The 55,049-nt window shown below is 72.2% G+C and carries 54 protein-coding genes and 2 pseudogenes (1 of these 56 running past the window's edge); 21 read left to right on the forward strand and 35 right to left on the reverse strand.

Annotated elements, in window-relative coordinates:
- The first annotated feature begins 110 nt into the window (after positions 1-110).
- Positions 111-542 (forward strand): OsmC family protein, encoded by a 432-nt coding sequence (locus tag QEZ54_RS26275; protein WP_281307395.1) that lies wholly within the window; start codon positions 111-113, stop codon positions 540-542.
- 90 nt (positions 543-632) lie between these two features.
- On the opposite strand, the gene QEZ54_RS26280 is transcribed toward QEZ54_RS26275, so the two are convergent.
- From QEZ54_RS26280 to QEZ54_RS26300, 5 genes are read right to left on the reverse strand one after another with little or no spacing between them, the layout of a single operon-like run.
- The gene (locus QEZ54_RS26280; protein ID WP_281307396.1) at positions 633-1,427 is read right to left on the reverse strand and encodes a class I SAM-dependent methyltransferase; all 795 of its coding nucleotides are present in this window, start codon (positions 1,425-1,427) and stop codon (positions 633-635) included.
- 42 nt (positions 1,428-1,469) lie between these two features.
- Positions 1,470-2,012, reverse strand: coding sequence for an aminoglycoside adenylyltransferase (locus QEZ54_RS26285; protein WP_281307397.1), 543 nt, complete (start codon positions 2,010-2,012; stop codon positions 1,470-1,472).
- Positions 2,005-2,403, reverse strand: a complete 399-nt coding sequence (locus tag QEZ54_RS26290; protein ID WP_281307398.1) for a PIN domain-containing protein — start codon at positions 2,401-2,403, stop codon at positions 2,005-2,007. The genes QEZ54_RS26285 and QEZ54_RS26290 overlap by 8 nt, the downstream gene beginning before the upstream one ends.
- Positions 2,400-2,612 (reverse strand): type II toxin-antitoxin system VapB family antitoxin, encoded by a 213-nt coding sequence (locus QEZ54_RS26295; protein ID WP_281307399.1) that lies wholly within the window; start codon positions 2,610-2,612, stop codon positions 2,400-2,402. The genes QEZ54_RS26290 and QEZ54_RS26295 overlap by 4 nt, the downstream gene beginning before the upstream one ends.
- Before the next feature lie 60 nt (positions 2,613-2,672).
- A complete protein-coding gene (locus QEZ54_RS26300) occupies positions 2,673-3,332 on the reverse strand; it encodes an FCD domain-containing protein (RefSeq protein WP_281307400.1) in 660 nt (219 codons plus the stop codon).
- A 95-nt stretch (positions 3,333-3,427) separates the two neighbouring features.
- On the opposite strand from QEZ54_RS26300, the gene QEZ54_RS26305 reads away from it, so the two are divergent.
- The 4 genes from QEZ54_RS26305 (at position 3,428) to QEZ54_RS26320 (ending at position 8,579) form a co-directional block, all read left to right on the forward strand.
- Positions 3,428-4,696: an MFS transporter gene (locus tag QEZ54_RS26305; RefSeq protein ID WP_281307401.1), complete on the forward strand. Its 1,269-nt coding sequence runs from the start codon at positions 3,428-3,430 to the stop codon at positions 4,694-4,696.
- A complete protein-coding gene (locus QEZ54_RS26310) occupies positions 4,693-5,901 on the forward strand; it encodes a Bcr/CflA family multidrug efflux MFS transporter (protein WP_281307402.1) in 1,209 nt (402 codons plus the stop codon). Before QEZ54_RS26305 ends, QEZ54_RS26310 begins: the two co-directional genes overlap by 4 nt.
- Positions 5,902-5,962: 61 nt before the next feature.
- Positions 5,963-7,192 carry an MFS transporter gene (locus QEZ54_RS26315; protein WP_281307555.1) on the forward strand — a complete coding sequence of 410 codons (1,230 nt, stop codon included), beginning with the start codon at positions 5,963-5,965 and terminating at the stop codon, positions 7,190-7,192.
- Between the two features lie 232 nt (positions 7,193-7,424).
- On the forward strand, positions 7,425-8,579 hold the full coding sequence (locus QEZ54_RS26320) for a low temperature requirement protein A (protein ID WP_281307403.1): 1,155 nt from the start codon (positions 7,425-7,427) through the stop codon (positions 8,577-8,579).
- Positions 8,580-8,806: 227 nt separating this feature from the next.
- On the opposite strand, the gene QEZ54_RS26325 is transcribed toward QEZ54_RS26320, so the two are convergent.
- From QEZ54_RS26325 to QEZ54_RS26340, 4 genes and pseudogenes are all read right to left on the reverse strand, one after another.
- Positions 8,807-9,598, reverse strand: a complete 792-nt coding sequence (locus tag QEZ54_RS26325; RefSeq protein ID WP_281307404.1) for an enoyl-CoA hydratase/isomerase family protein — start codon at positions 9,596-9,598, stop codon at positions 8,807-8,809.
- A gap of 71 nt (positions 9,599-9,669) precedes the next feature.
- Positions 9,670-10,200: a cellulose binding domain-containing protein gene (locus tag QEZ54_RS26330; RefSeq protein ID WP_281307556.1), complete on the reverse strand. Its 531-nt coding sequence runs from the start codon at positions 10,198-10,200 to the stop codon at positions 9,670-9,672.
- Positions 10,177-12,294, reverse strand: a pseudogene (locus QEZ54_RS26335) (cellulase family glycosylhydrolase); the annotation flags it as partial. The pseudogene QEZ54_RS26335 and the gene QEZ54_RS26330, both read right to left, overlap by 24 nt.
- Positions 12,280-14,043 (reverse strand): annotated as a pseudogene (locus QEZ54_RS26340) (glycoside hydrolase family 6 protein); the annotation flags it as partial. The pseudogenes QEZ54_RS26335 and QEZ54_RS26340, both read right to left, overlap by 15 nt.
- Before the next feature lie 260 nt (positions 14,044-14,303).
- Here QEZ54_RS26340 and QEZ54_RS26345 point away from each other — a divergent pair.
- Positions 14,304-14,951, forward strand: coding sequence for a response regulator transcription factor (locus QEZ54_RS26345; protein WP_281307405.1), 648 nt, complete (start codon positions 14,304-14,306; stop codon positions 14,949-14,951).
- 541 nt (positions 14,952-15,492) lie between these two features.
- A complete protein-coding gene (locus tag QEZ54_RS26350; protein ID WP_281307406.1) occupies positions 15,493-16,179 on the forward strand; it encodes a response regulator transcription factor in 687 nt (228 codons plus the stop codon).
- Here QEZ54_RS26350 and QEZ54_RS26355 read toward each other — a convergent pair.
- Positions 16,154-17,860 (reverse strand): cellulose binding domain-containing protein, encoded by a 1,707-nt coding sequence (locus QEZ54_RS26355; protein WP_281307407.1) that lies wholly within the window; start codon positions 17,858-17,860, stop codon positions 16,154-16,156. The two genes, QEZ54_RS26350 and QEZ54_RS26355, sit on opposite strands and share 26 nt — an antisense overlap.
- Before the next feature lie 86 nt (positions 17,861-17,946).
- Here QEZ54_RS26355 and QEZ54_RS26360 point away from each other — a divergent pair, with 86 nt between their 5' ends.
- On the forward strand, positions 17,947-18,318 hold the full coding sequence (locus QEZ54_RS26360) for an Mth938-like domain-containing protein (protein ID WP_281307408.1): 372 nt from the start codon (positions 17,947-17,949) through the stop codon (positions 18,316-18,318).
- 57 nt (positions 18,319-18,375) lie between these two features.
- On the opposite strand, the gene QEZ54_RS26365 is transcribed toward QEZ54_RS26360, so the two are convergent.
- From QEZ54_RS26365 to QEZ54_RS26375, 3 genes are all read right to left on the reverse strand, one after another.
- Entirely contained in the window at positions 18,376-18,579 is a 204-nt protein-coding gene (locus QEZ54_RS26365; RefSeq protein WP_217398745.1) for a cold-shock protein, read from the reverse strand.
- Between the two features lie 303 nt (positions 18,580-18,882).
- Positions 18,883-20,442, reverse strand: coding sequence for an amino acid permease (locus QEZ54_RS26370; RefSeq protein ID WP_281307409.1), 1,560 nt, complete (start codon positions 20,440-20,442; stop codon positions 18,883-18,885).
- 123 nt (positions 20,443-20,565) lie between these two features.
- Positions 20,566-20,886 (reverse strand): hypothetical protein, encoded by a 321-nt coding sequence (locus tag QEZ54_RS26375; RefSeq protein ID WP_281307410.1) that lies wholly within the window; start codon positions 20,884-20,886, stop codon positions 20,566-20,568.
- A 174-nt stretch (positions 20,887-21,060) separates the two neighbouring features.
- Between QEZ54_RS26375 and QEZ54_RS26380 the strand changes: the two genes are divergently transcribed.
- Genes QEZ54_RS26380 through QEZ54_RS26390 form a run of 3 tightly spaced genes read left to right on the forward strand, consistent with a single transcriptional unit; the run spans position 21,061 to position 24,327 of the window.
- A complete protein-coding gene (locus tag QEZ54_RS26380; protein WP_281307411.1) occupies positions 21,061-21,897 on the forward strand; it encodes a nitrilase-related carbon-nitrogen hydrolase in 837 nt (278 codons plus the stop codon).
- A gap of 10 nt (positions 21,898-21,907) precedes the next feature.
- On the forward strand, positions 21,908-23,314 hold the full coding sequence (gene hydA, locus QEZ54_RS26385) for a dihydropyrimidinase (protein ID WP_281307412.1): 1,407 nt from the start codon (positions 21,908-21,910) through the stop codon (positions 23,312-23,314).
- Positions 23,315-23,331: 17 nt separating this feature from the next.
- Entirely contained in the window at positions 23,332-24,327 is a 996-nt protein-coding gene (locus tag QEZ54_RS26390) for a TIGR03842 family LLM class F420-dependent oxidoreductase (protein ID WP_281307413.1), read from the forward strand.
- A 105-nt stretch (positions 24,328-24,432) separates the two neighbouring features.
- Here QEZ54_RS26390 and QEZ54_RS26395 read toward each other — a convergent pair whose 3' ends face one another.
- Entirely contained in the window at positions 24,433-25,578 is a 1,146-nt protein-coding gene (locus QEZ54_RS26395; RefSeq protein ID WP_281307414.1) for an alkane 1-monooxygenase, read from the reverse strand.
- Between the two features lie 85 nt (positions 25,579-25,663).
- Here QEZ54_RS26395 and QEZ54_RS26400 point away from each other — a divergent pair, with 85 nt between their 5' ends.
- The 4 genes from QEZ54_RS26400 to QEZ54_RS26415 all read left to right on the forward strand — a co-directional run bounded on the left by QEZ54_RS26400 (position 25,664) and on the right by QEZ54_RS26415 (position 28,921).
- Positions 25,664-26,254 (forward strand): TetR family transcriptional regulator, encoded by a 591-nt coding sequence (locus QEZ54_RS26400; protein WP_281307415.1) that lies wholly within the window; start codon positions 25,664-25,666, stop codon positions 26,252-26,254.
- Positions 26,255-26,401: 147 nt separating this feature from the next.
- On the forward strand, positions 26,402-27,673 hold the full coding sequence (locus QEZ54_RS26405) for a serine hydrolase domain-containing protein (RefSeq protein WP_281307416.1): 1,272 nt from the start codon (positions 26,402-26,404) through the stop codon (positions 27,671-27,673).
- A gap of 134 nt (positions 27,674-27,807) precedes the next feature.
- Entirely contained in the window at positions 27,808-28,482 is a 675-nt protein-coding gene (locus QEZ54_RS26410; RefSeq protein ID WP_281307417.1) for an FKBP-type peptidyl-prolyl cis-trans isomerase, read from the forward strand.
- 196 nt (positions 28,483-28,678) lie between these two features.
- Positions 28,679-28,921, forward strand: coding sequence for a hypothetical protein (locus tag QEZ54_RS26415; RefSeq protein ID WP_281307418.1), 243 nt, complete (start codon positions 28,679-28,681; stop codon positions 28,919-28,921).
- Between the two features lie 48 nt (positions 28,922-28,969).
- On the opposite strand, the gene QEZ54_RS26420 is transcribed toward QEZ54_RS26415, so the two are convergent.
- The 4 genes from QEZ54_RS26420 to QEZ54_RS26435 all read right to left on the reverse strand — a co-directional run bounded on the left by QEZ54_RS26420 (position 28,970) and on the right by QEZ54_RS26435 (position 31,941).
- Positions 28,970-29,761, reverse strand: a complete 792-nt coding sequence (locus QEZ54_RS26420) for a DUF1684 domain-containing protein (protein WP_281307419.1) — start codon at positions 29,759-29,761, stop codon at positions 28,970-28,972.
- 46 nt (positions 29,762-29,807) lie between these two features.
- Complete coding sequence (locus tag QEZ54_RS26425; RefSeq protein WP_281307420.1) at positions 29,808-30,224, reverse strand: rhodanese-like domain-containing protein; 417 nt, start codon at positions 30,222-30,224, stop codon at positions 29,808-29,810.
- A 2-nt stretch (positions 30,225-30,226) separates the two neighbouring features.
- Positions 30,227-30,679, reverse strand: a complete 453-nt coding sequence (locus QEZ54_RS26430) for a cysteine dioxygenase family protein (protein WP_281307421.1) — start codon at positions 30,677-30,679, stop codon at positions 30,227-30,229.
- Between the two features lie 122 nt (positions 30,680-30,801).
- Positions 30,802-31,941 carry an acyl-CoA dehydrogenase family protein gene (locus tag QEZ54_RS26435; RefSeq protein WP_281307422.1) on the reverse strand — a complete coding sequence of 380 codons (1,140 nt, stop codon included), beginning with the start codon at positions 31,939-31,941 and terminating at the stop codon, positions 30,802-30,804.
- Positions 31,942-32,089: 148 nt separating this feature from the next.
- On the opposite strand from QEZ54_RS26435, the gene QEZ54_RS26440 reads away from it, so the two are divergent.
- On the forward strand, positions 32,090-33,007 hold the full coding sequence (locus QEZ54_RS26440) for a universal stress protein (RefSeq protein WP_281307423.1): 918 nt from the start codon (positions 32,090-32,092) through the stop codon (positions 33,005-33,007).
- A gap of 285 nt (positions 33,008-33,292) precedes the next feature.
- On the opposite strand, the gene QEZ54_RS26445 is transcribed toward QEZ54_RS26440, so the two are convergent.
- The 4 genes from QEZ54_RS26445 to QEZ54_RS26460 all read right to left on the reverse strand — a co-directional run bounded on the left by QEZ54_RS26445 (position 33,293) and on the right by QEZ54_RS26460 (position 38,477).
- Positions 33,293-33,769, reverse strand: coding sequence for a DUF6328 family protein (locus tag QEZ54_RS26445; RefSeq protein WP_281307424.1), 477 nt, complete (start codon positions 33,767-33,769; stop codon positions 33,293-33,295).
- A gap of 37 nt (positions 33,770-33,806) precedes the next feature.
- Positions 33,807-34,721 (reverse strand): 5'-3' exonuclease, encoded by a 915-nt coding sequence (locus tag QEZ54_RS26450; RefSeq protein WP_281307425.1) that lies wholly within the window; start codon positions 34,719-34,721, stop codon positions 33,807-33,809.
- 26 nt (positions 34,722-34,747) lie between these two features.
- Positions 34,748-35,551, reverse strand: coding sequence for an MHYT domain-containing protein (locus QEZ54_RS26455; RefSeq protein ID WP_281307426.1), 804 nt, complete (start codon positions 35,549-35,551; stop codon positions 34,748-34,750).
- Positions 35,552-35,693: 142 nt separating this feature from the next.
- On the reverse strand, positions 35,694-38,477 hold the full coding sequence (locus QEZ54_RS26460; protein ID WP_348650576.1) for a DEAD/DEAH box helicase: 2,784 nt from the start codon (positions 38,475-38,477) through the stop codon (positions 35,694-35,696).
- A gap of 124 nt (positions 38,478-38,601) precedes the next feature.
- Here QEZ54_RS26460 and QEZ54_RS26465 point away from each other — a divergent pair, with 124 nt between their 5' ends.
- Both QEZ54_RS26465 and QEZ54_RS26470 read left to right on the forward strand, forming a co-directional pair.
- The gene (locus tag QEZ54_RS26465) at positions 38,602-39,360 is read left to right on the forward strand and encodes an HAD-IA family hydrolase (protein WP_281307427.1); all 759 of its coding nucleotides are present in this window, start codon (positions 38,602-38,604) and stop codon (positions 39,358-39,360) included.
- A 290-nt stretch (positions 39,361-39,650) separates the two neighbouring features.
- Positions 39,651-40,880 (forward strand): cytochrome P450, encoded by a 1,230-nt coding sequence (locus QEZ54_RS26470; protein ID WP_281307428.1) that lies wholly within the window; start codon positions 39,651-39,653, stop codon positions 40,878-40,880.
- Here the strand turns inward: QEZ54_RS26470 and QEZ54_RS26475 are convergent.
- From QEZ54_RS26475 to QEZ54_RS26500, 6 genes are all read right to left on the reverse strand, one after another.
- Positions 40,864-41,760 (reverse strand): diacylglycerol kinase, encoded by an 897-nt coding sequence (locus tag QEZ54_RS26475; RefSeq protein WP_281307429.1) that lies wholly within the window; start codon positions 41,758-41,760, stop codon positions 40,864-40,866. The genes QEZ54_RS26470 and QEZ54_RS26475 overlap by 17 nt on opposite strands.
- Positions 41,761-41,801: 41 nt before the next feature.
- Positions 41,802-42,737 carry a twin-arginine translocase subunit TatC gene (gene tatC / locus QEZ54_RS26480; RefSeq protein WP_281307430.1) on the reverse strand — a complete coding sequence of 312 codons (936 nt, stop codon included), beginning with the start codon at positions 42,735-42,737 and terminating at the stop codon, positions 41,802-41,804.
- Positions 42,738-42,759: 22 nt separating this feature from the next.
- On the reverse strand, positions 42,760-43,035 hold the full coding sequence (gene tatA, locus QEZ54_RS26485) for a Sec-independent protein translocase subunit TatA (protein ID WP_281307431.1): 276 nt from the start codon (positions 43,033-43,035) through the stop codon (positions 42,760-42,762).
- A 152-nt stretch (positions 43,036-43,187) separates the two neighbouring features.
- Positions 43,188-43,445, reverse strand: coding sequence for a hypothetical protein (locus QEZ54_RS26490; RefSeq protein ID WP_281307432.1), 258 nt, complete (start codon positions 43,443-43,445; stop codon positions 43,188-43,190).
- A 23-nt stretch (positions 43,446-43,468) separates the two neighbouring features.
- A complete protein-coding gene (locus tag QEZ54_RS26495; RefSeq protein WP_281307433.1) occupies positions 43,469-44,416 on the reverse strand; it encodes a YafY family protein in 948 nt (315 codons plus the stop codon).
- The gene (locus tag QEZ54_RS26500) at positions 44,413-45,408 is read right to left on the reverse strand and encodes a WYL domain-containing protein (RefSeq protein ID WP_281307434.1); all 996 of its coding nucleotides are present in this window, start codon (positions 45,406-45,408) and stop codon (positions 44,413-44,415) included. Before QEZ54_RS26500 ends, QEZ54_RS26495 begins: the two co-directional genes overlap by 4 nt.
- Before the next feature lie 351 nt (positions 45,409-45,759).
- Between QEZ54_RS26500 and QEZ54_RS26505 the strand changes: the two genes are divergently transcribed.
- A complete protein-coding gene (locus tag QEZ54_RS26505) occupies positions 45,760-46,839 on the forward strand; it encodes a DUF3866 family protein (protein WP_281307435.1) in 1,080 nt (359 codons plus the stop codon).
- Between the two features lie 183 nt (positions 46,840-47,022).
- Here the strand turns inward: QEZ54_RS26505 and QEZ54_RS26510 are convergent, their stop codons facing one another.
- A complete protein-coding gene (locus QEZ54_RS26510) occupies positions 47,023-47,232 on the reverse strand; it encodes a hypothetical protein (protein WP_281307436.1) in 210 nt (69 codons plus the stop codon).
- Between the two features lie 242 nt (positions 47,233-47,474).
- Positions 47,475-48,833 (reverse strand): Pup--protein ligase, encoded by a 1,359-nt coding sequence (gene pafA / locus QEZ54_RS26515; RefSeq protein ID WP_281307437.1) that lies wholly within the window; start codon positions 48,831-48,833, stop codon positions 47,475-47,477.
- 214 nt (positions 48,834-49,047) lie between these two features.
- Between pafA and rfbB the strand changes: the two genes are divergently transcribed.
- Positions 49,048-50,022: a dTDP-glucose 4,6-dehydratase gene (rfbB, locus tag QEZ54_RS26520; protein WP_281307438.1), complete on the forward strand. Its 975-nt coding sequence runs from the start codon at positions 49,048-49,050 to the stop codon at positions 50,020-50,022.
- Between the two features lie 32 nt (positions 50,023-50,054).
- On the opposite strand, the gene prcA is transcribed toward rfbB, so the two are convergent.
- Genes prcA through dop form a run of 5 tightly spaced genes read right to left on the reverse strand, consistent with a single transcriptional unit; the run spans position 50,055 to position 54,041 of the window.
- On the reverse strand, positions 50,055-50,762 hold the full coding sequence (gene prcA / locus QEZ54_RS26525) for a proteasome subunit alpha (RefSeq protein WP_281307439.1): 708 nt from the start codon (positions 50,760-50,762) through the stop codon (positions 50,055-50,057).
- Positions 50,763-50,810: 48 nt separating this feature from the next.
- On the reverse strand, positions 50,811-51,653 hold the full coding sequence (prcB, locus tag QEZ54_RS26530; protein ID WP_281307440.1) for a proteasome subunit beta: 843 nt from the start codon (positions 51,651-51,653) through the stop codon (positions 50,811-50,813).
- Positions 51,572-52,243, reverse strand: coding sequence for an endonuclease VII domain-containing protein (locus tag QEZ54_RS26535; protein ID WP_281307441.1), 672 nt, complete (start codon positions 52,241-52,243; stop codon positions 51,572-51,574). The genes prcB and QEZ54_RS26535 overlap by 82 nt, the downstream gene beginning before the upstream one ends.
- A gap of 7 nt (positions 52,244-52,250) precedes the next feature.
- Positions 52,251-52,463, reverse strand: coding sequence for a ubiquitin-like protein Pup (locus tag QEZ54_RS26540; protein WP_217398673.1), 213 nt, complete (start codon positions 52,461-52,463; stop codon positions 52,251-52,253).
- A 60-nt stretch (positions 52,464-52,523) separates the two neighbouring features.
- Positions 52,524-54,041, reverse strand: a complete 1,518-nt coding sequence (dop, locus tag QEZ54_RS26545) for a depupylase/deamidase Dop (RefSeq protein WP_348650577.1) — start codon at positions 54,039-54,041, stop codon at positions 52,524-52,526.
- Positions 54,042-54,242: 201 nt separating this feature from the next.
- On the opposite strand from dop, the gene QEZ54_RS26550 reads away from it, so the two are divergent.
- A protein-coding gene (locus QEZ54_RS26550; protein ID WP_281307442.1) for a glycosyltransferase family 2 protein crosses the window boundary here: on the forward strand, positions 54,243-55,049 show its 5' portion. Its footprint extends 192 nt past the window's final position; 807 of the gene's 999 nt are visible here — the first part of the coding sequence; the start codon lies at positions 54,243-54,245; its stop codon lies off the right edge, out of view.

A 55,049-nucleotide genomic window follows, 5' to 3' on the forward strand; every position in this document is an offset into this window, starting at 1 on the left:
CTTCTAATTTTCTTCGTAATAGGCCAATGTCTATGAAAAGCGCAACAGTGCGACGTGGAACGCGGGTGTTGGCGGGGCAGGGTGCGGCGTGGTGGGCTAGCGTCTGGGGCATGCCTATTCGCACCGCATCAGCTCGCTGGCAGGGCAACCTCACCGAAGGGTCCGGCTCCATCGCGACCGGCAAGGGTGGCCTGCAGGCCAACTACTCGTTCAAGTCGCGTTTCGAGGAGGGCGAGGGGACCAACCCCGAGGAGCTCATCGCGGCGGCCCACGCGGGCTGCTTCTCGATGGCCTTCTCCAAGCAGCTCTCCGACGCCGGCCACGTGCCGACGGCCGTGGTCACCAACGCCAACGTCCACCTGGACAAGACCGACGCGGGCATGACCGTCACCCGCATCGACCTGGAGACGACCGGCAACGTGCCCGGCATCGACGAGGCGGAGTTCCTGAAGCTGGCCGAGGCCGCGAAGGCGGGCTGCCCGATCTCCCGGCTGCTGTCGCCGGGCGCCGAGATCACGCTCAAGGCGACGCTGGCCGCCTGATCCACCGATCGGCCCGGTCCGGGCTCCGCGGGAGCCGGCGGACCGGGCCGTTCCGCGTCCCAGGCTCCGCAGATCGGGACGGTTCCCGTCCTACGCGGGACGGCGGGCCACGGTGAGCAGGTGCGAGCTGGCGCCCCACAGGTGCGGCTCGCCCTCGACCTGCCGCATGAGCGCGAGCGCCTGCTCGGTACGGCCCGGCTCGGCGAGCACCTCGTCGAGCGCGGGCAGCATCCACAGCGGACCTTCGACGGCCGCCGACCGTACGAAGTCGAGCCCCGCCTCGGCCGCCTCGGCGGCGGGCTCGTCGGGGCGGTGGAAGTACGCGGTGGTGAACCAGTGCCGGTCGGTGCCCAGGTTGCGGTGCTCGCCGGTGGCCAGGGTGCGCTCCAGCATCCGGGCGAACACCTCGTCGGCCAGGTACCCGCGCGCGTAGCCGTCGAGCAGCGAGGCGAAGCGGCTGATGGTGGCCGCGGCGACCACACCGCCGGGGCGTACCGCGCGGGCGGCCCCGCGCCAGGCGGCGATCCGGTCGGCGCGCGCCACCAGGTGGTAGAGCGGCCCGAGCAGCAGCACCGCGTCGTAGGCCGCGTCCGGTTCGGTCAGGGCGCGGGCGTCGCCGACGGCGGCGGTCACCCCGGGCAGCGCGGCGGCCGCGGCGACGTGCTCCGGCATGGGGTCGACGACGTGTACGCGGTGGCCCTGGCTGGCCAGCGGTCCGGCGTAGACGCCGGTGGCCCCGCCTACGTCCAGGACGGCGAGCGGCCCGGCGGGCAGGGTGCGCTGGAGCAGGTCCCAGGTGCGCAGGAACTCCCAGCGCCCGGCGCCGTCGGACAGGCGGCCGCTTTCGCCGCCCTGCCGGTAGTAGTCCTCGATCTCGTACTGCATCCATCCGATGCTCGGCGCGGCCGGGCGGCCCGGCAACCGGTTTCAGGCGAGGCGGGCCCGGAGCAGCTCGATGTCGGCGAGGTCCTTGTCCCGGCGGGCGAGCGCCGGGTTCCACTCCGGGTAGCGCAGCTTGAGCTCGATCTGCGCCTGCGGGCTGATCACGGGGCAGGCCAGGTCGCCGATGCGGCCGGGTGGCCAGTCGAGCATCCCGTCGGGCCAGCGCGCCCCCGCGTAGGGCCCGGACGGCACCACGGGTCGGCCGTCGGCGTCCCGTCCGAGCAGCGCGAACCCGAGATCGAGCGGGCCGCGTACGAAGTCCCGCTGCGCGGGGCTGTCGCCGTACCCGGCGAAGCCCAGACCCGTGACGAACGCGCTCACCGAGTCGGCGTCGCCCTCCCAGCAGAACCAGTCGACATCCAGGTGCGGCCGGGTGACCTCCCCCAGGAAGAAGTCCGTCGCCCAGCCGCCGCGCAGCCACACGGGCACCCCGGCCCGGCCCGCCGTTCCGGCGATCTCAGCGATGACCGCGAGCTGAAGTGTCGTTCGCATCGCCGGGTCGAGGTCGCCGGCGGTGGCATCAGGCACTGATGCGCTCCTGACGCAGCTGAGGCAGGTACCGGGCAGCGGTCTCGAAGTCCGCGTCCTCGTGCAGCACGGTCAGCTTGAGCCGGATCGCCGTGGCGACGATGAGGTAGTCGGCGACCGACAGACCTTGATGGGCGCTGTGGGTCGCCAGTTCCCGCCGTACGACTGCGATCAGCGCCCAGGCGTCATCCGGCACGGGAACCCACGGATGGGCAGCCAGCAGGTTGTCCTCGATCCGCTGGTATGCCTTCGCGTCAGCGATGGTGAGCGTTTCCGCCAGGACCGGGTCGCAGACTGCCACCAGCCCCCGGTTGATCGACCCGTGCCACTTCTCGTCGACCTGGCGCCGGAGCACCCGCACCAGCGCACTGGTGTCGATGAGGTACTTCACCTGTCGAGGTCCGCGAGCCGGTCGAAGTCGAAACCGCCTTCGTCGGCGATCGCCTGCAGTTCCGCGAGCGCCTGTTCACGCCGTTCCCGGCTGGCTTCCACCGCGAGCCGCAGCGCGCTGTTCACCGTGTCCTTCTTGGTGTTCGTGCCCAGCGCGGCAGTCGCTTCCGCCAGCAGGTCCTCGTCGACGTCCACAAGTGTCTTCGCCATCGTCACCCCATCAAAGGCTTGGATATCCAATGTTATTGCGGATATCAAAGCCGGGGCAAGCTAGGCCGGGTCGAGGTAGGCGGCGGCGGCGCGGGCGGCGCGGGAGGGGTCGCCCGCGCGGATCGCCTCGACCAGGTCGCCGTGGTCGGTGTACCGGTCGTCGGTGAGGTGCTCGCCGAAGTACTGGCTGAGGCTGGCGCGCATGGCGGTGCCGAACGAGGCGTAGAGCTCGGCGAGCATCGCGTTGTGCGCGGCGGCCACGATCGCCATGTGCAGGTCGGCGTCGGCGGCGACGAAGGCGGCCGCGTCGCGGCCCGCCCAGCAGCGCTCGCGCTCGGCCAGCAGCTCGTCGAGCAGCTCCAGGTCGGCGGGGGTACGCCGCTGCGCCGCGAGCCGCGCCGCCTCGACCTCGAACGCCCGCCGGACCTCGACCGCCTCGGCCATCTCGGCGTCGGCCAGGCGCCGCGCCACCACCCCGGTGAGCTCGTGGGTGGCGGTGACGTACGTGCCGGAGCCCTGGCGGCACTCGAGCACTCCGGCGTGCACCAGGGCCCGGACCGCCTCGCGGACGGTGTTGCGGCCGACGCCCAGCGCGGCGGCCAGATCGGGCTCGGTGGGGATGCGGCTGCCCACCGGCCACTCACCCGAGCTGATCTGTGTACGCAGCTGCTCGATCACCTGTGGCACCAGCGTCTGGCGCGTCGGGGAGCGCAGTGTCATTGCTTACATCTCCAGCTCGAAATTCATCCCATGATTCTACGATCGGAAGTATGCCGCCGACCGCCGTCGAGGCCACACCTCGTTCCGTGCCGCAGATGATCGCACCTCGCGCCGCCCGGGTCACCATCGTGCCCTCGCGCGGCCGCACCGCCCTGGTCGCGGGCGCGGGCATCCTGCTGGTCGCGCTGAACCTGCGCGCCGCCATCACCAGCCTCGGCGCGCTGCTCGAAGAGGTCAGCGCCGGGCTCCACCTGTCGGCCACCGCCGCGGGCGCCGTCACCACGCTGCCCGCGCTGGTCTTCGCCGCGTTCGGGGCGCTCACCCCGCGCCTGGCCCGCCGCCTCTCGGCCGCGCAGCTGCTGGTCGGCTCGATGCTGCTGCTCGCCGCCGGGCAGCTGATCCGGGTGGTCACCGACTCGGCCACCGTCTTCCTGCTCAGCAGCGCGCTGGCGCTGGCGGGCATCGCGGTGGCCAACATCCTGCTCCCGGCCCTGGTCAAAGAGCACTTCCCGGACCGGGCGGGGCTGGTCACCGGCGTCTACACGATGACCCTGATCCTGGGCAGCACCCTGGCCGCCGCGGTGTCGGTGCCGATCGCGCACGCGCTGGGCGGCTGGCGCGCCGGCATGGGCGTCTGGGGCCTGCTCGCCCTGGCCGCCGCGCTGCCCTGGCTGGCCACCCGCCGCGGGGCGGCCGCCCGGGCGGCGGGCGCCGAGGACGGCGAGCCGCTGCGTCCCGGACGCACCCGGCTGGGCTGGGCGATGGCGGTCTACTTCGGCGCGCAGTCGCTCAGCGGGTACGCCACCATGGGCTGGCTGGCGCAGATGTTCCGCGACGCCGGGTTCAGCCCGGCCACGGCGGGGCTGCTGCTGGCGGCGGTGCCCGCCTTCGGGGTGCCGGTCGCGCTGCTGATGCCCGCCATCGCGGGCCGCCTGACCAACCTGCGCGGCCTGGTGCTGCTGATGTCCACCGCGATGATCGCCTCGTACGTCGGCCTGGCCCTGGCCCCGCACTCCGGCGCCCTGGCCTGGGTGGTCCTGCTCGCGTTCGGGCAGAGCGCGTTCCCGCTGGCGCTGGCGATGATCGGGATGCGGGCGCGCACGCAGCGGGGCGTGGTGGCCCTGTCGGCGTTCGCGCAGAGCACCGGCTACCTGATCGCCGCGCTGGGACCGCTGGTCGTCGGCGTGCTGTACGAGCTGACCGGCGGCTGGACCCTCCCGCTGGGCTTCCTGCTCGCCGCCGCCGTGGTGCAGGCCGTCGCCGGGATCGCCGCCGCCCGGCCGCGCCACCTGGAGGACGAGGCCTGTAACCGCGCTCACATCTGGCACGAACTCGCCCCTCGGCGTGGTTCGGTCCATCCGTGACCGCCGCGCAACCCGCTCCAGCACCGAACCGCATCACCCTGATCTTCGTCCTGGGCAGCATGTCCGCCTTCGGCGCGCTGTCGTTCGACATGTACCTGCCCGCGTTCCCCCGCATCGCCGCCGACCTGCGCGTCTCGGATGCCGCGGTGCAGACGACGCTCACCGTGGCGCTGATCGGCCTGGCACTGGGCCAGCTGGTCAGCGGGCCGCTGGCCGACCGCTGGGGCCGCCGCCGCCCCGCGCTGATCGGGGCGGCCGTGTTCACCGCGGCCAGCGCCCTGATCGCGCTCGCCCCGCAGATCGGACTGCTCACCGGCCTGCGCCTGGTCCAGGGCGTCGCCGGCGGCATGGGCATCACCGTCGCCCGCGCCGTGGTACGCGACCTGTTCCGCGGCGCCGAGGCGTCGCGCTTCTTCTCCCGGCTCACGCTGGTCTTCGGGGTAGCGCCGGTGGTCGCGCCCACCATCGGCGCGGCGGTGCTGCGGTTCACCAGCTGGCGCGGCGTGTTCTGGCTGCTCGCCGCGTACGGGCTGGTCATGGTCGGGGTGGTGGTCCGCTGGCTGCCCGAGACGTTGCCGGTGCAGCGGCGCCGCACCGGCGGGCTGGCCGAGATCGGCCGGGCCGTGCGGGTGCTGACCGGCGACCGGCGCTTCCTCGGCTACGTCCTCGGCCAGGGGCTGGCCTTCGCGGGGCTGTTCGCGTACCTGACCAGCGGCTCGTTCGTGCTGCAGGAGGGGTTCGGCATCTCCGCGGCGGGCTACGGGCTGATCTTCGGCATGAACTCGCTCGGGTTGGTGCTGGTGGGGCAGCTCAACGCCCGGCTGGTCGGCCGGCACGCCCCGCGTACGCTGCTGTTCGCCGCGCTGAGCGTGGTCGTGGTCGCCGCCGCCGTGATGCTGGGCGCCGCGGAGCTGGGCAGCGCGGCCGGGGTCGTGGCCTGCCTGTTCGCCTACATCGCGAGCCTGGGCATGCTCACCCCGAACGCGATCACGCTGGCCCTGGAGGACCACCCGCAGATGGCGGGCACCGCCTCGGCGGTGATGGGCGCGATGCAGTCGGGCACCGGGGCCCTGGCCGGGCCGATCATGGCGGTGTTGGGCGCGGCGGGCGGAGTGCCGATGGCGGTGACCATGCTGGGCTTCGCCTGTCTGTCGGCGGCGGCGCTGACCGTGCTCACCCGCCCCGGCCTGGCCGAGCCGGCCTGATCAAAGACGGAAAACGCTTGATCACCGGGTACCGACCAGGCAGCATGCAGCCGTGAGCACCATGGCGACCCTGCTGCGCGACCGCCGCTACCTGGCGTTCTGGGCCGGGCAGGTGACCAGTGTCGTCGGCAACTCGATCGGGCTCGTGGCCCTGCCCGCGCTGATCCTCCCCGCCCGGGGCCCGCAGGCGTTCGGGGTGATCCTGGCCGCCGAGGCGGCCGCCAGCGTGCTGCTGCTGCTCGCCGGGGGCGTCATCGCCGACCGGTACTCCCGCAGCCTGGTCATGGCCGTGTCGGACGTGGTCCGGGTGGTGGGCGTGCTCGGACTGATCGCGTTCGGCGCGCGCGGGCCGCTGTGGCTGCCGGTCGCGGCCGCCTGCCTGCTGGGCATCGGCGGCGCCCTGTACGAGCCCGCGCACCGCGCCGCGCTGCCCCAGCTGGTCGGCCCGGAGCTGCGCCAGCAGGCCAACGCGCTGGACTCCTCGACCAAGCGGGTCGGCGCGGCGATCGGCGCCCTGATCGGCGCGGGCCTGGTCACCCTGCTGAGCGCGCGCGGCGCGCTGGTGGTCGACGTGGCGACCTTCGCCGTCAGCCTGGCCACGCTGCTGTGGCTCAAGCTGCCGCGGGTGGCCGAGACGACGGCGGGCAGGGGCATGGGCGCGATGCTGGGCGAGGCGCGCGACGGCGTCCGCGAGGTACGCCGCCGCCCCTGGGCTCTGGTGGTCATGCTGCAGGGCACGGTCCAGGTGTTCTTCCTGTTCGCGCCCAACTACACCCTGGTGCCGATCGTCAGCCAGGAGCGCTTCGGCCCGGCCGCCTACGGCTGGCTGTCGGCCAGCGCCTCGGTGGGCATGGTGCTGGGCTCGGCGCTGGCCGGGCGCATCCGCACCCGCCGGGCGGGCGTATGGGCGATGAACGCCCTGCTGCCCTGCGCGCTGCTGCCCGTCTGCCTGGCGGTGCCGGTGCCGCTGTGGGCGTGGGCGGTGGCCGAGGTGCTGGCCTGGGCCGGCATCGGCGTGTTCGTGGTGCTGTGGTTCACCGCGCTGCAGACCGAGTTCCCGGCCGAGGTGCAGGGGCGGGTGTTCGCGCTGGAGTCGATCGGCAACTTCGCGCTGCAGCCGATCGCGATCGCGGTCGCGCCGCTGCTGGCGCTGACCATCGGGCTGCCCGTCTTCGCGCTGGTGGCGGTGGTGGTCCTGCTGGCCACCACGTACGGCGTGTTCGCGGTGCGCGGGGTGGCAGCCCTGCGCTCGCCCGGGGCGGACAAGTCCGAACTGGCCGCCGTGCGCTGAGCGGATGTTGCCGCGACTTGACATTTTCGTGACATCCGCGAGAATGGGAGCGCTTCCATAATAGGTCGTCGATAGATGCACCCGTATAGGCATACCCCCGGTGTGGGCCGGGGTTCCGGCGCGGCACGCACGCCGGAACCCCGCGTGGCAGGCCGGTGCGCGCCGTTCCCGCGACAGGTACGGGCGCGCGCCGGCCTGCCGGGTACCGGCCCGTCCGCTGCCGTAGCCTGCGATGGTGCCCAGCCCGACCAGCCGCCTGTACCGGCCGATGACCTCGCGCCAGCCGCACGAGCCGCACCGCGCGTCGACTCCGCTGGAACTCTTCTTCGACCTGTGCTTCGTGGTCGCGGTCGCCCAGGCGGCGGCACACCTGCACCACGACGTCACCGAGGGGCACATCGGGCACGGGGTGCTGGGCTACCTGACGGTCTTCTTCGCCGTCTGGTGGGCGTGGATGAACTTCACCTGGTTCGCCTCGGCCTACGACACCGACGACGTGCCGTACCGGCTGACCACGCTGGTCCAGATCGCGGGCGCGCTGACCCTGGCCGCGGGCGTGCCCAGCGCCTTCGACGACGGCAACTTCACGGTCATCACCGTCGGCTACGTGATCATGCGGATGGCCATGGTCGCCCAGTGGCTGCGCGTGTCCCGGCAGGACCCGCCGCGCCGGATGACCGCGCTGCGCTTCGCCGCGGGCATCACCGGAGTGCAGCTCGGCTGGGTCGCCCGGCTGGCGCTCCCCGACGACCTGCTGCTGCCCGCGTTCTTCGTACTGGTCCTGTGCGAACTGGCGGTGCCGCTGTGGGCCGAGCGCGCCGCGCCGACCCGGTGGCACCCGCACCACATCGCCGAACGGTACGGCCTGTTCACGCTGATCGTGCTGGGCGAGTCGGTGCTGGCCGCGACGCTGGCCATCGAGTCCGGGCTCGGCAGCGGGCACGACCCGCGCCTGGTCGGGCTGGCGCTGGCCGGGCTGGTGACCGTGTTCGCGATGTGGTGGCTCTACTTCGACCGGCCCGCCCATGACCTGATCACCTCCACCCGCGCGGGCTTCCGCTGGGGGTACGGCCACTACGCGATCCTGGCCTCGGCCGCCGCGGTCGGCGCCGGGCTGGCCGTGTCGGTCGACTACGACACCCACGCCAGCCACCTGTCCGGCCCGGTGGCCGGCTACGCCACCGCGGTCCCGGTCGCCGTGTACCTGCTCAGCGTCTGGCTGCTGCAGGTGCTCCCGCGCCGGGAGCGCCTGGTGGTCGCGGCGTACCCGGTGGCTGTCGCGCTGGTGCTGCTCGCGCCGCTGACGGGTGCGCCGGTGCACGTCATCGCGGCCGTACTGGCACTGCTGGTCGCCCTCGTCGTGGCCACCGGCCCCCGCACCCGGTAACCGCCCGCACCCGCACCCCGCACCGCGCACCCGCACCGCGTCGCGCCGCGTCGCGCCGCGTCGCGCAGTTTCGGGGAAACTGCGGGAATCTTGGCCGCCTTTCGAGCAGTTTCCCCGAAACTGCAGCCACGTCGCCGACGCTACGCGGCGGGGCGGGGCGGGTGCGGCGCGCGGGTGCGGGGTGGAGGGGGTGGGTGGAGGGGGTGGGTGGAGGGGGTTGGGTGGGGTCAGTGCGGGGACCAGGGGAAGGCGGGGGTGCGGCGTTCGTTGAAGGCGGCGATGCCCTCGGCGGCCTCGCCGCTGGTGCGCATCAGGTCGTGCCAGTCGGCCACCCAGCCGGGCTCGACGGTGCCGTGCACGCTCGCCTCGACGAACTCCTTCGCGGCGACCTGGGTCAGCAGTGAGCGCTCGGCCAGGCGCCCGGCGAACGCCGCCACCCGGGCGGCCAGGTCGGCGGCCGGGTGCAACTCGTCGATGAGGCCGATGCGCAGCGCCCGGTCGGCGCCGATCAGGTCGGCGGAGTAGAGCAGGTGCTTGGTGGCGGACGGGCCGATCAGGGCGACCAGCCGCGCCGTCGTCGAGGCGGGGTAGACGATGCCCAGCCGGGCCGGGGTCACCCCGAAGCGGGCGCCCTCGGCGGCGAAGCGCAGGTCGCAGGCGGCGGCGAGCTGGCAGCCACCGCCGACGCAGTCGCCCTCGATCGCGGCGAGCGTCGGTTTCGGGAACGCGGCGACGGCCTGCTCGGCGCGTACCGCCAGACTCTGCTCGCCCTCGGCGACCAGGCGGTCGACCTCGGTGATGTCGGCCCCGGCGCAGAAGGTGCCCCCGGCGCGGGTGAGCACCAGCACCCGTACCCCCGCGTCGGCGCGCAGCTCGTCGAGCAGCCGCGGCAGCGCGGCCCACATGTCGTTGGTCATGGCGTTGCGCCGGGCCGGGTTGACGATGGTCACCGTGGCCACCTGGCCGGTCAGGTCGAGGTCGAGCCGGGGCGTGTCGATGGCGGCCTCCTGGAAACGCACGGACTCGCGTCCACCGGCGGCGGGCCGGTGGACGCGAGTCTCTCAGAGCCGAACTGTCGTTCGGGAGGTGATCAGGAAGGAACCACCCCCCACGACAGCGTGCCGCCGACGTACGCGGTGACCTTGGTGGCGTCCGTGAACGCGGTGCCGGTGCCGTAGCTGTAGTCGTTGTTCTCGTTGAACGAGGACCAGTCGGCCTTGTTCAGCCGCAGCTGCATCTCACCCGTGTTGGCCCCGGCGGCGAGGCTGCCACCGGTGAAGCCGATCTCCAGGTACGCGTCCGCGCCGTTGACGGCGGTGGGCAGCGCGACCACGGCGGTGGTCAGGTTGCCGCAGCCGAGCTGGGCGTAGTCGCAGAACACGTTGATCGAGGTCGAGCCGTCGCGGGTGAAGTAGTAGCGCACCTTCACCGTGCTCAGGCTCAGCGCGCCACTGCCGGTGTTGACCACCTGCAGGCCGGGCCGGATCTCGCCGTCGGTGGCCGAGCCGCCGTTGTTCTTGTACTGCACCTTCAGGCTGCCCGGCGGGGTGGTGGACTGCGTCGTGGCGGTCACGGACGCCGAGGCGGCCGAGACGTTGCCAGCGGCGTCGCGTGCCCGCACCGAGTACGAGTACGTCGTCGCGGCACTCAGCCCCGAGTCGGTGTACGTCGTGCCGGTGACCGGGTTGGCGTTGACCTTCGTGGCGCCCCGGTAGACGTCGTAGCCGGTCACGGCCGTGTTGTCGGTGGAGGCGGTCCACGACAGCGACACGCTGGTCTGCGTGGTGCCGGTGACGGTCAGCCCGGTCGGCACGCTCGGTGCCTGGGTGTCGCCGCCGCCTGCGGTCGTGGTGCCGGTGACCGCGGCCGAGGCCGCCGACACGTTCCCGGCCGCGTCCAGCGCCTTGACCGTGTAGCCGTACGCGGTCGAGGCTGCGAGCCCCGAGTCGGTGTACGTGGTGCCCAGCACCGGGTTGGCGTTGACGCGCACCCCGGCCCGGTAGACGTCGTAGCCGGTGACGGCCACGTTGTCGGTGGAGGCGGTCCAGGACAGCGAGACGGTGCTGCTGGTGGTGCCGGTGACGGTCAGGCCGCCGGGGGTCGACGGGGCCTGGGTGTCGCTGGTGCCGCCGTACAGATCGGTCAGGTTGATACCGGTGGTGCTGCCCGCCCCGCCCAGCTTCACCTGGTGGTCGAGGCTCACGAACTTGCCGCCCGAGGCCCACAGCGAGGGCTTCAGCATGGTGTACTTCGCCTCGTCCCAGGTGGCCCAGTCGTCGAGCAGCAGGCCGCCGGTGTCACCGGAGTTGGGGTTGAGGCACCAGAAGGTGTGGTGCAGCCTGTTCTCGATGATCAGGTCGCGCAGCGCGTACATCCACTTGTCCTGGCCGGCGTCCATGCCCAGCCGGCCGCCCCACTCGCCGACCAGCAGCGGAGCCTTGTTCTGCTTGTGGATGTAGAGCCAGTTCGGGTCCCACACGTCGGCGGTCAGCGAGGCCTTGTCGAACGGCTTCTGGAACCACGGCTGGTTGAACACCAGCGGGCCGTAGTCGTGCGGCGAGTACACCAGCTGGTCCTGGTTGGCGCCCAGGTTGACCGGGTAGTTCGCGACGCCGCGCAGGTTGCCGCCCCACCAGTTGAAGTGGTAGTCGCCCTCGACGGTGGAGGACCAGTTGGTGCCGTTCTTCGGGAAGATCTCGATGCCCTCGCAGAGGATGAGGACGTTCGGGTTCTTCGCCAGGATCCGGTTGCCGGCCGTCTGGCAGGTGTTCTTGAAGTTGTCCTGGTCGGTCGAGTTGTCCCACTTGGCGCGGGGGCTCTCGTTGTGCTTGCCGTGCGGCTCGTTCTTGACGTCCATCGCCACGACGGTGTCGTTGTTCCTGTACCGTTCGGCGACCCACTCCCAGGCCTGGTAGAACAGCTCGGACGTGATCGCGCCCTTCCACCACACCGGGTAGATGTGGCCGGAGTTGTCCGCCTCGGCGCTGTGCACGTCGATCATGACCTTGATGCCGTACTGCTCGCACAGGCCCAGCCAGTAGTCCCACACCTGCAGCGTGGTCTTGCCGACCAGCTCCGGGTTGGCGAACGTGTTGACGCCGCTGGGCACCGCCGCCTGCCCGTTCTTCCACTCCAGCAGCAGCTGGGTGGAGATCGGCACGCGCACGATGTTGATGCCGCGCTGCGCCATCGACCTCGTGATCTGGGTGATGTTGCCCGACCACAGGCCGTGGAACACCTTCTCCGTGGCGTTGAAGCCGAACCAGTTGGTGCCGGTCAGCCAGACCTGGTTGCCGTTCTCGTCGACGATCTTGTTGCCGACGGTGTGCAGCCAGTCCTTGCCCGTGCCGGTGGTCGTGCCGGTCGTGGTCACGCTCAGCGCCGCCGAGGCCGCCGAGGTGTTCCCGGCCGCGTCGCGGGCCTTCACCGTGTACGAGTACGCCGTCGACGCCGTCAGCCCCGAGTCGGTGTACGTCGTCCCGGCGACCGGACTCGCGTTGACCCTGGCGCTGCCCCGGTAGACGTCGTAGCCGGTGACGGCGACGTTGTCGGTCGAGGCGTCCCAGGCCAGCGACACGCTCGTCGCCGAGACGGAGCCGGTGCGCAGGTTGGCCGGGGCGCTGGGCGCGGTGGTGTCGCCGCCACCGGCCGTGGTCGTGCCGGTGACGCTGCTCGAAGCCGCCGAGGTGTTGCCGGCCGCGTCGACCGCCCGCACGGTGTAGGTGTACGCCGTCGAGGCGGTGAGGCCCGAGTCGGTGTAGGTCGTGCCGGTCACCGGCGAGCCGTTGACCTTGGTCGTGCCCCGGAACACGTTGTAGCCGGCCACGCCCACGTTGTCGGTGGAGGCGGTCCACGACAGCGAGACGCTGCTCGCGTTCGTGCCGGTGACGGTCAGGCCGGTCGGGGTCGACGGAGCCTGGGTGTCGTCGACCGGGGCGGTCGGCACCGGCGGGTTGGCGTTGGCGACCAGCATCGCGAACTGGTCGTGGAACCAGTGCCCGGCCAGCGGGGCGTTGGGCAGCGCGTTGGTCTTGTTGCCGCCCGCGTTGGGCGCGGTGTAGTCCGGGTTGCACATCGGGTCGGCGAGCTTGCCCTCGTCGTTCGGGATGGTGGAGCTCGACCCGTCCGACTCGCCCGGCGGCTTGATCCAGACGTAGGCGTCCAGGTGCGAGGCGGTGTACCCGCTCGGCGAGGCCTGCGGCGGCGCGCCCAGACCGGCCCCGGCGGTGTTGCACCACAGGCCGCGGTGCGTGCGCCGGTCCACCTTCGACTCGGTGACGTACGTGTTCAGCGAGGTGCTGGTGCTGGCCGCGGTCGGCCGACCGGCGCCGCCCCAGCCGTTGCGGGAGGTGTCGACCAGCATGCCGATGCCCGTCGGCCAGCCCGCGGCCGTGAACGCCGTGTACAGCGCCGCGGTGAAGTCGGACTCGTCGAACTGCGGGTTCCACTCGTAGTAGGTGCCGCTCTTGATCGGCTGGCCGCCGACGCTGAGCGCCGGGTCGGGCAGGAACGGCTCGGCCGTCGGCGTGTAGTTCGACACGTTGGTGACGAAGCCGTCGACGCTGGCCAGACCGGCCGTGGTGCCCTGGGCCACCTGCGTGAACAGCTGCACCGTGCCGGACAGGTTGTTGTCCCAGCCCAGCCAGCCCGAGTGGGCGATGTCCATGTACGTGTACACGTTGGTGATCGCGTGCAGCTTGTTCAGCGCGTACTGCGCCGCCTGCACCTGGATGCCGCTGCTCTTGGCCTGCTGGCACTCCGGGTCGCTGGCCACGTTGGTGACCAGGTTGGGCAGCCCGTCCGGCTCGATGATCGCGATGATCCGCACGTTGGAGTACGCCGGCTTGGCGAACTCGGCTGCGATCGCGTCGATGTACTCGGTCTTGTACCGGGCCAGTCCCGCCGCCGTGAGCGGCAGCTCGCCGTTGGAGGCCAGCGCGGCGCAGTCGCGGCCGGGCAGGTCGTAGATGACGAACGTGGCCGTGATCGGCCCGCTGCCCTTCTGCGCCACCGCGAGGTTCAGGTGGTCGGCCAGGCTCTTGCGCCCGGCGTTGGCGGTGCCGCCGTGGATGGCGGCGATCCGGTCGAGCCACACCGCGGTGGGGTACGACTTCACCGTCTGCATCTTCGCCTTGAGCGTGGCGTCGGCGGTCTGCGCGATGGAGCCGTCGACCAGCGTGGCGTAGTCGGGGTTGACGTAGGTGGTGGCCCCGGCGAAGGGGTTGTCCAGGTGCGCCTCGGCCGCGCTGGCGGAGGTGGCCACCGAGAGCGCCACCGCCGCCGCGGTCGTCAGCGCGAGCGCGGCGGCGCCCAGGCGCCACCCGGCCCGTCTTGTCCTGCGTTGCATCGTCGACCTTCCGGAAGGAGCGGGAATTGATGTTGGGAGCGCTCCCAATCTGCCCACGAGTCTGCCCTCCTCGTTCACCGCGTCAGGTGCGGGCGACACTGCGGCAACGGTCCGCATCGGGCGATGCGAACCGACCCGAGTGGACGGCCGGCAGGCCGTTCACCTCGGGAGCGCTCCCGTGGCGGTGAGCCTAGGATCCGATTTCGACGGTTGGCAATGAACCCGCAATCGTTGGCATGAATGTCCCCGGACAGGCGGGACAACCGCATTCGGATGTCCCGCGAGACCGGGATTCGAGTCCCCCGCGTGACGCCGTGGTGCCCGTCCCGTCACGCAACTGCTGGCCGGTGCGGCTTCGCCGCCGCTACCGTGGGCGCATGGACGAGGGCATCACCGTGCTGGTCGCCGACGACAACAGCGTCGTACGGGCGGTGCTGCGGGAGATGCTGCACGAGCAGGGGCCGCTCAGCGTGGTCGGCGAGGCCGGCGACGGGCTCCGCGCGCTGGAGCTGGCCGCCACCCTGCGCCCCACGGTCACCCTGCTCGACCACCGGATGCCGCAGCGCGACGGGCTCTCCGTGGTCGCCTCGATCAGCGCGCACAGCCGGGTGCTGATGCTGACCCGCACCGTCGAGGAGGAGGTCGTGCTGGCCGCGGTGCGGTTCGGGGCGGCGGGCTACCTGGTGCACGGCCAGTTCGGCCCGGCCGAGCTGCGCCAGGCCATCCACGCGGTCGCCGGCGGCGAGTCGCACCTGTCCCCCACCGCCGCCTCCGTGCTGGTCAGCAGCGTACGCCGGGCCGCCCGCGAGCAGCCCCGCCCCGACCGGCACGGCCTGTCCCGCCGCGAACGCGAGGTGATGGACCTGATCGCCGGCGGCCTGTCCAACGCCGCCATCGCCACCCGCCTGGTCCTAGCCACCAAGACGGTCGAGAACCACGTCAACCGCATCTTCGCCAAGCTCGGCGCCCACACCCGCGCCCAGGCCGTCACCACCTGGCGCAACCCCCGCCGCCACCCCCGCTGACCCCGTCCCGCCCTGTCCCGCTCCGCTCCGACCCGGGCCGGGCCGACGTCAAGGTCATCCGAGCTGCCGGGCAGGTGGGCGTATCTTGGGACGGCAATCGCCCGATCGCCCGGCAACTTGAGCGATCTTGATCCGCCCCGACCGCCCGCGCCGGACTGACTGGCCGGAACGCGGGTGGGCGGGCGGCACCCTAGTTTCGGCCGGGCGCACCCAAGGGGTGTTGGGTGCGCGCAACGGCGCCCGACTGCCCGGCGACGGGGACGGAGTTCCCGTCGGGCACCCTGCCGCCGCACCCGGCACCGTAGCCGGGGCATTACCCGCGTGATGTGCTCGCGCCATCGAGCACGGCGGGCCGGGGCTCCCTCAAGATCCGGAATCGTGGACGCTGGATGCTGTCCTGGCGACGTCCAGCGTCCACGATTCCGGATCAAGGCGGGGCCGCGGCTCGCCGGTCCGCCAGCGCGCCGCACCCGGTCCCGCTGTCGTGGGTGACCGCGACCGTCCGGGCAGGCGCGGCCGTACCGACACGACGAGGTGACAGGTGTCCGGGTGGGAGGGGCGCGCGCCGCGCCCGGCTGTCCTCGCGCAGCCGGGCGCACCCACCGCGCCGCGCATGCTGGTGATCAGCGCCAGGCCGCAGGAGTTCGCCGCGGTCGTCGGCTCGGCCGCGACCGTGGTCGCCCTGCCCGAGCAGTCAGAACGCGTCGGGGCCGGGTACCCCGCGGCCGACCTGGTGCTGCTGCACAGCGCCGAGCCGCTGTGGGAGCTGGCCGCGCTCTCGCCGCTGGTGTCCCGGGTGCCGTGCCTGCTCATCGCGAGCACGTCCCACGTCGACGCGGTCGCCTGGCTGCGGGCGGGCGCGTGCAGCGTGCTCGTCGAGGGCCAGTTCACCCGCTGGGAGCTGCTCGACGCCGTCCACGCTACCGCGCACGGCCAGAGCCGCCTGTCGCCGGGCGCCGTGGCCGCGGTCGTCGGCCACCTGCGCCGCCCCGGGCCGGACCCCGTCCCGGATCGGCCGGAGCTGACCCGGCGGGAGCGTGAGGTCATCCGGCTGCTGGTCGGCGGCGACTCCAACACCCAGATCGCGGCCGCGCTGGGGCTGGCCGAGAAGACGGTCCGCAACCAGGTCAGCCGGGTCTACCGCAAGCTGGGCGTACGCAACCGGGCCCAGGCCACCGGAGTCTGGCTGGCGGGTCGGCCGGTCAGGCCGCGCACCGCACCCCGTTGAGGGTGAACGCGGGCGGCGCCGGATTGGCGCCCGACCAGGTGCCCTGCACGCCGAACGTGACCGTCTCGCCCGGGGCCAGCACCGGATGGTTGCCGCCGTCGTTGGCGGTGATCCGCTCGCCGCTCTGACTCACCGTCGCCGACCAGCCGCTGGTCAGCCGCTGCCCGGCGGTGAACGAGAACAGCACGGTCCAGCCGTCGAAAGTGGTGGCGCCGGTGTTGGTGACGGTGACGTCGGCGATGAACCCCGGATTCCACTCGTTGCGCTTGCTGTAGCGGACGCGGCAGGCGCCCGCCGTCGGCGGTTCGGCCGCCGCGGACGGGCCGCGCCCCGCCGACGCGCTCGGCCGCGGCACAGCACCGGTCGTGGGGCGCGCGGAGGCCCCGACCGCCGGGGTACGGGTGCCCGTCGCGGACGGCGGCGGCTCCGGAGCCGCCGCCCCGGTCGGGGTCGGGGTGGGGGTCGGCGCAGCGACCGCCGGCAGGGGCGCCTCCCGCTCGGCCAGCGCGACCGTCGACGCGGCCGCCAGCAGCGCGACCGCCGCCAGCGCGGCCACGCGTACCGGGCGGGACATGCCCGCCACCAGGGGCGGCAGTCGCGGCGGCTGGGCCGGCATCCGGGCGCTGACCAGGGTGCCGCCCCCGGTTGCCGCGGTCACCTCGAGACGTCCGCCGCCGCCCGCGGCCCGCTCGGCCATGCCGACCAGGCCGTAGCGTCCCGCCGACGGGTCGGTGATCCCGGTGCCGTCGTCGGCCACCGCCAGCAGCACGTCGGAGCCGTCGCGGCCGAGCCGGACCACCACCCGGCCGGCCCCGGCGTGCCGGGCGGTGTTGCGCAGCGCCTCACGCAGGATCCAGCACAGGTCGACGGCCGTCTGCGGATCGGCGTCGACCGGCGCCAGGTCCAGTTCCAGCGCGATGCCGGTCTCGGCGGACCACTGGCCCGCGATCGCCCGGACCACCTCGGGCAGGGGCGCGTCGGCGGGGTGCGCGCGCAGGCCGTCGATGATGGCGCGGGCATCGCGGGCCGCGTTCAGCGTGCCGTCGCGCAGCACCTCGGCCAGCCGGGTGGCCCGGTCGGGTTCGGCCAGCGTCTGCGGCAGCGCCGCCGCCCCGAGCGCGATCGCGTCCAGCGTCTTGCTGAGCGAGTCGTGCATCTCTCGGGCGACCCGGGCCCGCTCCGCCGCCACCGCCTCGGCGCGCGCGTCGAGCCGGTCGCGGGCTACCCGGGCCCGCGCGCCGCGCCACAGCAGCGCCGCCGCGGCGGTCGCCGCCGCCGCGACCGGCATGCCGACCAGCACGACCGGGTCGGGCGCCGTCGCGGCGACCACGGCTGTGCCGAGCAGCGCCAGGACGACGCCCCGCAGCGGGTACGCGGCACCGCCGAGCGCCGCCGCGCCGACCGCCACCGCTGCCGCCGCCGTGCCGCCGACCACCCCGACCGCCGTCACCGCGAGGGCCGTATCGGCGACGACCAGCACCGCCGGCAGCATCCCGGCGCGGGGCAGCCGCAGGCAGAGGGCGGCGAGCAGGCCGGTGAGGGTGCCGGGGATGAGCCAGGCGAGGCCGTCGGGTGGCCATACCAGGAGAAGACCGGTGGTCAGCGCGGCCGCGCGCGCCGCGGCGAGCGTGACGGCCAGCCAGGACGCGGGCTCACCGCGACCGACCCAGCGGCGTGCCATGAACCCTCCCCAGCCGTCCCGTCGGCTCGTGGAGTTTAGACGGACGTGGCGCGCGGCGGCTGCGCCCGCATGCCAGAATGCGCGCCATGACAACGGAGTCACCGAAGGTCGTCTCGATCGCCTGGGGCATCGTGGAGGTCGCGGGCGTGGGCCGCTTCCGCGACGTGATGCTGTACCCGGGCGGAGCGCGCGAGTGGGACTGGGGCGCCACCGGCACCCACCACTTCCCCGGCGTGCAGCCCGCCGACGTGGCGGACCTGGTCAGCGCCGGAGCCACCGTGATCGTGCTGTCCCGGGGCATGGACCTGCGCCTGCATGTGATGCCCGAGACGGAGCGGGCGCTGCTGGACCAGGGCGTCGAGGTCCACATCGTGCAGACCGAGGAGGCGGTGCGCCGCTACAACGACCTGGCCGCCGCGGGCACCCCGGTCGGCGCCCTCATCCACTCCACCTGCTGACGGATGAAGAGGAGCCGGGTGGGCGCGGGGAACGCGCCCACCCGGCTCTCGCGGGGGTCAGAGCGGGCGGATGTTGGCCGCCTGCGGGCCCTTCTGCCCCTGGGTGATCTCGAACTCGACCCGCTGGTTCTCATCCAGGCTGCGGTAGCCGCTGGACTGGATGGCGGAGAAGTGGGCGAACACGTCCGCGCCCCCGCCGTCAGGGGTGATGAAGCCGAAGCCCTTTTCCGCGTTGAACCATTTCACGGTGCCGACAGCCATGTCTGATACTCCTTGTTGAGGCTGCTTGTTTCGCCTTCGCCTGCCCGCAGCGCAGACGGCGCCCGGGTCGGTTTCCCCGCGGGCGCTCGGTCGGGTATACGGGAGGTGATGGCTATAACGGGGCGAATGTAACACGAATCCGCAACCCTGTGGGGAAAGCGTGCCACGTGTCGAAAATCGCGGCCCCACCGGGTGACAGTACCCGGCCGGACCCGGCGCCCGCACCAGCGGCCTGAACTGGCCGATCGCGCGGGCGCGGCGGGCGGGGTCCCGCCGCGCCGCGCCCGGGCGCGAAAATCGGGATCAGGGCGCGTCGGCGAGCGTCGGCTCGGCGGGGACGTCGACGGTACGGCGGGGGCCGGTGAACCACTTTCGGGCCGACAGCACCCACCACAGCCCGATCAGCGCCATCACGCTGCCGACCGCGATCGGCGCGTAGTTGACCGCGGCCCAGTCGAAGCCGTCGCTGAACGGCACGCCCGCCGGCACCGTCGGCAGGATGAAGTAGACCGAGATCACAATGATCTCGACGGCGGCGATCCAGCCGAGCACCTTGTAGCGCCGCCCGAGGGTCCACGGGCCGGGGACGAAGCGGTCGCCGGCCCGCAGGCGCAGCACGATCGGGATGAGGAAGGCCAGGTAGAGGCCGATCACGGCGACGGAGACGACGGCGTAGAAGGCGATCGGGACGCCGTCCTTCTGGTACAGCGCGGGCAGGGTCAGCAGCATGCCCGCCACGCACCCGGCCACGACCGCCCAGACGGGGGTGCCGTTGCGGTCCAGCCGGGTCCACAGCCGCCACCCGGGCACCGCCCCGTCGCGACTGAACGCGTACGTCATCCGGCTCATCGACGTGACGCAGCTCATGCCGCAGAAGAACTGGCCGACCGTCGAGATGATGATGACGGCCTTGAAGTACCCGGCCGACAGCGCCCCCTGCAGCAGCGACCCGACGAACCCGTAGTCCTCGGTCAGCTCGGCCGGGTTCTGCACCGCGAACAGGAAAGCCAGCAGCAGGATCCAGCCGCCGACGGCCGAGTAGAAGATGGAGCGCCACAGCGCCTTGGCCGCGTTCAGGGCGGCGCCCTTGGTCTCCTCGGCCACGTGCGCGCAGGCGTCGAACCCGGTGATGGTGTACTGCGTGAGCAGGCCGCCCAGGGGCAGCACGTACAGCCAGAAGCCCAGGCCGGAGGAGTTGTCGGCGAACAGCCCGTTGGCGTTGACCGTGTCGGTGAAGACGAACGAGGCGCTCTGGTGCCTGCTCGGCACCGCGATCAGGATGGCGACGACCGCCACCACGCCGACGACGTGCCACCACACCGAGACGTTCTGGAGCAGGTCGATGATCCGCGCGCCGAAGATGTTGATCAGGGCGTGCAGCACCAGGATCACCACGAACAGCCCGAAGGCCTGGTGGAAGGTGCCCGCCCAGCCGTCGACCGTGTTGGCCAGCACCAGGTTCAGGAACGTCGCGCAGCCGTAGTCGACCGACGCTGTCACCGCGACCAGGCCGATCAGGTTGAACCAGCCGGTGAACCAGCCGTGCACCGGCCTGCCCAGGGTGGCGGCCCACCAGTAGATGCCGCCGGCGGTCGGGTACGCCGAGACCAGCTCGGCCAGGCACAGCCCGATGACCAGGATGAACGCCGAGATGATGGGCCAGCCCCAGGAGATGGCGATGGGGCCGCCGTTCATCCAGGCCTGGCCGAAGGTGGTGAAGCACCCGGCCAGGATCGAGATGATCGAGAACGAGATGGCGAAGTTGGAGAACCCGCTCCAACCCCGGTGCAGCTCCTGCTTGTAGCCGAGCTCCGCCAACCGGGCGGAATCGGCGTCGACGGTGGACGGCGCGGGCTCGGTCATGGCGGCTCCCTGGCTGGTCAGCGCGGCTGAGCGTTGCGCAGAGTCTTCGCCTGCCAGTGATACATGGCAATACCCCGTTGAGACGCTTCCGCCTTCGCGCGCCGGGTGCTAGGCCCGGCCGCCTCAGCCGCCGGTCGACGGGCTGGGCGCGGGCAGGCCCGGGATGCCCTGTTCGGGCAGGCCGTAGCCGGCGTACAGGCGGTAGACGACGGCCACCAGGACCATGGTGATCGCGAAGGTCAGGAACCAGCCGAGCGCCGCGGCGGTCTTCGGGTAGCGCTGGCCCAGCCGGGTGCGGTCGGCCCAGCGCCAGTACACCCCGGCCACCGCGCGCCACCAGCGCAGACCGCGGAACCAGCGCGAGACGCGCCAGCGCAGGGTGGTGCGGGTCGGCGCGCCGGGGTTGCGCATCCACTCGGGGAGTTCGCTCTGCGGGGCTGTCATACCGCGCATTGTGCGATACGGGCACCGGTTCACGCTGCCCTGTTTCCGGCGGGCCGGCGCCCGGCCGCAGAGCAGATTGTGGGTACATATCCGGCCTGTCATCACATACCGGGCGCCCGGTTCTGCTTACCTGGATTACCGGCTCATCCCGAGCCGCCGAGCAGGAGGGCGCCCATGCCGCTGATCCGCGCCGCGCTGGTCCAGACCGGCTGGACCGGCGACAAGGAATCCATGATCCAGGCGCACGAGGAGTACGCGCGCCAGGCCGCCGCCCAGGGCGCCCAGGTCATCTGCTTCCAGGAGCTGTTCTACGGCCCCTACTTCTGCCAGGTGCAGGACCCGCAGTTCTACGCCTACGCCGAGGCGGTCCCCGGCCCGACGGTCGAGCGGTTCCAGGAGCTGGCCCGGCAGCTGCGGCTGGTCGTCATCCTGCCGGTGTACGAGCAGGAGCAGCCCGGCGTCCTCTACAACACCGCCGCCGTCATCGACGCCGACGGCCGCTACCTCGGCAAGTACCGCAAGACGCACATCCCGCAGCTCAAGGGCTTCTGGGAGAAGTTCTACTTCCGCCCCGGCAACCTCGGCTACCCGGTGTTCGACACCGCCGTCGGCCGGGTCGGCGTCTACATCTGCTACGACCGGCACTTCCCGGAGGGCTGGCGGGCGCTCGGGCTGGCCGGGGCGCAGCTGGTGTTCAACCCGTCGGCGACCAGCCGGGGGCTCTCGTCGTACCTGTGGCAGCTGGAGCAGCCCGCCGCGGCGGTGGCCAACGAGTACTTCATCGGCGCGATCAACCGGGTCGGCGTCGAGGAGTACGGCGACAACGACTTCTACGGCACCTCGTACTTCGTCGACCCGCAGGGGCAGCTGGTCGGCGCGGCCGCCGACGGGCACGCGCCCGAGCTGGTGGTGCGCGACCTGGACCTGGACCTGCTCGCCGAGGTGCGCGACCGGTGGCAGTTCTACCGCGACCGGCGCCCCGACGCCTACGACCCGCTCACCCAGGCGTAGGGGGCCGGTCATGTCCCTGCTGGTCAAGGGCGGCACGGTGGTGACGGCCACCGGCGTGTACCCGGCGGACGTGCTGGTGGAGGGCGAGCGGATCGCCGCCCTGTTCGAGCCCGACCACACCCCGGCCCTGCCCGACGCCCGGATCGTCGACGCGACCGACCGGTACGTCATCCCGGGCGGCGTCGACGTGCACACGCACATGGAGCTGCCGTTCGGCGGCACGGCGGCCTCGGACACCTTCGAGACCGGCACCCGGGCCGCCGCGTACGGCGGCACCACCACGATCATCGACTTCGCGGTGCAGCGCACCGGTGAGGACGTGCGCGACGGGCTGGCCGCCTGGCACGCCAAGGCCGACGGCAACTGCCACATCGACTACGGCTTCCACATGATCGTCGGCGGGGTGGACGACGAGGCGCTGCGGGCGATGGCCCATCTGGCCGCCCGCGAGGGCGTGACCAGCTTCAAGCTGTTCATGGCGTACCCGGGCGTGTTCTTCAGCGACGACGGCCAGATCCTGCGCGCCATGCAGCAGGCCCGCCGCGACGGCACCATGATCATGATGCACGCCGAGAACGGCCTGGCCATCGACGTGCTGGTGCGCCAGGCCCTGGACCGCGGCGAGACCGAGCCGATCCACCACGGCCTCACCCGGCCCGCCGAGCTGGAGGCCGAGGCGACCCGGCGGGCGATCTCGCTGGCCGACGTCGCGGGCGACACCCCGCTCTACATCGTGCACCTGTCCGCCTCGCCCGCCCTGGCGGCCGTGTCGCACGCGCGCGAGCAGGGGCGCAACGTCTTCGCCGAGACCTGCCCGCAGTACCTCTACCTCACCCTGGAGGACCAGCTCGGCGCCCCCGGCTTCGAGGGCGCCAAGTGGGTCTGCTCCACGCCGCTGCGTACCCGCACCGAGCCGCACCACCGCGACCTGTGGCGCGGCCTGCGCACCAACGACCTGGCCGTGGTCTCCACCGACCACTGCCCGTTCTGCTTCAAGGAGCAGAAGGAGCTGGGCCTGGGCGACTTCTCGAAGATCCCCAACGGCATCGGCGGCGTCGAGCACCGCGTCGACCTGCTCTACCAGGGCGTCGTCGACGGCAAGCTGTCGCTGGCCCGCTGGGTCGAGACGCTGGCCACCACGCCCGCGCGCATGTTCGGCCTCTACCCGCGCAAGGGCGTGCTGGCGCCGGGCTCCGACGCCGACATCGTCGTGTACGACCCGCACGGCCGCACCCGCATCAGCACCCAGACCCACCACATGAACATGGACCACTCCGCGTACGAGGGGTTCGAGGTCGCCGGCCGGGTCGCGGCGGTGCTCTCGCGCGGCCGGGTGCTGCTGGAGCACGGGCAGTACCACGGGCGCGCCGGGCACGGCCGCTACCAGCCGCGCGGGCTGTCGACCTACCTGCGCTGAAGAGATCGGGGGACACGGTGGACGTCGGAGTGGTGTTCCAGCTGGACCCGCCCGCGCGGCGGATCGTGGAGCTGGCGCGGCGGGCGGAGGCGGGCGGGTTCAGCCACGTGTGGTCGTTCGACTCGCACGTGCTGTGGCAGGAGCCGTACGTGGTGTACAGCGCGATCCTGGCCGCCACCGAGCGGGTCGTGGTCGGGCCGATGGTGACCAACCCGGGCACCCGCGACGCCACCGTCACCGCCAGCACCTTCGCCACCCTCAACGAGCTGTACGGCAACCGCACCGTCTGCGGCATCGGCCGCGGCGACTCGGCGGTGCGCACCCTGGGCCTGCCCCCGATCGACCTGTCGCACCTGCGCGAGTCGGTCCAGGTGATCCGCGAGCTGGCCAACGGGCGCTCCGTCCGCTTCCGCGGCACGGATCTGCAGCTGCCGTGGGTGAAGGACTCCGCGCTGGAGGTCTGGGTCGCCGCGTACGGCCCGAAGGCGCTCGCGCTGACCGGCGAGGTCGCCGACGGGTACATCCTGCAGCTGGCCGACCTGGACATCACCGCCTGGATGATCGCCGCCGTCCGCCGGGCCGCCGAGCGGGCCGGGCGCGACCCGCTCTCGATCAAGATCTGCGTGGCCGCCCCCGCGTACGTCGGCGACGACCTGGCCCACCAGCGCGAGCAGACCCGCTGGTTCGGCGGCATGGTCGGCAACCACATCGCCGACATCGTGCGCCGCTACGGCGACACCGGCGCGGTGCCGCACGACCTGGTCGAGTACATCGCCGGGCGCAAGGGCTACGACTACGCCGAGCACGGCCGGGCCGGGCACCTCGGCGTCGACTACGTCTCCGACGCCATCGTGGACCGCTTCTGCGTACTCGGCCCCGCCGACGCGCACATCGCCAAACTGACCGCGCTGCGGGAACTCGGCGTCGACCAGTTCGCCGTCTACCTCCAGCACGACGACATGGACCACACCCTCGACGCCTACGCGTCCACTGTCATCCCCGCCCTCCGCTAAAACCCGCCTGCGGTAAGGAAGGGCCCCTTCTTATCGCTTTCCGTAGCAGAAGGGCCCCTTCTTTACCCCGCCTGCACAGGGCGTGGCCCGGCGCGGGCGCACGGGTCAGGCCGGGGACGGGTGGCGGGCGCGCAGGCGCGCCAGGGCGGGCGGGTGGACGTTGGCGAGGGTGAGGTCGCCGTCGTAGTGGGCCAGCACCCGCCGGTCCATGATGCGCCGCCACAGCGGGGGGACCACCGCGGCCAGGATCATCGTGGCGTAGCCGGCGGGCAGCTGCGGCGAGCTGTCGAAGCTGCGCAGCACCTGGTACCGCCGCAGCGGGTTGGCGTGGTGGTCGCTGTGCCGCTGCAGCTGGAACAGGAAGACGTTGGTGACGATCCGGTCGCTGTTCCAGCTGTGCCTCGGGTCGACTTTGTCGTAGCGCCCGGTGGCGTTGCGCGGCCGGGCCAGCCCGTAGTGCTCCAGGTAGTTGACGACCTCCAGCAGCGCGAACCCGACCACCGCCTGCGCGACCAGCAGCACCAGCACGTACGGCCCGAACACCGCGACCAGTGCGGCGTACAGCGCGGCGGTCATCGCCCAGGCGTTGAGCACGTCGTTGCGGACCGTCCACGGGGAGCGCCCGCGCAGCCGGTGCCGCTCGGCCTCCAGGTGCCAGGCCGAGCGCAGGCTGCCCAGCACGGTACGCGGCAGGAACGCCCAGAAGCTCTCCCCCAGCCGGGCGCTGGCCGGGTCCTGCGGCGTGGCGACCCGGACGTGGTGGCCCCGGTTGTGCTCGACGTAGAAGTGCCCGTACGCGCTGGACGCCAGGGCGATCTTGGACAGCCACCGCTCCAGCCGCTCGCGCTTGTGGCCCAGCTCGTGCGCGGTGTTGATGGCGATGCCGGAGACGATGCCGATGCTGGCCACCAGGCCGAGCGAGGTGACCGGGCCCAGGTCGGCACGGGTCCACACGTGGCAGCAGACGACCAGCGAGACGTACTGCAGGGGCAGGTAGAGGTAGGTGAGGCCGCGGTAGTAGCGCAGCCGCTGCAGCCGGGGCACGTCCTGCTCGGGCGGGTTGTCCCGGGTGTCGCCGAAGAGCAGGTCCACGGTCGGGATGAAGACGAAGACGGCGAACGGGGCCAGCCACCAGCCCCAGTCGTGGCCGGCGCGCCACAGCAGCCAGCCGTGCAGCGGGAGCGTGGGCACGACCAGTGCCAGGGGCCAGAGGTACTTGCGGGGGTCGCGCCACGCGGCAGCGTCGCTCATGTCCGCCTCCGAGGGGGTGTCGTGCCCTCGACTGTCACATGATCATCGAGACTTGACAATCACGAGTTTTCTGTAAACTCATCGGATGATTCAGGGCCTATCCCGGCTGCGACCGGCCGAACGCGACACCACCCGCGCCGCGATCGTCGGCGCCGCGAGGGAGCTGGCCGTCGCCCAGGGCTGGGCCACGGTGCGGATGGCGCAGGTCGCGGCGCTGGCCGGGGTGAGCCGGCAGACCGTCTACAACGAGTTCGGCGGCCGGGCGGGGCTGGCCGACGCGCTGGCCCAGGCAGAGGTGGACGCGTTCACCTCGGGGCTGCGCGAGGTCCTGTTCGGCCACGGCGGGCAGACCCGCGCGGCGATCGCCGCCACGGTCCGGTTCGCGCTCACCGAGGCGCGGCGCAACACCCTGGTCGCCGCGATCCGGTCGCACGGCGGGGCGGACCCGCTGCTGGCGTACCTGACCACGCGGGCCGAGGTGGTGCTGGCCACCGCGGCGGTGCCGCTGCTGGAGTGGGTGTCGGCGTACGACGGCCGCCTGACCCCCGAGCGCGTCGCCTTCGCCGTGGACACCGTCATCCGGCTCGTGGTCAGCCACGTGGTGCTCCCGCTGTCGCCGGCCGAGCAGACCGCCGAGGGCATCGCCGACCTGGTCATGCTCCTGCTGCACGCCTGAGCCGCCCGCAGCGGTGCGCAAATCGGACCGCGCGCCGCGCTCGCGTTTTGTCCGCGTTCGCCGGGCTCCGCCGGTAAACTGACGGCGACAGCACCGGCCGTCCGCCGGAACGCACCCGGTGGCGGCCTGACAGGACGGGACCGGGTGGTGAAGACCTGGCACATCGTGGCCTCGCTCGTGGCGGCAGCGGTGCTCACCCTGACCGTGGGCCTGTCCCCGTCGCGCGGCGCACCAGCCGCCGACCAGTGTCCGCAACTGGCCCTCGGCTTCACCGAGCGGCAGCGGGCCGACCTGGCGCAGGCCGCCACCTACACCCGCGACCAGGCGGGGCTGCCCGGTCTGATCGCGGCGGTGTTCGTACCGGATCGCGGCGCCTGGGTGTGCGTGCTCGGCGTGTCCGATCTGGAGACCGGTCACCCGCTGAACGCCGCCGACCGGTTCCGCATCGCCAGCATCACCAAGACCTTCACGGCCACGGCGGTGCTGCAGCTGGTCGACCGGGGCAAGCTGACCCTGGCCGACCCGCTCAGCCGCTGGGTGGACTGGCCCGACGGCAACGCGATCACGATCCGGCAGCTGCTGAACATGACCTCCGGAGTGTTCAGCTACACCGAGGACCCGGAGTTCGTCCGGCGCTACACCGAGGACCCGGAGGGGGCGTTCACCGCTCGCGACGCGCTGGACATCGCCCGGGCGCACGAGCCGTACTTCGCCCCCGGGGCGGGGTTCCACTACTCCGACACCAACTACATCCTGCTGGAGCAGGTGGTCGAGAAGATCACCGGCCGCCCGGTCGCGGACTGGATCGACGACCACATCATCGCGCCGCTGCACCTGGCCCACACCTCGTACCCGGCCACCTCGACGCTGCCCGCACCGTTCTCCCGGGGGTACGACGCGCTGCCGCCCCCGCAGCAGCCGGTCCCGGCCGAACCCGAGCCGAGCCGCCCCGGCACCCCGGCCCCGCAGCCCGCGCCCAGCCCGCAGCCGGGCGCCGCCCCGGCCCGCAACGCGAGCCCCAGCCCCAGTCCCGCCGGACCGAGCCTGGCCGACCTGCGCGACGTCACCTACAGCAACCCGAACTACGCCGGGGCCGCCGGGGCGATGGTGTCCAACCTCGCCGACCTGCGGGTATGGGCCAAGGCGCTGGCCGAGGGCAGCCTGCTGTCGCCGGCCATGCGGCGCGAGCTGCTGCGCACCACCCCCATCGCCCCGAACGCGGGCGTCTCCTACGGCCTCGGCATCGCCGACTGGGGTGGCTGGCTCGGCCACAACGGCACCATCCTGGGCTACAACGCGGCCATGTTCTACGAGCCGAAGACCGGCTCGGTCATCGTGGTGGAGACCAACCGCTCCTCGCTGACCTCCGACACGGCGACCCCGCTCTTCACCGAGCTGGCGAAGTCGGTCCGCTCGTGAACGGCCGCCGTCGGGCCATGCAGCTCATGGGACAGATGTCGCGCAAGGGGTGACCACGACCGGATCGCCCGGTACCGTGTGCACAGCCGTGCGGTCCGGCGCGGTTTCCATGTCGTCCGGGAGATGTCAGCACGATGAGCGAGCAGGTCCAGGAGAAGCACGTCGGCCCGTCCGCCGCGCGGCGCGCCACCAAGGCGCAGCGCCGTGAGGAGCGGATGGTCCAGGCCAAGGCCGCGGCCCGACGCAAGCGGATCCTCTCCGTCGTCGGCCTGTTCGTCGCCGTGCTGGCGCTGATCGGCTTCGCGTACCTGGTCTTCCCGACCAGGGGCACCGACGACGGCAGCCTCACCTCGACAGCCGACGGCACCACCCAGAGCACCGGCGCCCAGCCCGACCCCGCCCAGCAGCCGGCCGGGGAGTTCCCGCCGGTCCCCGCGGGCGCCGACCCGGCGCTGAAGACCAAGCCCGCGATCACCAAGGGCGACCAGGCCGCGCTGACCAAGCTCGGCGTGACGATGCTGGTCGAGGGCAAGGGCGCGGTCGTCAAGGCGGGCGACTCGATCACGGTCAACTACGTCGGGGCCACGTACAAGGACGGCAAGGAGTTCCAGGCGACCTGGGACATGAAGCAGGCGTTCACCACCGTCATCGGCAACGGCCAGGTCATCCCGGGCTGGGACCAGGGCCTGGTCGGGGTCAAGGTCGGCAGCCGGGTGCAGCTCGACATCCCGTCGGAGATGGCGTACGGCGACAACGGCCAGATCCCCGGCCCGCTGCGCTTCATCGTCGACGTCCTCAAGATCGGCTGACCCGGAAGATCGTCATCTGCGGTCGTGACCCCGGCTGGAAGCCCGGGTCACGACCGCAGACCGCGTTCAGGGGCCGAAACCAGCGGGGGCAGTTCGGTACGCGATACCGGCAATCTTCCTCATTTGCGGGCGAGTCGGACTAGCGTCTAGCGCAAGCGGGTGGCCGCCCGTGCCGGCCGCTGGAGGAGTGTTCGCGATGCCCCGCAAATCGACGTGGGTCGCCGGTGCGCTGCTGTCCGCCGCGGCCGCCGGAGCAGGCCTGCTGGTCCACCGAAAGCGCCGGGCCACCGGGTACGAGCAGCACCTGGAGCAGCTCGCCGCGATCGACGACGGCCGCCACGACACGCCCAGGCACAAGAAGGAGCGCACGCCGCGCAAGCTCAAGAAGGCGCGCAGCCACGCCATGTCGGCCGACAGCCACGCGGGCACGCACTGGTGAGCACCGTCGGCGGTGCGCCGCCCACCCGGGCGGCGCACCGGCCGCGTCTCAGCGCACCCGCCGCTCGCCCGCCTCGACCGCCAGCGGCAGCACGTTCTCCGGCGGCGGCAGCGGGCACGTGCCGTACTCGGTGAACGCGCACGGCAGGTTGACCGCCCGGTTGAAGTCCAGCACCACCGTGCCCTCGTCGTCGGGGCCGCCGACGGTCAGCGAGCGCGCCCCGGCGTGCGTGGTGATCCCGCTGGTGGCGTCCTTGAACAGCACCGACAGCTCGCCCTCGCCGCCGTCGAACGCGGTCAGCGTGTAGCCGACGCCGTCGACGTCGAAGCTGAGCACCCCGGTGGCGGTCTGCTCGTGCACCAGGCCCGGCACGACCGCGTCCACGGCCACCGTCTGCGGCTGCTCGTACGGCCGGAAACTGGCCGGGATCACCCACTGCGGGCTCGGCGCGTACGCCGGCACCCCGGTGAAGTCGAGCCGGGTGGCGGCCTGCGGGTCGCGCACGCGCAGCGCGTACGAGCCGCCGCGCTGGATCACCTCGAGCTGCCGGTCGCCGACCAGCAGGGTGAGGCCGGCGGCGCCCTCCTGCGGGGTCATCACGACCTCGCCGTCGATGGGCTCCCCGCCGTGCGTGAGGCCGTCGGCGGGGGTGGCGTGCAGGTGCACGCCGTCGGCGTCGGCGCTCCAGCGGCCGGGCACCTGCGGGTACGTCTGCGACTGCGCGTCCAGCCAGTGCAGGGCGGTGAGGCTGAGCCAGCCGTACGGGCGGCGCAGGGCGTCCTCGCGCCGGGTGTGCCAGTCGGTCCAGTCCTGGATCAACTGCTCCTGATCGACGACCATGGCGATACTGCTCCTCAGGGGGTAAGGAGTGGAGTCTTTGCGTCCGTCAGCCGGGCAGGCTGACCGGCAGTCCCGCAGCTTGCCACGCGGCGAAGCCCCCGGCAAGATCCGTGGCCCGGTACAGGCCCAGCTCCCGCAGCGCCGCGGCCGCCAGCGAGGAGGTGTAGCCCTCCTGGCAGAAGACCACGACGGGCAGGTCGTAGCGGTCGGCCACGCCCAGCCGGGCGTCGCTGCGCGGGTCGAACCGCCACTCGAGCACGTTGCGCTCGACGATGAGCGCCCCGGGGATCTCCCCGTGCGCCGCCCGCTGCGCCGCGGGCCTGATGTCGACCAGGACGGCGCCGCCGTCCCGGGCCGCGGCCGCCTGCGGCGGGTCGAGGCGCTCCAGCCCGGCGCGCGCGGCGGCGAGGATCTCGTCGATGCCGCGCGATCCGGGCGGCGCCTGGGTCACCGCTTCGTCCACGCTCACCACTGTGCACCCGCCCGGTCCACCGCCGCCACCCGCAACCGTCCATCCTGGATGCGGTAGCGCGTCATCGTCTGCAGGGCCGGTCCGTAGACGTGCAGACTCACCGCGGGCGCCGTCCCGGCGTTACCGATCTGATGCAGGTGGTGCGCCCCGAACCGCCGCCCCGCGCCGGTGGGCAGGGCCGTGCCGCGCAGCCGGGCGGCCCCGTCCGCGCCGGTCACCGTGTACTCGGTCAGCTCGCCGGCGACCACCGCGAACGCCCCGGCGCTGCCGCCGTGGTCGTGCAGGTCGGTCTCCTGGCCGGGCAGCCAGGACAGCAGCCAGGCCTCGTAGTCGTCGTGCAGCGCGATGCGGTGGTACCAGCGCTGGGCCGGATCGAAGCGGACGGTCACCGGCCACTGCCACGGCTGGGCCGCGAGGCGGCGCGCGATCTCCAGAAAGTCGCTCATGCGCAATCTCTTCATTTCCTAGCGGTCTTATAGGAATTGAAGTCACCCTAGCACGATCACCCGGCGCGCGGACCGGTGGTGACCGGCGTTTCAGAAAGCCGATCACCACCGCGGCGGGTCCGTCAGAGGGAGCGGGCGATCACCATGCGCTGGATCTGGTTGGTGCCCTCGACGATCTGGAGCACCTTGGCCTCGCGGAAGTACCGCTCGACCGGGTGGTCGGCGACATAGCCGGCGCCGCCGAGCACCTGCACCATGTCGGTGCACACCTTCATCGCCATGTCGGTGGCGAACAGCTTCGCCTTGGCCGCCTCCGTCGAGTACGCCAGGCCCGCGTCGCGCAGCCGGGCCGCGTGCAGCATCAGCGCCCGCGCCGCGGCGATCTCGGTGGCGGCGTCGGCGAGCATGAAGCCCAGCCCCTGCATCTCGATGATCGGCCGCCCGAACTGCACCCGCTCCTTGGCGTACCCGGTGGCGTAGTCGAGCGCCCCCTGGGCCAGGCCCACCGCGCACGCGGCAATGCCCAGGCGGCCCGAGTCCAGCGCGCCCATGGCGATCCGGAAGCCCTCGCCCTCGGCGCCGATCAGCCGCCCGGCCGGCACCACCGCGCCGTCCAGCGCGACCTGCGCCACCGGCGAGGCGCGCAGGCCCATGGTCTTCTCCCGGGCCTGCGGGTTCAGGCCGGGCGTGTCCGCCGGGGCGAGCAGGCAGGAGATGCCCTTCGGGCCGGGCCCGCCGGTACGGCAGAAGACGTTGTAGAAGTCGGCGACGCCCGCGTGCGTGATCCACGCCTTGGTGCCGGTCACCACGTAGTCGTCGCCCTCCCGGACGGCCCTGGTGGTGAGGTTGGCCGCGTCGGAGCCGCCCGCGGGCTCGGACAGGCAGTAGGCGCCGAGCAGCTCGCCGCCGATCAGGTCGGGCAGCCACCGCTCCCGCTGCTCGGTCGAGCCGTGGTGCGCCAGCGGGTAGCAGGCCAGGGTGTGCACGCTGACGGCCTCGGCGATGCCGACCCAGCGGCCGGCCAGGATCTCCAGCACCTGCAGGTAGACCTCGTACGGCTGCTCCGCGCCGCCGTACTCGGCGGAGTAGGGCAGGCCGAGCAGGCCGGAGCGGCCGAGGGTGCGGATCAGTTCGCGGGGGAACTCGCCGCGCGCCTCGTAGTCGTCGGCGTTCGGGGCGAGCTCCTTGTCGGCGAGTTCGCTGGTGAGTTCGAGCAGGTCATGTGCTTCGGGGGTGGGAAGCAGCCGGGCAACGCTGGACATGCCGCAAGCTTAACGGTCGTTAGGCAGCGGCGCCGCACCGTCCTGTCGGGCGCCGACCGGGCCAGCGCGCGGGTGCTCGCGGTTTCGGTGCTGAGGGGGTGGGGCACGGGACATAGTGGAAGCAAGCGGTCAGGCGGAGGAGGCTGGGATGGGTGTCGAACTGGCCGGACCGATCGTGGTCGGCGTGGACGGCTCGCCCGCCTCAGTCGAGGCCCTGGACTGGGCGGCCGCCGAGGCGCAGCTGCGCAGCCTGCCGCTGCGCCTGGTGTACGCCGGTGACGACCACGGCCCCCGGCTCGGCGACGACGTCGACCGGACCGACGTGCCCGACGGTGCCCGGCAGCTGGTCAAGCACGCCGCCGACCGGATCCGGCTGGCCTACCCGGACCTCGCCGTCGAGACGGCCGTGGTCCGCGACGATCCGGCCCACGCGCTGATCCGCGAGTCGGACACGGCCGGCATGGTGGTGGTCGGCAGCCGCGGCCACGGCGGCTTCCACGACCTGATGCTCGGCTCGACCAGCCTGCAGACCGCCATGCACGCCAACTCGTGCGTGACCGTGGTGCGGTCGTCGGCCCGGGCCGGCCGGTCGCCGGTGGGCGAGGCGCCCGGCCGGATCGTGGTCGGCGTCGACGGCTCGGCGGAGTCGGACGTCGCGCTGCGGTTCGCCTTCGACGAGGCCGAGCGGCGCGGCAGCGGGGTGACCGCGGTGCACGCCTGGCTCGGCCCGATCACCACCGGGGCGGCGGGCATGCCGTTCGTCTACGACATGGACACGCTGCGCGCCCAGGAGGAGAGCGTGGTGGAGACGGCGCTGGCGCCGTACCGGCAGCGGTATCCGCACGTGGAGACGCACCGGATGACGGTGGAGTCGTCGGCGGCGGCCGCGCTGACCGAGCACTCGATGGGGGCCGCGCTGGTGGTGGTCGGCTGCCGGGGGCTGGGCGGGTTCAGCGGGCTGCTGCTGGGCTCGGTCAGCCAGGCGCTGATCCACCACGCCGGGTGCCCGGTGGTCGTCGCGCACGAGGGGGCCAAGCACGGAAAAACAGCTCCGCCGACCGCTTGACGTCCGGATATGCCGGACTTACTCTAATAAGTGAAGCCCGACAAATCTCATCGAGATAAGCCGGGCTTCCCGCATGTCCCGGACCTTCCCGCCCACCCGCCGCGCCGCCCACCCGCCGCGCCGCCCACCCGCCGCGCCGCCCACCCGCCGCGCCGCCCACCCGCCGCGCCGCCCACCCGCCGCGCCGCCGGTCGGCGGCTGCAGTTTCGGGGAAACTGCACGAAAGAGGGCCAGGATTCGCGCACTTTCCCTGAAACTGCACGCACCGACGAGGCGCGGTCGGGGTCAGTCCTCCTTGGGTTTGTAGATCATGGGGAGGATGTACCAGAGGAAGATGTAGACCAGGGCGATGAGCGAGCCGCCGATCGCGGCCCAGCGGGAGCCGGTCACCACGTCGAGCACCAGGTAGACCGACCCGACGATGGACAGCAGCTCGAACACCAGGCCCGCCAGGGCCAGCAGGTGCGTCACGCGCACGATCTCCGGCTTCTCCCCCTGCCGGAAGTGCAGCCGGTGGTAGCTGACCGGGGCGATCAGCAGCGCGGCGGCCAGGGCGGCGGTGACGAAGCTGAACACGTACAGATGCCGCTCGGCGCCTGTGATCTTGCCGAACCCGGCCTGGAACGGCAGGGTCAGCAGGAACGCGAACAGGATCTGCACACCCGTCTGGGTGACCTTGAGCTCCTGCAGCTGCTCGGCGTAGCGCCGGTGCCAGGGCCCGGTCGGGTCGTGCGGCTCGTCCCGCTTGTCGTCGTCGGCCATACCCCCACATGTAACCGGGCGGCGGCCCGGTTAACCGTCAGTTCGCCGCAGCGGCCAGCGCGTCGACCAGGCGGCGGCACGGCCCGGCCAGGTTCCAGCGCTCGGCCAGCTCGAGCATCCGGTCGGCGTCGCGGGGGACGGCGGGCAGGGTCGGGTCGACGTCCGGCAGCGCCAGGTCGGTGGCGACCCGGACCACCTTCGGCGCCACGGCCAGGTAGTCCGTGGCGGCCAGCAGCTTGGTGCGCACCCCCGGGGCGAAGTCGCTGCCCGGGTCGGCTGCGGCGGCCATGATCGCGTCAATGGAGCCGTACCGCTCGATCAGGCGCGCGGCGGTCTTCTCCCCCACGCCCGCGACCCCGGGCAGCCCGTCGCTCGGGTCGCCGCGCAGGGCCGCGAAGTCGGCGTAGCCGGCGGCGGGCACGGCGTACTTGGCAAGCACCGCCGCCTCGTCGCAGTCCTCCAGCTTGGCCACGCCCCGGCCGACGTAGAGCAGCCGCACCCCGCGCGCGTCGTCGACCAGCTGGAACAGGTCGCGGTCGCCGCTGACCACCTCGACCGGGCCGGGCATGGTCGCGGCCAGCGTGCCGAGCACGTCGTCGGCCTCGTTGCCGTCCACGCCGTAGGTCGCGATGCCGACCGCGGCCAGCACCTCCAGCAGCAGCTCGACCTGCGGCACCAGCGCGTCGGGGACCTCCTCGCCCCCGGCCGGGGCCAGCCGGTGCGTCTTGTACGTCCCGATCAGCGCCACCCGCCACTGCGGCCGCCAGTCGTTGTCCAGCGCGCAGACCAGGCGGCCCGGCTTCCTCGTCTTCACCAGCGTGCTGATCATGTCGAGGAAGCCGCGCACGGCGTTGACCGGGCTGCCGTCGGGTGCCAGCGCCGAGGCGGCGGGCACGCCGTGGAAGGCGCGGAAGTAGAGGCTTGGCGCGTCGACAGCGAGCAGCGGCGTCATACGGCACAGCCTGCCACAGCGGTATGTCAGCTCTTGCGCGGCGGCACCGCGGTCGGGCGGCGCAGGGTGCCCTTCTTCGCGGCGGCGGCCTCGGCCGCGGCGGTGGCGGCGGTGGCCTCCTCGCGCGCCGCCTGGATCTTGTCCAAGTACGCGCGGGCGGCCAGGTCCTCCTCCGACGGGGCGGCGCCGATGGCGTAGATCAGGCCGCCGATGACCAGCAGCACCAGCATGCCGATCGGCACCAGCAGGGTGCTGGCGGTGGCGCCGGGCACGGTCAGCGTGGGGTGGGTCAGCTCGACCGACATCGCGGCCATGCCGGTGTAGTGCATGCCGCAGACGGCCACGCCCATCAGCACCGCCGCGCCCGCGATGGCCAGCGGCCGGGACAGCTTCACGGTGAAGTAGAGCGCCACCGTGGCGGCGACCACGGCGATGACCAGCGACGCGACGACCAGGCTCTGGTCGTAGTGGACGATGCCGTCCATGTTCATCGCGAACATGCCGGTGTAGTGCATGCCCGCGACGCCGACCCCGGTCAGCAGGCCGCCGGTCACGATGCGCGGTCCGCTGGTGCGGCCGAACCCGGCGATGTAGATGCCCAGGCCGACGACCACGACGGCGGTGACCGCGCTGATCAGGGTGCGCATCATGTCGTACCGGATCAGGGTGCCGCTGACGGTGAAGCCGAGCATGGCCATGAAGTGCATGGCCCAGATGCCGGTGCCGCCCAGCGCGAACGCCGCCAGCGACAGCCACCACCAACGCTGACCGTTGGTGGCGGCGGTACGCAGGCGGGCCGTGCAGATCAGGCCGAGTACCGAGCCCAACACGGAGAGTGCATATGCCACACCGGGTGTGACCAGGCCGTAGGTGAAATGGTGTACGTCGCCCATGGGTCTGGTCCCTCCGGAAGGTAACGCAGCGTACCGATCATCAAGATGATGAACGTTCACGTTCTCCGTGGCAACTCGGTCAGACGACCGCGTTATAGGCAAGTACCCCTCTATTGACCGCGTCCATCGCGGTGCGCGCCGTCTCACGCAGGGACGATGACGCCCCCCGGGCGTCGGCAATCTGACCGAGAAGATCGATGACCTGTCTCGCCCATCGGACGAAGTCGCCCGCGGGCATGTCCCCGTCGAGGCTGTGCCCGCTCGCGAGCACCTTCGCCAGCGGCTCGCCCTTGGCCCAGCGGTACATGGGCCAGACGAAGCCCAGATCCGGCTCCCGGGTCTGGGCCAGCCCCAGCCGCCGCTCGTCGGCGGCGAGCTGGAAGAAGGTCCGCAGGCTGGCGTCCACCGCCTCGGCGACCACCCCGCGCGGCACCGAGGCCTGCTCGTCGGAGTCGCGGCGGGCCTCGTACAGCATCACCGAGACGGCCGCGGCCAGCTCGTGCGGCTGCAGCCCCTCCCACACGCCGGTGCGCAGGCACTCGGCCACCAGCAGGTCGGCCTCGGTCCAGATCCGCGCCAGCATCCGGCCCGGCTCGGTCACCTCGCCGTCGGCGCCGAGGTAGCCGCGCTCGGTCAGCAGCTCGCAGATGCGGTCGAAGGTGCGCGCCAGCGAGCCGGTGCGGTTGGCCACCTTGTCGCGCAGGCTCTCGGTGTCCTTGAACAGGCGCTGGCGCCGCTCGGCCCAGCGGGCGTGGTCCTCGCGCTCCGGGCAGGCGTGGCACGGGTGCGCCCGCATCGCCTTGCGCAGCGCGAGCAGCTCGCGGTCCTCGTTGGCGCCGCTGCCGCTGCCCCGGCGGCGCACCGCGACGCCCCGGGTCAGCTCCAGGTTGCGCAGCGTCGCGGCCAGGTCGCGGCGCTCGGCCGGGGCCCGGTGGTTGAAGTGGCGCGGCACCCGGACCTTGCCCAGCACCTCCACCTGGCCGGAGAACTCGCCCGCCGAGATGCGCCCGGCCCAGCGGTCCTCGGTCAGCACGACCGGGCGCGGCTCGCCGAAGCCGCCCATGCCCGGGTCCAGCACGATGGCCAGGCCCGCCCGGCGGCCGCTCGGGATGCGGATCACGTCACCGATCTTGAGCTGCTCCAGCGATTCGACGGCGGCGGCGCGGCGCTCCTGCTGGCTGTTGCGGGTCAGCTGCTTCTCCCGCTCGCCGATCTTCACGCGCAGCGCGAAGTACTCGGTGAAGTCGCCGTGCTCGCAGGCCAGCTCGGTGTCGTACACCGACAGCACCTCGGCGTTGCGCTGCACCTGGCGGGCCAGGCCCACCACCGAGCGGTCGGCCTGGAACTGGGCGAACGACGACTCCAGCAGGTCGCGCGAGCGCGCGGCGCCGACCGACCCGACCAGGTTCACGGCCATGTTGTACGACGGCCGGAAGCTCGACCGCAGCGGGTACGTCCGCGTGCTGGCCAGGCCCGCCACGTGCCGCGGGTCGACCTCGGGCGACCACACCACCACGGCGTGGCCCTCCACGTCGATGCCGCGCCGCCCGGCCCGGCCGGTGAGCTGCGTGTACTCCCCCGGCGTCAGGTCCACGTGGGCCTCGCCGTTGTACTTGACCAGCCGCTCCAGCACCACGCAGCGGGCCGGCATGTTGATGCCCAGCGCCAGCGTCTCGGTCGCGAAGACCGCCTTGACCAGGCCCCGGACGAACAGCTCCTCGACGATCTCCTTGAACACCGGCAGCATGCCCGCGTGGTGGGCGGCCAGGCCGCGCTCCAGCCCGTCCAGCCAGTCGAAGTAGCCCAGCGCGGACAGGTCCTCGGTCGGGATGTTGTGGATGCGCCGCTCCACCAGGTCGTGGATCTCGGCGCGCTCCTCCGGCGAGGTCAGCCGCAGCCCGGCCTGCAGGCACTGCTGCACGGCCGCGTCGCAGCCCGCCCGGCTGAACACGAACATGATCGCGGGCAGCAGCCCCTCCCGGTCCAGCCGGTCCACGATCTCGGGGCGCGGCGGGCCGGGCGTGCGGCCCCGGCGCTGGCCCCGGCCGCGCCGCACGTCGCTCATCTCCAGCCGCCGCAGCTGCTCGCGGGTGTGCCGCAGCAGCTCCGGGTGCACCTCGTGCGCCTTGGCCGCGTCGGCGTCGTGGAACAGGTCGAACATGCGCTTGCCGACCAGCATGTGCTGCCACAGCGGCACCGGCCGGTGCTCACTCACCACGACCTCGGTCCGCCCGCGTACGGTCACCAGCCAGTCGGCGAACTCCTCCGCGTTGGACACGGTCGCCGACAGCGACACCAGCGTCACCGAGGCGGGCAGGTGGATGATGACCTCCTCCCACACCGCGCCCCGGAACCGGTCGGCGAGGTAGTGCACCTCGTCCATGACCACGTACGACAGCCCGGCCAGCGCGGCCGAGCCGACGTAGAGCATGTTGCGCAGCACCTCGGTGGTCATCACGACCACCGGCGCGTCGCCGTTGATGGAGTTGTCGCCGGTCAGCAGGCCGACCTTGTCCGCGCCGTAGCGCTGCACCAGATCGTGGTACTTCTGGTTCGACAGCGCCTTGATCGGCGTCGTGTAGAAGCACTTGCGCCCCTGCTGCAGGGCCAGGTGCACCGCGAACTCGCCGACCACGGTCTTGCCCGCGCCGGTGGGGGCGCAGACGAGCACGCCGCTGCCCCGCTCCAGCGCCCCGCAGGCGGTGATCTGGAACGGGTCGAGGGAGAAGCTCAGCCCCGCGGCGAACTCGGCGACCAGCGGCGTCAGTTCGGGAACCGGCGTATGGGCGGGGGGCGGGCTCGCGGGTCGGGCAGGTCGGGCGGTGGACCCTGAGCCAGGTCGCCGCTCGGCGCGGTGCGTCATACCGCAAAGGCTACCGACTCGTTCAAGGGACTTCTCCCCTCGACTTCGCCCGGCGAGCCCTCCGGCGGCCAGGACACGCCCCCGGCGAGGCGGCAAGGTCGCCCCAGGTCGGTATCCTGCGGGGGTGTCCGACACCGCACCGACGCCCGCCGCCCGCGAGGACCGGATCGACGGCCAGCGTCGACTCGACGCGGTGCTGTTCGACTTCCACGGCACTCTCGCGATGACCGTCGATCCCGTGGCCTGGGTGACCGCCGCGGCGGCCGCCTGCGGCACCGACCTGGACCGGGGCCGGGCCACCGTGCTCGCCGACCGGATCGCCACCGCGGGCGGCCTGCCCGGCGTGGCCAAGCCCGTGCGGGTGCCGCCGCAGCTCGCCGAGGCGTGGGCCGACCGGGACCTGTACGAGCACGCCCACCGCCAGGCGTACCTCGGCCTGGCCGCCACCGTCGCCACCGACATCCCCGGGCTGGCCGAGGCGGTCTACGAGCGGATCCTGGTGGCGGAGGGCTGGCAGCCCTACCCCGACGCCCGGCCCACCATGGCGGCGCTGCGCGCGGCCGGGGTGAAGGTGGCCGTGGTGAGCAACATCGGCTTCGACATCCGGCCGCTGCTGGACGCGTGGGGGCTGACGGAGCTGTGCGACGCGGTCGTGCTGTCGTACGAGGTGGGGTGTATCAAGCCCGATCAGAAGATCTTCCTGCGGGCGTGCGGGATGCTGGCGGTCGACCCCGAGCGCACCCTCATGGTCGGCGACACTCCGGCCGACGCGGGCGCGGTCTCGATCGGCTGCTCGGCGCTGATCGTCCCGGCCGCCTCGGCCGGCCGCCCCAACGGCCTGCACCGAGCCCTCTCGCTGGCCGTCTCCCCCCTCCCGACCTGACAACCACCACGCTCCCCCACCCCGGCCCCACGGCCGCCCCGACGGCACCGACCACACCCGCCTTGCATAAACGCTGGCCTATCCAAGTGACTCGCATCGACAGTGGCCTATCCAGAGGAGATTTCATAGATCATCTTCCTCTGCATAGGCCACCGTTTATGCAAGGGCGGGGCGGGCGGGCGGCCGCCGAAACCGGGGCGAGTCGGGACATTCCACGGCGGCTCGCCGACCGTCGCGGCTACGCTCGGGACCAGACAAGGTCGACCACCCGCACGGGTCAGGAGCACCCGATGACCGAGCCGAGCATCTACGCCGACATCCTCGACTTCGCCAACCGCGCCGACCCGTACCCGCTCTACCGGCGGCTGCGCGAGCAGCCGGTGCGCCGGGAGGCCGACGGACGGTTCGTGGTCAGCACCTACCGCGAGATCGAGGCGCTGCTGCACGACCCGCGGATCAGCTCCGACCCCACGAAACTGCTGCCCGAGTACGCCGACCAGGCCCCGCCGACCGACACCGCCGGCAGCATCGGCGCCAGCTTCATCCGGATGGACCCGCCCGACCACGACCGGATCCGGCGCATCGTCAACCGCCAGTTCGGCCCGCCGCACCGCCCGACGCGCGTCGCCGACATGCAGCCGCACCTGGAAGCGGTCGTCACCCGCCTGGTCGACGGCTTCGCCGGGCGGCACCAGGCCGACATCGTCGACGATCTGGCGTACCCGTTCCCGGTGGCGGTCATCTGCGGCCTGCTCGGCGTGCCCGCCGAGGACGAGCCGCGCTTCAGCGCCTGGGTCGGGCCGATCGTCGACTCGATCGCCCAGCTCACCCCGGAACGGATCGCCAAGCGCAATGACGCCATGCGCGAGCTCGGCATGTACCTGTTCGGCCTGGCCCAGCAGCGGCGGCAGGACCCCGGCCCCGACATGCTGTCCGGCTTCGTCACCGACGACGGCCCGGACGGCCGCCTGGAGGTCCCGGAGCTGATGGCGTCGCTGGTGCTGCTGCTCATCGCCGGGCACGAGACCACCGTCAACCTGATCGCGAACGGCACGCTGACGCTGCTGCGGCATCCGCGGTGGCTGGAGCGGCTGCGCCACGAACCCGAGCTGAGCATCCGCCTGGTGGAGGAGGTGCTGCGCTACGAGCCGTCGGTGCACTTCGTGCCCAGCCGCACCAGCGTGGCCGACATCGAGCTGGCGGGCACCACCGTCACCAGGGGCGCACCGATCACGCTGGTGCTGGCCGCGGGCAACCGCGACCCCGGCTACGTCCGCGACCCCGACGTCTTCGACCCCGACCGGCCGAACAACCGGCACCTGGCGTTCGGCAGCGGCGTGCACTACTGCTTCGGCGCCCCGCTGGCGCGGCTGGAGGCTCAGCTCGCGCTGGTCCAGATCGCCCAGCGGCTGGCCAACCTGCGGCTGGTCGAGGACCCGCCGCCGTACCGGCCGAGTCCGGTCCTGCGCGGGCCGATCCACCTGCCGGTGACCTACGACGGGGTCAAGCCAGCAGGCTGACCGCCCCGGGCACCGCCTCGACCGTGATCGGCAGCGGGCAGATGCGCTCGCCGTCGGCGTAGCAGACGATGTCGTCGGTGGCCAGGGTGATGCTCCGGGCCCGCAGCGAGCGCACCTTCGGGTGGGTGACGTGCGTGCCCGAGTACACCCGGGGCTTGATCCGGATCAGCGTGGTGCGCGGCACCGGCTCGGCCCAGACCATGTCCAGCAGCCCGTCGGTGGGGTCGGCGTCGGGGCAGATGCGCATCCCGCCGCCGTAGCGGGGGGTGTTGCCGACCGCGAGCAGGATCGCGTCGAGTTCGCGCTCCTGCCCGTCGACGGTGACCTGGTAGCGGCGGGCGCGCAGCCGGGCCAGCTCCAGCAGCACCGCGATGTCGTACCGGATCGGCCCGCGCGGCCAGCGCATCCGGTTGCCGCGCTCGTTGACGATCGCGTCGAACCCGGCCGCGAGCACCGCGCCGAACCAGCGGATCTGCCCGTCGGGGGTGGTGAGCCGGGCCAGGTCCAGGGCTCTGGTACGCGACTCGCGCAGCGCCGCGGCGACCGCGTCGGCGGCGGCGAACAGGTCGACGGGCAGGCCCGCGCTGTTGGCGAAGTCGTTGCCGGTGCCGGCGGGGATCACGCCCAGCGGCACGCCGGTGCCGGCGACCGCCTGCTGGGCCAGGTGCACGGTGCCGTCGCCGCCGATCGCGACCAGCGCACCGGCCCCCTCGGCCACCGCGCGGCGGCACGCCGCCTCGGCCTGCTCCGCGCTGCCCGCCTCCAGCACCCGCACCGGGCGCCCGGCCGCGGCGAGCCGCTCCAGCACCGAAGGCAGCGAACCCCGGTGCCGGCCTTTGCCGGCACCGGGGTTGCGCAGTACCACTACCTCTTCGCTCATCCCCGGCACGCTCCTCACGGTCGCGGCGGGGGGATGACCGGTCAGGTCATGTCGTCGTAGCGGCGCTCCAGCGACTCCGCGGACGTCACCGGCGCGACGGCCTCGACCCGCTCGCCGGGGGTGATGCTATCGGTGTCGTAGTCGTCGAGTGAAGACGTCTCGTCGTCGGCGGTGTCGAGATACTTCGCCCGACCGCGGTTGCGCCGCTTGTCGTTGAGGATCGAGATGCCCACGACGATGAAGTACAGGATCGCCATGGCCCCGGCCAGCGCCGTCATGCCGAACGGGTCCGGCGTCGGGGTGACGATGGCGGCGAACAGGAACATCAGGAAGATCGCCACGCGCCACCAGCCGAGCATCCGCTTGCCGGTGAGCACCCCCGCCACGTTGAGCATGAGCAGCACGAGCGGGAACTCGAACCCGAACCCGAACAGCATCATCACGCCGGTGACGAAGTCGAAGTAGCCCGTCAGATCGACGTTGACGTCGTAGTTCGGCGACATCTTGAGGAAGAACTCAAGCGTCTTGCTCACCACGAAGAACGCCAGGAAGGCGCCCGCGGAGAACAGCGGCACGGCGATCGCCGTGAACATGTACGTGTACTTGCGCTCGTGCTTGTGCAGACCCGGGGCCACGAAGGCCCACAGCTGGTACAGCCAGATCGGCGCCGCGATGATCAGGCCCGCGTACAGCCCGATCTTCAGGTTGAGCAGGAACGGGTCGACCGGCGAGACCGAGTTGAACTGGCACAGCGTCCCCGCAGCCGCGTGCTCCAACTTGAAGTCGCAGTAGGGGGCGTTGATGAAGTTCTGGATCTCGTCGGCGAAGTAGATGCCGACCACGAGACCGGCGATGATGCCCAGACAGGCCTTGAACAGCCGGTTGCGCAGCTCACGCACGTGCTCGATGAGAGTCATCGAGCCGTCCGCAGCGCGCTCGCGCTGGGACGGCCCGCGACGTGCCAGGGGGTTCTTCACGTCTTCCGCCCGGGGGTGGGTGTCAGTTCTGGCGCTGGACCGGGTCCACGATCGGGGCCGCGGAAGGCTTGGTGTCGGCCAGCGGCTGCTGGGTGGTGACCTGCGCGTCGGCCTTCTCGGCCGTCGCGTCCTTGCCGTCCTTGCCCTCTTCGCTCAGCGCCTTGGTCTCGGCCTTGAGGATCCGCATCGAGCGGCCGAGCGAACGAGCCGCGTCGGGCAGCTTCTTCGAGCCGAACAGAAGGACCAGAACTGCCACCACGAGGAGGATGTGCCAGCCCTTGAGCGCGCCGCTGAACATGGGTACTCCAAAAGTAAGTCGGGGTGATCCGGACCAATCGTACTCGGCCCGAAGCGACCTGCCTGCACGTGAAGTGTCGAGCACCACTCTCAGCAGCGTCAACGCGGGACGGCAGGTGCTGCATGTTTCTGCAGTGACCCCTGTGGGCCGGTTCAGCTACCCGGTTTGAGCTTCGTTGTCTTGATCAGCGCGATCCGCTCCTGCGCCAGCTCGGCGCGGATACGCAGCGAATCGGCGTGCGCGGCCAGTCCCTGCGCCACCTCGGCCAACTGCTGGGCCCGCGCGGCCACCGCCTGGAGCTCGGCCTGGGCCTCCTTGAGCCCGGCCAGCCGCCACAGCAGCACGCGCACCACCAGGGCCAGCCCCAGCAGGCTCAGCAGCACCACCGCCACCACGATCCACGCCACCACAGCAGCAGCCTAGCGCCAAACGCCTACGCGTACGCGGCGAGCGCCTGCGCGGCGCTGGCCCGGACCGCGTCGGCCACGCTGCTCGGGGCGACGACCTCGACCTGCGGCCCGAGCCCGAGCACCAGGCGGCGTGCCCAGTCCAGGTCGTTGACCCGCAGCGACACCAGCCACTCCTGCGGCGACACCTCGACCACCGACTCGCACGGGTAGTACTCGGTGATCCACCGCCCGCCCCGGCCGACCCGCAGCGTCACCGTGGGCGCGTCCGGATCCGGCTGGAACACCCCGTCGGCGACGTCGCTGGTCTGGGCCTGCGGCGGCGGCGCGGCCGCCTCGTCGAGCTCGGTGAGCGCGTCGATGCGGTCGGCCCGGAAGAGGCGCACACCCTCGGCCATCCGGCACCACGCCTCCAGGTACGTCCGCCCCGACACCGACAGCAGCCGCATCGGGTCGACCACACGCTCGCTGGACACGTCGCGGGCCGCGGAGTAGTAGCTCAGCCGCAGCGCCCGGCCCCGCTCGACGGCGGCGCGCAGCTCGGCGAGCCGGTCGTCGTTGCCGGGCAGCCGCACCGCGACCGGGGCGTCGTGCTCCCCCGCCGCCTGCTCGATCTTGGCCAGCGCCCGGTTGATCGCGTCACGGTCGGCCACCCCCGGCGTCTCCGCCAGCATCCGCAGCGCCACCACCAGGGCGGTCGCCTCGTCCGGGGTGAGCCGCAGCGGCCGGTCGATGCCCGCGTCGTAGGTGATGGTGACCCGGTCACCGTCGAAGGACATGTCGATCAGGTCGCCGGGGCCGTAGCCCGGCAGCCCGCACACCCACAGCAGCTCCAGGTCCTCGCGCAGCTGCTTCTCCGACACGCCCAGGTCCGCGGCGGCCTCGACCAGCTCGATCCCGGGCCGCGCCAGCAGGTACGGCACCAGGTTCAGCAGCCGCGCCAGCCGGTCGGCGGAAGTCTTGGGACTTGTCATCGAAGGGCCTCCGCCAGCTGGGGCGCGGCCACGCCCGCGATCTCGCGCAGGCGGGCGATGGTCGCCTCGCGCACCTCGGCGGGCTCCAGCACCTTCACGTCCGCGCCGTAGCCGACCAGCCAGGCGGCGAAGCCGTCCGCGTCGGCGTAGCGCAGCTCCAGCACGTCGCCCTCGGGCGTCGGGGTGCAGTTGGCGGCCCAGCGGCGCACCCCGGCAGCCCGACCGGGCGCGACCAGCACCTTGGTGGTGCGGTTGCGCTCCACCGGGCCGGACCAGCGCGCCACGTAGCTGATCAGGTCGAGGTCGGCGGGCGGGGTGAACGCCTGCTCCTCGCCGACCCCGCGCACGGGCCCGACGATCCGCGACAGCCGGAAGCAGCGCGGAGCGTCCCGGTCGGTGTCGTGGCCCACCACGTACCACCGGCCGCGCCAGCACACCACGCCCCAGGGCTGCAGGTGGCGGGTGGTCGGCGCGTCGTCCTCCGGCACCCGGTAGGGGAAGGTGACCTCGCGGCGGGCCCGCGCCGCGGCGGTCAGCGGCTCGAACGCGGCGTCGACCGCCACCACCGGCTCCACGCCCAGCGTCGCGTGCGGGTCGACGTCGACGCCGCCCGCGCGCAGCTTGGCCAGGCCCGAGGTGGCCGCGGCGGCCAGGCCCGCGTGCCGCCACAACCGGGCGGCCACGCCGACGGCGGCGGCCTCGTCCGGGGCGAGCGGGATCGCCGGCAGCGCGTAGTCGCGGTGCGCGATGCGGTAGCCGGGCTCGGTGTCGAAGACGCTGGCGGTGCCGGTCTCCAACGGCACGCCCAGGGCGCGCAGCTCCGCCTTGTCCCGCTCGAACTTGCGCTGGAACGCCTCGTGCTCACGGGCGTCGTCAGCGTTGTGCTCGTAGCCGGGCACGGTCGCGGCGATCTGCGCCGCGGTCAGGAAGCGGCGCGTGGACAGCAGGCAGATCACGAGGTTGACCAGGCGTTCGGTTCGGCTGCGCGACACGCCCGCCACGCTAGCAGCGCCAAGGCTTCCAGCGTTAACCGGCAGCCGTGCCGGATACGCCGCCCGATCGGTCCACGTCACCGCGATACCCCTGGCAGCCCTGCGTTTCCTCCCCACCAACCACCGCACGATCGACAATTCGGACGCCTTTTCCACCCACCCGGGTGACCCACCCCCGCTCACCCCACCCCGCCGCACGCGCCCGCCGCGCTCCAGGGCTGGGGTGCGGTCTCGGGGAAAGTGCTGGAATGCGGGCCACGATTCGTGCAGTTTCCCCGCCACCGCACCCGGAAATCGGCGCGCGGCCCCGGCGAGGCGGGGCGGCGCCCGCCGTCCCGATAGGGTCGGCGTGTGATTCGGTGGCGCAGGGGCACGGTGCAGCAGGTCGTACGCGGCTGGCGGGGGGCGGTGGAGCTCACCGTCGCGGTGGCGGCCCGCGCCGCCGACGATCCGGCCACGGTACGGGCACTGGCCTACCCCGACCTCGTCGGCGTCCCGCAGGTCGGCGACGAGGTGCTGCTCAACACCAACGCGCTCGCCCTGGGCCTGGGCACCGGCGGATACGCGCTGGTCGTGGCCCTGCCCGAGCGCCTGCCCGACGACGCGGCACCCCAGGGGCACATCGTCAAGGCCCGGTACAGCCCGCTGCAGACGATCCGGCTGGCGGCCGACGAGGAGGGCTCCCCGCACCGGGACGCGCTGGCCGCCGCCGACAGCCTCGACGGCATGCCCGTGATCACCGCCGACCTGCACTCGGCCCTGCCCGCGATCCTGGCGGGCATCCGCGCCGACGCCCCGCACGCCCGCGTCGCGTACGTGCTCACCGACGGCGGCGCGCTGGCCGCAGGGTTCTCCCGCACTCTCGACGCGCTGCACGACAGCCTCGCCGGGACCGTCACCACCGGCCAGGCCTGGGGCGGCGACCTGGAGGCCGTCAACATCCACAGCGGACTGCTCGCCGCCCGCCACGCCCTGCGCGCCGACATCGCGATCGTCAGCCAGGGGCCCGGCAACCTCGGCACCGGCACCACCTGGGGGTTCTCCGGCACCGCCGTGGGCGAGGCCGTCAACGCCGCCGCGGTGCTGGGCGGTCGCCCCGTCGGCGCGCTGCGCGTCTCCGACGCCGACGCCCGCGACCGGCACCAGGGGGTCTCCCACCACAGCCTCACCGCGTACGGGCGGGTCGCGCTGGCCGCCGCCGAGCTGGTGCTGCCCGACGGGCTGCCCGCCGGGCTGCGCGAGCAGGTCGACGCCGACCTCGCGCCGCTGACCGGGCGGCACCGCGTCGTCACGGTCGCCTCAGCCGGGCTGGACGAGGCGCTGCGGGCGGTGCCGGTGAAGCTGTCGACCATGGGACGCGGCCTCGACGGCGACTACGCGTACTTCCTCACCTGCGCCGCCGCCGGCCGCCACGCGGCCTCCCTGCTCTGACCGCTCCACGCTCCGCCTCCGCGCTCACGCTCACGCGTCCGCGCCGGTGCGTTCGCACGTCCAGGCGGTGCGTTCGCGCAGTTTCGGGGAAAGTGCAGGAATTCGGCCCGTCTTTCGTGCAGTCTCCCCGAAACTGCACGAACCGGGCCGAGGTGAGCGGGGCGCGACGCGCGCGAGGGCGGGTCAGCCGCAGATGATGATCGCGGCGATGGCCGCGACGGCCAGGCCGAGCAGCACCGCCAGCACCCAGGTGGGCACGGTGTACTCACCGCGCCGGTTGCGCTCGATCTCCGCGTAGATCTTGTTGCGGCGGCGCTCGCCCCAGCTCAGCTTCACGTCTTCCGCGGTGCGCTCGGGCGTGTGCCCGTGCACGTGGTGGTTCTGCTCGCTCATGATGCCCCGAGCGTAGCCCACCCACCCCCGCATCGACCCGCCCCCGCCCTTCCCCAGCGGCGCCCTGCCCCCACCCCTCCCCCATCCACCCCGCCCCGGTCCGCCCTAGCATCGACACTGGCCTATCCAGAAGACGGATCCACGAGATCCGTGCTCTAGATAGGCCAGTGTCAATAAAAGGCGGGGCGGACCGGGCCGGGGCCGCGAGGCCGGACGTTGGGGCCGGGCGCAGGGGCGCCCGGTCACATGCTGGCGATCAGGCGCTCCACCCGCTCGTCATGCGCCCGGAACGGGTCCTTGCACAGGACCGTGCGCTGGGCCTGGTCGTTCAGCTTCAGGTGCACCCAGTCGACGGTGAAGTCGCGCCGCTTCTCCTGGGCGTGCTTGATGAACTCCCCGCGCAGGCGGGCCCGGGTCGTCTGCGGCGGCGTCTCCTTGGCCTCGAACGTCCGCAGGTCGGTCACCACCCGGTCGACCTTGCCACGCTTCTCCAGCAGCGGGTACAGCCCCCGGCCGCGACGCAGGTCGTGGTACGCAAGGTCCATCTGCGCCACCCGCGGGCTCGACAGCGGCAGGTCGTGCTTGCGCTGGTACGCCTCGATCAGCCGCAGCTTGGTCACCCAGTCGATCTCCCGGCCGACCGAGGCCAGGTCACCGGTCTCCACCGCCTGCAGCACGCGCCCCCACAGGTCGACCACGCGCTGCGCGGCCGGGTCGCCCGCCCGGCGGGCCACGAACTCCACCGCCTTCTCGTGGTAGATCCGCTGGATCTCCAGCGCGCTGGCCTCCTTGCCGCTGGCCAGGCGCACCTTGCGGCGGCCGGTGATGTCGTGCGAGACCTCGCGGATGGCCCGGATCGGGTTCTCCAGCGCCAGGTCCGGCATCGCCACCCCGGTCTCGATCATCCGCAGCACCAGGTCGGCGCTGCCCACCTTGAGCAGCGTCGTCACCTCGTTCATGTTGGAGTCGCCGACGATCACGTGCAGGCGCCGGTAGCGCTCGGCGTCGGCGTGCGGCTCGTCGCGGGTGTTGATGATCGGCCGCGAGCGGGTCGTCGCCGAGGAGACGCCCTCCCAGATGTGCTCGGCCCGCTGCGACAGGCAGTAGACCGCGCCGCGCGGGGTCTGCAGCACCTTGCCCGCCCCGCAGATCAGCTGCCGGGTCACCAGGAACGGGATCAGCACGTCGGCCAGGCGGCCGAACTCGCCGTGCCGGGAGACCAGGTAGTTCTCGTGGCAGCCGTACGAGTTGCCGGCCGAGTCGGTGTTGTTCTTGAACAGGTAGATCTCGCCCGCGATGCCCTCGTCGTGCAGCCGCTTCTCGGCGTCGACGAGCAGGCCCTCCAGGATCCGCTCCCCGGCCCGGTCGTGCGCGACCAGATCCACCACCGAGTCGCACTCGGGGGTCGCGTACTCGGGATGGGAACCGACGTCGAGGTAGAGGCGGGCGCCGTTGCGGAGGAAGACGTTGCTCGACCGTCCCCATGAGACGACCCGACGGAACAGGTAGCGCGCCACCTCATCGGGAGACAGCCGCCGCTGGCCCCGATAGGTGCAGGTGACACCGTACTCGGTCTCTAGCCCGAAGATTCGTCGGTCCATACAAAGACACTAGCCGCCCGAACGCCCAAGGTCACTGTTGCGCGCGCCGCGACGTACGGCGTGTAATCCCGACACTACCCGCCCCGGCACTCCGGTAAGGCACCACTCAGTAACCGTGGGTGACAGGTTTCAGGCTACCTGCCAGCGTCGATGTCCGCAGGCGGCACGCCGCAGGCAGCTCGCACCACGGAACGTGACATAAACTTCCGTTGTCATGAAAATTCTGGTCACCGGCGGCGCCGGCTTCATCGGCTCGAACTACGCACGAACGCAGCTGTCCGACGCCCGCGGCGACGCCGTCACCGTGCTGGACAAGCTCACCTACTGCGGCAACCGCGACAACCTCGCCCCGGTCGCCGACAGCCCCCGGCTGACCTTCGTCGAAGGCGACATCTGCGACGCCGACCTGGTCGACGAGCTCATCCCCGGCCACGACGCGATCGTGCACTTCGCCGCCGAGACCCACGTCGACCGCTCCGTACGCACCGCCGCCGGGTTCGTGCGCACCAACGTGCTGGGCACCCAGGTGCTGCTGGACGCCGCGCTGCGCCACGGCGTGGGCCGGTTCGTACACGTCTCCACCGACGAGGTCTACGGCAGCATCGAGCACGGCACCTGGCGCGAGGAGCAGCCGCTGGCCCCGCGCTCGCCGTACTCGGCGGCCAAGGCCGGCAGCGACCTGCTCGCGCTGGCCTACCACGCCACGCACGGGCTGGACGTGGTGGTGACCCGGTGCGCCAACAACTACGGGCCGTACCAGTTCCCGGAGAAGATCATCCCGCTGTTCACCACGAACCTGCTCGACGGCCTGCCCGTGCCGCTGTACGGCGACGGCACCCAGGTGCGCGAATGGCTGCACGTCGACGACCACTGCGCCGCCGTCGACCTGGTGCTGCGCCGCGGCCGGCCCGGCGAGGTCTACCACGTCGGCGGCACCGCCGAGCTCACCAACCGCGAGCTGGCCGGGCGGCTGCTCGCCGCCACCGGGCGCGGCTGGGACCTGGTGCGCACGGTCGCCGACCGCAAGGGCCACGACCGGCGGTACGCGCTGGACGACACCAAGATCCGCGAGCGGCTCGGGTACGCCCCCCGCGTCGACTTCGCCACCGGCCTGGCCGACACCGTCGCCTGGTACCGCGACCACCGCGCCTGGTGGGAGCCGCTCAAGAAGGCGGCGGCGCTGCCGTAGGGCAGCGCCGCCGGAAGAGCATCACCACGGCCTCAGGAGGCCGCTGGAGCCAGCAGCGGGGTGAGCGCCGCCCCGATCAGGCGGCGGAACTTGCGGCCCGGCCGGGTCCGCTCCAGCACCGCCACCTCCAGCTGCTCGGCGGCCAGCTGGCGCGCCGCGCCGCCCTCGCCGCCGACGCTGCCCAGCGCCTTGACCGCCAGCTTCAGCGCCTCACCCAGGGTGTGCGCCTCGCTGTGCTCGGCACGCAGCACGTTGGCGATCGCCTCCGCCTGCCCGCCCATCGCCATGAACCCCGGCTCGTCCTGCACCGAGCCGTCGTAGGTCAGCCGGTACAGCTCGTCGTGCTCCGGGGCCGCGCCGACCTCGGCCACGCAGATCTCCACCTCGTACGGCTTGCCCTGCTCGGAGAAGATCGAACCGAGGGTCTGCGCGTACGCGCTGGCCAGGGCGCGGCCGGTCACGTCGCGGCGGTCGTAGGAGTAGCCGCGCAGGTCGGCCATGCGGACCCCGGCCGACCGCAGGTTCTCGAACTCGTTGTACCGGCCCACGGCCGCGAAGCCGATCCGGTCGTAGATCTCGCTCACCTTGTGCAGCGTGGTGGAGAGGTTCTCCGCCACGAACAGCACGCCACCCGCGTACGTCAGCACCACCACGCTGCGACCGCGCGCGATGCCCTTGCGGGCGTACTCCGAGCGGTCCCGCATGATCTGCTCAGGCGAGGCGTAGAACTGCATGGCCACAGCGGTTGTCTCCTTCTGCGAACGGCCGATGGACTACTCGGGGGACGGTCAGCCGACCGGGTTCTCGGTGCGTGCCGCGATGACGGCCTCGGCCATCGCCGCGGTCTCCTCGTCGGTCAACCGCGCCGTGCCCTCGGCCGTCGCGGTCATCACCACGGGGAAGATCTTGCGCATGACGTCGGGACCGCCGGTCGCGGTGTCGTCGTCGGCGGCGTCGAACAGCGCCTCGACCGCCAGCGGCGCCGCCTGCGCCACGGTCAGGCCCGGCTTGAACCGCTTCTTCAGCGACGACTTCGCGAACAGCGAACCCGAGCCGATCGCGTCGTAGCCGCCGTGCTCCTCGTAGAGGCCGCCCGCGATGTCGAAGCTGAAGATCCGGCCGACCTTGCCCGCCGTCTTCGCGTCCAGGTCGAACCCGGCGAACAGCGGGATCACGGCCAGGCCCTGCATGGCCGCGCCCAGGTTCTGGCGGATCATCGTGGCCAGCCGGTTGGCCTTGCCGTCGAGCGAGAGCATCGCGCCCTCGATCTTCTCGTAGTGCTGCAGCTCCACCTGGAACAGTCGCATCAGCTCGATGCCGACGCCGGCGGTGCCGGCGATGCCGATCAGCGAGTACGGGTCGGCGGGGTGCACCTTCTCGATGTCGCGGCTCGCGATGAGGTTGCCCATGGTCGCGCGGCGGTCGCCGGCCATCACCACACCGTCGGTGCCGGCGATCGCGACGATGGTGGTGGCGTGGGGGGCCACGTCCGCGCTGATCCCGGCGGGGAGGGGGCGGCGGCCGGGCAGCAGCTCCGGCGCCACCTGCGTCAGGAACTCGGTGAAGGACGACGTTCCCGGCGTGGTGAAACTAGCCGGTAGACGCCCGGGTGAACCAATACCCGCTGCCACGAGGTCTCCTCCAGGTAGTCGATCGCCTTGCGAAGGTTTGCCCGGTCGTCCTTGAACTGTCCAAGGCCGCCGTTGCAGTTGAAGCAAAGAATGCCACGTACGTTACCGAACAGATGGTCGTGGTCGACGTGCTCGGGCCCCGGTGCGCCGCAGATCGCACACACCCCACCCTGCGCCGCCAGCATCGCATCGAAGTCGGCCTGATCCATGTTGTACCGGTGCCGCAAATGATATTCGCGCGTGCTGCCGTGGTGCTTGACCTTCGACTCCACCGAGCGGACGTTGTGGCATGGCAAGCAGTAGCTGTGAAGTCCCGTCCGCTTGGTCTTCGATGGGGGGAATTCATTCGCCGGCTTGATCTGCTTGCAATCGGGGCACCATTTCATGCCGTCCGGCACTGGCACATCCGATTTCTTGACAGGTGCTATACCGCGCTTCCTGCGGCTGACCTCCATCCGCGCACGGGCGCACTGCTTGCAGTAGAAGGCCCGCCCGTCTTCGCGGCTTTTGTTGCTGTGGAAGTCCGTAAGCGGCAGTAGGCGATCACAGTCCGAACATGTCTTCCATCCGGAGGGGACGAAATCAGACATATTAGGACTATTCACCCCCTTTTTGCACGTAGCCCCTCACAAATTCTTCGGCGTTCTCCTCGAGAACGGCGTCGATCTCGTCGAGGAGGTCGTCGACGTCCTCGCCGATCTTCTCGACGCGCTCGGCGACCTCGGGGTTCACCTCGGGCGCGACCGACTCGGCCTGCTGCTCGTCGCGCGAGCGACCCGACTGTGACTGTCCACCGTCCTGCGTGGCCATCTTCGCCTCCTGAAGCCTGTCGTGGGCCTTAAACCTAGCGCGGTACACCGACGAAAGCGATCACCCCGCGGTGATCACTTCCAGCAGGTCCTTGGCGCTGGGGCAACGGTCGAACAGCGCGCCGACGTGCTTCTTGGTGCCGCGCTCGGGCTCCATCATCGGCACCCGCACCAGCGCCTCCCGGCCCACGTCGAAGATCACCGAGTCCCAGCTGGCGGCGACCACTTCGGACGCGTACTTGCCCAGGCAGCGGCCGCGGAAGTAGGCGCGGGTGTCCTCCGGCGGCTCGGTCATCGCCGCGCGGGTCACCTCGGGGTCCAGCAGCGTCTTCATCGCGCCGCGCGCGACCAGCCGGTGGTAGAGGCCCTTCTCCGGGCGCACGTCGGAGTACTGCAGATCCACCAGCTGGAGCTTCGAGGAGGCCCAGCCCAGGTTCTCGCGCTCCCGGTAGCCCTCCAGCAGCCGCAGCTTGGCCACCCAGTCCAGCTCGTCGGCGAGCAGCATCGGGTCGCGCTCCAGCCGCTCCAGCACGCCCTCCCAGCGGTCGAGCACGTCGCGGGTCATCGCGTCGGTGTCGGCGCCGGTGCGGGCCTCGGTGTAGGCGCGGGCCCGCTCCAGGAACGCCCACTGCATCTCCAGCGCGGTCAGGCGGCGGCCGTCGCGCAGGCGCATGGTGTGGCGCAGGCTGGGGTCGTGGCTGACCGCGCGCAGCTCGGCGACGGGGTCGGCGATGCCCAGGTCGGTGGTGAGCGCCTTGTCCTCGATCATCGACAGGATCAGCGCGGTGGTGCCGACCTTGAGGTACGTGGAGATCTCGGACAGGTTCGCGTCGCCGATGATCACGTGCAGGCGGCGGTACTTGTCGGCGTCGGCGTGCGGCTCGTCGCGGGTGTTGATGATGGGCCGCTTGAGCGTGGTCTCCAGCCCGACCTCGACCTCGAAGAAGTCGGCGCGCTGGCTGATCTGGAACCCGGCCTGGCTGCCGTCCTGGCCCATGCCGACCCGCCCGGCGCCGCAGAAGATCTGCCGGGTCACGAAGAACGGGGTGAGGTACGTGACGATGTCGGCGAACGCGGTCTGCCGCTTCATCAGGTAGTTCTCGTGCGCGCCGTACGAGGCGCCCTTGTTGTCGGTGTTGTTCTTGTAGAGGTGGATCTGGTGGCTGCCGGGGATGGTCGCGGCGCGCCGGGCGCCCTCGGCCATGACCTGCTCGCCGGCCTTGTCCCAGCGGACGATGTCGAGCGGGTTGGTGACCTCGGGCGTCGAGTACTCCGGGTGGGCGTGGTCGACGTAGAGCCGGGCGCCGTTGGTGAGGATCACGTTGGCCAGGCCCAGGTCCTCGTCGGCGAGCGCCTCCGCCGGGTCGTAGGCGGCGCCGGTGTAGCTGAAGCCGCGGGCGTCGCGCAGCGGCGACTCCTCCTCGTAGTCCCAGCGGGCGCGGCCGCCGCGGGCGAGTTCGGGGCGGGCGCCGTAGGCGTTGACGACCTGCGAGGAGGTGACCATCGGGTTGGCCCCGGGCTGGCCTGGGACGGAGATGCCGTACTCGACCTCAGTACCCATGATCCGGCGAACGCTCATGCAACGAAGCCTCTCACACCCCAGCCGACGAGACGAGGAGAGCGTCATCCTGGCGGCCGGTCAGGTCCGCCGGAACGACCGGTCCCCCGTAGATCATCGCAGCTGGTAGACGGCCCTGCGTCCGCTGGCGTGCGCAGATCCGGCGGTGGCGCGGCGGGCCGGGTAGTATCCGCGCGTCTGCGTCTGTGGAAGGACCTCGCGATGAACCCGCCGCTGCTGTCGGTAGTGATCCCGATGTACAACGAGCAGGAGGTCCTGCCCCTGTTGATCGAGCGGCTGCGGCCGCTGCTGGACGGCGCCGGCGTCGCCTACGAGGTGGTCGCGGTCGATGACGGCAGTGCCGACGCGACCGGCGCGATGCTGATCCAGGCGGCGCGGCAGTGGCCGGGGCTGCGGGTGGTCCGGCTGCGGCGCAACAGCGGGCACCAGGCGGCGCTGACGGCCGGGCTGCACCGCTCGCGCGGGCGGTATGTCGCCAGCATCGACGCCGACCTGCAGGACCCGCCGGAGAAGATCCTGGAGATGCTGGCGCTGGCGCGGGCCAAGGACCTGGACATCGTGTACGGCGTGCGCGACGACCGCTCCACCGACACGTTCTTCAAGCGGCAGACCGCCCAGCTCTACTACCGGGTGATGCGGCGCCTGGTCGGCAAGAAGATCCCGCACAACGCCGGCGACTTCCGGCTGCTGAGCCGGGCGGCGGTGGACGCGCTGAAGGCGATGCCGGAGCACCAGCCGGTGTACCGGCTGCTGGTGCCGTGGCTGGGGTTCCCCAGCGGTGAGGTGGCCTACCGGCGCGACGTGCGGGCGGCGGGCAGCACCAAGTACCCGCTCAGCAAGATGATCAAGCTGGCGATCGACAGCGTCACCAACTTCTCGGCCGCGCCGCTGCGCCTGGCGACCTGGTCGGGTCTGCTGAGCTTCCTGGCCTGCCTCGGGCTGGGCGTCTACAGCATCGTGCAGCACTCGCGGGGCGACACGGTCAGCGGCTGGACGTCGCTGTTCACC

The organism is Catellatospora sp. KI3 (genome assembly GCF_029948125.1).
Classification (GTDB): domain Bacteria; phylum Actinomycetota; class Actinomycetes; order Mycobacteriales; family Micromonosporaceae; genus Catellatospora.

Excerpts from the sequence above, each read along its gene's own strand:
- QEZ54_RS26275 (WP_281307395.1), top strand. The coding sequence starts at position 111 with ATGCCTATTCGCACCGCATCAGCTCGCTGGCAGGGCAACCTCACCGAA.
- QEZ54_RS26280 (WP_281307396.1), bottom strand. The coding sequence starts at position 1,427 with ATGCAGTACGAGATCGAGGACTACTACCGGCAGGGCGGCGAAAGCGGC.
- QEZ54_RS26295 (WP_281307399.1), bottom strand. The coding sequence starts at position 2,612 with ATGGCGAAGACACTTGTGGACGTCGACGAGGACCTGCTGGCGGAAGCG.
- QEZ54_RS26300 (WP_281307400.1), bottom strand. The coding sequence starts at position 3,332 with ATGACACTGCGCTCCCCGACGCGCCAGACGCTGGTGCCACAGGTGATC.
- QEZ54_RS26305 (WP_281307401.1), top strand. The coding sequence starts at position 3,428 with ATGATCGCACCTCGCGCCGCCCGGGTCACCATCGTGCCCTCGCGCGGC.
- QEZ54_RS26315 (WP_281307555.1), top strand. The coding sequence starts at position 5,963 with ATGGCGACCCTGCTGCGCGACCGCCGCTACCTGGCGTTCTGGGCCGGG.
- QEZ54_RS26320 (WP_281307403.1), top strand. The coding sequence starts at position 7,425 with ATGGTGCCCAGCCCGACCAGCCGCCTGTACCGGCCGATGACCTCGCGC.
- QEZ54_RS26345 (WP_281307405.1), top strand. The coding sequence starts at position 14,304 with ATGGACGAGGGCATCACCGTGCTGGTCGCCGACGACAACAGCGTCGTA.
- QEZ54_RS26355 (WP_281307407.1), bottom strand. The coding sequence starts at position 17,860 with ATGGCACGCCGCTGGGTCGGTCGCGGTGAGCCCGCGTCCTGGCTGGCC.
- QEZ54_RS26360 (WP_281307408.1), top strand. The coding sequence starts at position 17,947 with ATGACAACGGAGTCACCGAAGGTCGTCTCGATCGCCTGGGGCATCGTG.
- QEZ54_RS26365 (WP_217398745.1), bottom strand. The coding sequence starts at position 18,579 with ATGGCTGTCGGCACCGTGAAATGGTTCAACGCGGAAAAGGGCTTCGGC.
- QEZ54_RS26370 (WP_281307409.1), bottom strand. The coding sequence starts at position 20,442 with ATGACCGAGCCCGCGCCGTCCACCGTCGACGCCGATTCCGCCCGGTTG.
- QEZ54_RS26375 (WP_281307410.1), bottom strand. The coding sequence starts at position 20,886 with ATGACAGCCCCGCAGAGCGAACTCCCCGAGTGGATGCGCAACCCCGGC.
- QEZ54_RS26380 (WP_281307411.1), top strand. The coding sequence starts at position 21,061 with ATGCCGCTGATCCGCGCCGCGCTGGTCCAGACCGGCTGGACCGGCGAC.
- hydA (WP_281307412.1), top strand. The coding sequence starts at position 21,908 with ATGTCCCTGCTGGTCAAGGGCGGCACGGTGGTGACGGCCACCGGCGTG.
- QEZ54_RS26395 (WP_281307414.1), bottom strand. The coding sequence starts at position 25,578 with ATGAGCGACGCTGCCGCGTGGCGCGACCCCCGCAAGTACCTCTGGCCC.
- QEZ54_RS26400 (WP_281307415.1), top strand. The coding sequence starts at position 25,664 with ATGATTCAGGGCCTATCCCGGCTGCGACCGGCCGAACGCGACACCACC.
- QEZ54_RS26410 (WP_281307417.1), top strand. The coding sequence starts at position 27,808 with ATGAGCGAGCAGGTCCAGGAGAAGCACGTCGGCCCGTCCGCCGCGCGG.
- QEZ54_RS26415 (WP_281307418.1), top strand. The coding sequence starts at position 28,679 with ATGCCCCGCAAATCGACGTGGGTCGCCGGTGCGCTGCTGTCCGCCGCG.
- QEZ54_RS26420 (WP_281307419.1), bottom strand. The coding sequence starts at position 29,761 with ATGGTCGTCGATCAGGAGCAGTTGATCCAGGACTGGACCGACTGGCAC.
- QEZ54_RS26430 (WP_281307421.1), bottom strand. The coding sequence starts at position 30,679 with ATGAGCGACTTTCTGGAGATCGCGCGCCGCCTCGCGGCCCAGCCGTGG.
- QEZ54_RS26435 (WP_281307422.1), bottom strand. The coding sequence starts at position 31,941 with ATGTCCAGCGTTGCCCGGCTGCTTCCCACCCCCGAAGCACATGACCTG.
- QEZ54_RS26440 (WP_281307423.1), top strand. The coding sequence starts at position 32,090 with ATGGGTGTCGAACTGGCCGGACCGATCGTGGTCGGCGTGGACGGCTCG.
- QEZ54_RS26445 (WP_281307424.1), bottom strand. The coding sequence starts at position 33,769 with ATGGCCGACGACGACAAGCGGGACGAGCCGCACGACCCGACCGGGCCC.
- QEZ54_RS26450 (WP_281307425.1), bottom strand. The coding sequence starts at position 34,721 with ATGACGCCGCTGCTCGCTGTCGACGCGCCAAGCCTCTACTTCCGCGCC.
- QEZ54_RS26460 (WP_348650576.1), bottom strand. The coding sequence starts at position 38,477 with ATGACGCACCGCGCCGAGCGGCGACCTGGCTCAGGGTCCACCGCCCGA.
- QEZ54_RS26470 (WP_281307428.1), top strand. The coding sequence starts at position 39,651 with ATGACCGAGCCGAGCATCTACGCCGACATCCTCGACTTCGCCAACCGC.
- QEZ54_RS26475 (WP_281307429.1), bottom strand. The coding sequence starts at position 41,760 with ATGAGCGAAGAGGTAGTGGTACTGCGCAACCCCGGTGCCGGCAAAGGC.
- tatA (WP_281307431.1), bottom strand. The coding sequence starts at position 43,035 with ATGTTCAGCGGCGCGCTCAAGGGCTGGCACATCCTCCTCGTGGTGGCA.
- QEZ54_RS26495 (WP_281307433.1), bottom strand. The coding sequence starts at position 44,416 with ATGACAAGTCCCAAGACTTCCGCCGACCGGCTGGCGCGGCTGCTGAAC.
- QEZ54_RS26510 (WP_281307436.1), bottom strand. The coding sequence starts at position 47,232 with ATGAGCGAGCAGAACCACCACGTGCACGGGCACACGCCCGAGCGCACC.
- pafA (WP_281307437.1), bottom strand. The coding sequence starts at position 48,833 with ATGGACCGACGAATCTTCGGGCTAGAGACCGAGTACGGTGTCACCTGC.
- rfbB (WP_281307438.1), top strand. The coding sequence starts at position 49,048 with ATGAAAATTCTGGTCACCGGCGGCGCCGGCTTCATCGGCTCGAACTAC.
- QEZ54_RS26535 (WP_281307441.1), bottom strand. The coding sequence starts at position 52,243 with ATGTCTGATTTCGTCCCCTCCGGATGGAAGACATGTTCGGACTGTGAT.
- QEZ54_RS26540 (WP_217398673.1), bottom strand. The coding sequence starts at position 52,463 with ATGGCCACGCAGGACGGTGGACAGTCACAGTCGGGTCGCTCGCGCGAC.
- dop (WP_348650577.1), bottom strand. The coding sequence starts at position 54,041 with ATGAGCGTTCGCCGGATCATGGGTACTGAGGTCGAGTACGGCATCTCC.